The sequence below is a fragment of the Martelella mediterranea genome (assembly GCF_021021415.1).
Lineage (GTDB): Bacteria > Pseudomonadota > Alphaproteobacteria > Rhizobiales > Rhizobiaceae > Martelella > Martelella mediterranea_C.
Map to the genome: position 1 here is coordinate 1 of NZ_JAINWJ010000041.1, position 56,726 is coordinate 56,726.

General features: G+C 58.3%; 54 protein-coding genes and 2 pseudogenes (1 of these 56 running past the window's edge). 27 read left to right on the forward strand and 29 right to left on the reverse strand.

What is annotated here, in order from left to right; all coding sequences use genetic code 11:
- Positions 1-97: 97 nt before the first annotated feature.
- Positions 98-2,853: pseudogene (locus tag K7H91_RS19050) on the reverse strand (Tn3 family transposase); the annotation flags it as partial.
- On the opposite strand from K7H91_RS19050, the pseudogene K7H91_RS19055 reads away from it, so the two are divergent.
- The 7 genes and pseudogenes from K7H91_RS19055 to K7H91_RS19085 form a co-directional block, all read left to right on the forward strand.
- Positions 2,846-3,394, forward strand: a pseudogene (locus K7H91_RS19055) (ImuA family protein); the annotation flags it as partial. The pseudogenes K7H91_RS19050 and K7H91_RS19055 overlap by 8 nt on opposite strands.
- A complete protein-coding gene (locus K7H91_RS19060; protein ID WP_230721809.1) occupies positions 3,309-4,832 on the forward strand; it encodes a Y-family DNA polymerase in 1,524 nt (507 codons plus the stop codon). The pseudogene K7H91_RS19055 and the gene K7H91_RS19060, both read left to right, overlap by 86 nt.
- Entirely contained in the window at positions 4,829-8,089 is a 3,261-nt protein-coding gene (locus K7H91_RS19065; RefSeq protein ID WP_230721810.1) for an error-prone DNA polymerase, read from the forward strand. Before K7H91_RS19060 ends, K7H91_RS19065 begins: the two co-directional genes overlap by 4 nt.
- A gap of 369 nt (positions 8,090-8,458) precedes the next feature.
- Positions 8,459-8,779 carry a DUF736 domain-containing protein gene (locus tag K7H91_RS19070; protein ID WP_230721811.1) on the forward strand — a complete coding sequence of 107 codons (321 nt, stop codon included), beginning with the start codon at positions 8,459-8,461 and terminating at the stop codon, positions 8,777-8,779.
- 205 nt (positions 8,780-8,984) lie between these two features.
- Positions 8,985-9,437 carry a hypothetical protein gene (locus K7H91_RS19075; protein ID WP_230721812.1) on the forward strand — a complete coding sequence of 151 codons (453 nt, stop codon included), beginning with the start codon at positions 8,985-8,987 and terminating at the stop codon, positions 9,435-9,437.
- A gap of 211 nt (positions 9,438-9,648) precedes the next feature.
- A complete protein-coding gene (locus K7H91_RS19080) occupies positions 9,649-9,858 on the forward strand; it encodes an antitoxin VbhA family protein (RefSeq protein WP_230721813.1) in 210 nt (69 codons plus the stop codon).
- Entirely contained in the window at positions 9,855-10,769 is a 915-nt protein-coding gene (locus K7H91_RS19085) for a Fic/DOC family protein (RefSeq protein WP_230721814.1), read from the forward strand. The genes K7H91_RS19080 and K7H91_RS19085 overlap by 4 nt, the downstream gene beginning before the upstream one ends.
- A gap of 83 nt (positions 10,770-10,852) precedes the next feature.
- Here the strand turns inward: K7H91_RS19085 and K7H91_RS19090 are convergent, their stop codons facing one another.
- Complete coding sequence (locus tag K7H91_RS19090) at positions 10,853-11,689, reverse strand: IS5 family transposase (RefSeq protein ID WP_230721815.1); 837 nt, start codon at positions 11,687-11,689, stop codon at positions 10,853-10,855.
- Between the two features lie 290 nt (positions 11,690-11,979).
- Between K7H91_RS19090 and K7H91_RS19095 the strand changes: the two genes are divergently transcribed.
- The 3 genes from K7H91_RS19095 (at position 11,980) to K7H91_RS19105 (ending at position 13,023) form a co-directional block, all read left to right on the forward strand.
- On the forward strand, positions 11,980-12,153 hold the full coding sequence (locus K7H91_RS19095; protein ID WP_230721816.1) for a hypothetical protein: 174 nt from the start codon (positions 11,980-11,982) through the stop codon (positions 12,151-12,153).
- Between the two features lie 227 nt (positions 12,154-12,380).
- On the forward strand, positions 12,381-12,677 hold the full coding sequence (locus K7H91_RS19100; protein ID WP_018065843.1) for a type II toxin-antitoxin system RelE/ParE family toxin: 297 nt from the start codon (positions 12,381-12,383) through the stop codon (positions 12,675-12,677).
- A gap of 4 nt (positions 12,678-12,681) precedes the next feature.
- A complete protein-coding gene (locus K7H91_RS19105; RefSeq protein WP_230721817.1) occupies positions 12,682-13,023 on the forward strand; it encodes an addiction module antidote protein in 342 nt (113 codons plus the stop codon).
- A 78-nt stretch (positions 13,024-13,101) separates the two neighbouring features.
- Here K7H91_RS19105 and K7H91_RS19110 read toward each other — a convergent pair whose 3' ends face one another.
- Genes K7H91_RS19110 through K7H91_RS19125 form a run of 4 tightly spaced genes read right to left on the reverse strand, consistent with a single transcriptional unit; the run spans position 13,102 to position 15,674 of the window.
- Positions 13,102-13,353 (reverse strand): WGR domain-containing protein, encoded by a 252-nt coding sequence (locus tag K7H91_RS19110; protein WP_183489057.1) that lies wholly within the window; start codon positions 13,351-13,353, stop codon positions 13,102-13,104.
- A 2-nt stretch (positions 13,354-13,355) separates the two neighbouring features.
- Positions 13,356-15,221, reverse strand: coding sequence for a type IV secretion system DNA-binding domain-containing protein (locus tag K7H91_RS19115; protein ID WP_230721818.1), 1,866 nt, complete (start codon positions 15,219-15,221; stop codon positions 13,356-13,358).
- Positions 15,218-15,472: a conjugal transfer protein TraD gene (locus K7H91_RS19120; protein WP_330166020.1), complete on the reverse strand. Its 255-nt coding sequence runs from the start codon at positions 15,470-15,472 to the stop codon at positions 15,218-15,220. The genes K7H91_RS19115 and K7H91_RS19120 overlap by 4 nt, the downstream gene beginning before the upstream one ends.
- On the reverse strand, positions 15,435-15,674 hold the full coding sequence (locus tag K7H91_RS19125; protein WP_230721819.1) for a TraC family protein: 240 nt from the start codon (positions 15,672-15,674) through the stop codon (positions 15,435-15,437). The genes K7H91_RS19120 and K7H91_RS19125 overlap by 38 nt, the downstream gene beginning before the upstream one ends.
- Before the next feature lie 209 nt (positions 15,675-15,883).
- Between K7H91_RS19125 and traA the strand changes: the two genes are divergently transcribed.
- The 7 genes from traA to K7H91_RS19160 all read left to right on the forward strand — a co-directional run bounded on the left by traA (position 15,884) and on the right by K7H91_RS19160 (position 24,902).
- Positions 15,884-17,800, forward strand: coding sequence for a Ti-type conjugative transfer relaxase TraA (traA, locus tag K7H91_RS19130; protein WP_230721820.1), 1,917 nt, complete (start codon positions 15,884-15,886; stop codon positions 17,798-17,800).
- Positions 17,801-17,878: 78 nt separating this feature from the next.
- Positions 17,879-19,375 carry an IS21 family transposase gene (gene istA / locus K7H91_RS19135; RefSeq protein ID WP_330166021.1) on the forward strand — a complete coding sequence of 499 codons (1,497 nt, stop codon included), beginning with the start codon at positions 17,879-17,881 and terminating at the stop codon, positions 19,373-19,375.
- A complete protein-coding gene (istB, locus tag K7H91_RS19140; protein ID WP_230721821.1) occupies positions 19,372-20,130 on the forward strand; it encodes an IS21-like element helper ATPase IstB in 759 nt (252 codons plus the stop codon). The genes istA and istB overlap by 4 nt, the downstream gene beginning before the upstream one ends.
- 92 nt (positions 20,131-20,222) lie before the next feature.
- On the forward strand, positions 20,223-22,151 hold the full coding sequence (locus K7H91_RS19145) for an ATP-binding domain-containing protein (protein ID WP_230721822.1): 1,929 nt from the start codon (positions 20,223-20,225) through the stop codon (positions 22,149-22,151).
- 128 nt (positions 22,152-22,279) lie between these two features.
- Positions 22,280-22,783, forward strand: a complete 504-nt coding sequence (locus tag K7H91_RS19150; protein ID WP_230721823.1) for a DotD/TraH family lipoprotein — start codon at positions 22,280-22,282, stop codon at positions 22,781-22,783.
- Positions 22,780-23,694, forward strand: a complete 915-nt coding sequence (locus K7H91_RS19155) for a type IV secretory system conjugative DNA transfer family protein (protein WP_230721824.1) — start codon at positions 22,780-22,782, stop codon at positions 23,692-23,694. The genes K7H91_RS19150 and K7H91_RS19155 overlap by 4 nt, the downstream gene beginning before the upstream one ends.
- A complete protein-coding gene (locus tag K7H91_RS19160) occupies positions 23,655-24,902 on the forward strand; it encodes a type IV pilus twitching motility protein PilT (RefSeq protein ID WP_230721825.1) in 1,248 nt (415 codons plus the stop codon). Before K7H91_RS19155 ends, K7H91_RS19160 begins: the two co-directional genes overlap by 40 nt.
- Positions 24,903-24,988: 86 nt before the next feature.
- Here K7H91_RS19160 and K7H91_RS19165 read toward each other — a convergent pair whose 3' ends face one another.
- The 11 genes from K7H91_RS19165 to K7H91_RS19215 all read right to left on the reverse strand — a co-directional run bounded on the left by K7H91_RS19165 (position 24,989) and on the right by K7H91_RS19215 (position 35,491).
- Positions 24,989-25,645, reverse strand: a complete 657-nt coding sequence (locus tag K7H91_RS19165) for a plasmid pRiA4b ORF-3 family protein (protein WP_230721826.1) — start codon at positions 25,643-25,645, stop codon at positions 24,989-24,991.
- Positions 25,600-27,258, reverse strand: a complete 1,659-nt coding sequence (gene tnpC, locus K7H91_RS19170; protein WP_230721827.1) for an IS66 family transposase — start codon at positions 27,256-27,258, stop codon at positions 25,600-25,602. The genes K7H91_RS19165 and tnpC overlap by 46 nt, the downstream gene beginning before the upstream one ends.
- Before the next feature lie 45 nt (positions 27,259-27,303).
- Positions 27,304-27,651 (reverse strand): IS66 family insertion sequence element accessory protein TnpB, encoded by a 348-nt coding sequence (gene tnpB / locus K7H91_RS19175; RefSeq protein WP_230721828.1) that lies wholly within the window; start codon positions 27,649-27,651, stop codon positions 27,304-27,306.
- Positions 27,648-28,058, reverse strand: a complete 411-nt coding sequence (gene tnpA, locus K7H91_RS19180) for an IS66-like element accessory protein TnpA (protein WP_230721829.1) — start codon at positions 28,056-28,058, stop codon at positions 27,648-27,650. The genes tnpB and tnpA overlap by 4 nt, the downstream gene beginning before the upstream one ends.
- 611 nt (positions 28,059-28,669) lie before the next feature.
- Entirely contained in the window at positions 28,670-30,106 is a 1,437-nt protein-coding gene (locus K7H91_RS19185; RefSeq protein WP_230721830.1) for an alkaline phosphatase D family protein, read from the reverse strand.
- A gap of 106 nt (positions 30,107-30,212) precedes the next feature.
- Positions 30,213-31,178 (reverse strand): calcium/sodium antiporter, encoded by a 966-nt coding sequence (locus K7H91_RS19190; RefSeq protein ID WP_230721831.1) that lies wholly within the window; start codon positions 31,176-31,178, stop codon positions 30,213-30,215.
- Positions 31,179-31,283: 105 nt separating this feature from the next.
- Positions 31,284-31,565, reverse strand: a complete 282-nt coding sequence (locus K7H91_RS19195) for a zf-TFIIB domain-containing protein (RefSeq protein ID WP_230721832.1) — start codon at positions 31,563-31,565, stop codon at positions 31,284-31,286.
- Between the two features lie 174 nt (positions 31,566-31,739).
- The gene (locus K7H91_RS19200) at positions 31,740-32,237 is read right to left on the reverse strand and encodes a hypothetical protein (protein ID WP_230721833.1); all 498 of its coding nucleotides are present in this window, start codon (positions 32,235-32,237) and stop codon (positions 31,740-31,742) included.
- Positions 32,238-32,804: 567 nt separating this feature from the next.
- On the reverse strand, positions 32,805-34,328 hold the full coding sequence (locus tag K7H91_RS19205; RefSeq protein ID WP_230721834.1) for a Do family serine endopeptidase: 1,524 nt from the start codon (positions 34,326-34,328) through the stop codon (positions 32,805-32,807).
- A 155-nt stretch (positions 34,329-34,483) separates the two neighbouring features.
- Positions 34,484-35,008: an SH3 domain-containing protein gene (locus K7H91_RS19210; RefSeq protein WP_200338288.1), complete on the reverse strand. Its 525-nt coding sequence runs from the start codon at positions 35,006-35,008 to the stop codon at positions 34,484-34,486.
- A gap of 120 nt (positions 35,009-35,128) precedes the next feature.
- The gene (locus K7H91_RS19215) at positions 35,129-35,491 is read right to left on the reverse strand and encodes a hypothetical protein (protein WP_230721835.1); all 363 of its coding nucleotides are present in this window, start codon (positions 35,489-35,491) and stop codon (positions 35,129-35,131) included.
- 701 nt (positions 35,492-36,192) lie between these two features.
- Here K7H91_RS19215 and K7H91_RS19220 point away from each other — a divergent pair.
- Positions 36,193-36,912, forward strand: a complete 720-nt coding sequence (locus tag K7H91_RS19220) for a L,D-transpeptidase (RefSeq protein WP_230721836.1) — start codon at positions 36,193-36,195, stop codon at positions 36,910-36,912.
- Positions 36,913-37,292: 380 nt separating this feature from the next.
- Here K7H91_RS19220 and K7H91_RS19225 read toward each other — a convergent pair whose 3' ends face one another.
- The 11 genes from K7H91_RS19225 to K7H91_RS19275 form a co-directional block, all read right to left on the reverse strand.
- Positions 37,293-37,502 carry a CopG family ribbon-helix-helix protein gene (locus K7H91_RS19225; protein WP_230721837.1) on the reverse strand — a complete coding sequence of 70 codons (210 nt, stop codon included), beginning with the start codon at positions 37,500-37,502 and terminating at the stop codon, positions 37,293-37,295.
- Between the two features lie 13 nt (positions 37,503-37,515).
- Positions 37,516-39,735: a DotA/TraY family protein gene (locus tag K7H91_RS19230; RefSeq protein WP_230721838.1), complete on the reverse strand. Its 2,220-nt coding sequence runs from the start codon at positions 39,733-39,735 to the stop codon at positions 37,516-37,518.
- A 3-nt stretch (positions 39,736-39,738) separates the two neighbouring features.
- Positions 39,739-40,188 (reverse strand): hypothetical protein, encoded by a 450-nt coding sequence (locus tag K7H91_RS19235; protein ID WP_230721839.1) that lies wholly within the window; start codon positions 40,186-40,188, stop codon positions 39,739-39,741.
- 65 nt (positions 40,189-40,253) lie between these two features.
- Positions 40,254-41,363 carry a hypothetical protein gene (locus tag K7H91_RS19240; RefSeq protein WP_230721840.1) on the reverse strand — a complete coding sequence of 370 codons (1,110 nt, stop codon included), beginning with the start codon at positions 41,361-41,363 and terminating at the stop codon, positions 40,254-40,256.
- Complete coding sequence (locus tag K7H91_RS19245; protein WP_230721841.1) at positions 41,363-41,956, reverse strand: hypothetical protein; 594 nt, start codon at positions 41,954-41,956, stop codon at positions 41,363-41,365. The genes K7H91_RS19240 and K7H91_RS19245 overlap by 1 nt, the downstream gene beginning before the upstream one ends.
- Positions 41,953-42,672 (reverse strand): hypothetical protein, encoded by a 720-nt coding sequence (locus tag K7H91_RS19250; protein WP_230721842.1) that lies wholly within the window; start codon positions 42,670-42,672, stop codon positions 41,953-41,955. The genes K7H91_RS19245 and K7H91_RS19250 overlap by 4 nt, the downstream gene beginning before the upstream one ends.
- Positions 42,669-43,505: a hypothetical protein gene (locus K7H91_RS19255; protein WP_230721843.1), complete on the reverse strand. Its 837-nt coding sequence runs from the start codon at positions 43,503-43,505 to the stop codon at positions 42,669-42,671. The genes K7H91_RS19250 and K7H91_RS19255 overlap by 4 nt, the downstream gene beginning before the upstream one ends.
- The gene (locus tag K7H91_RS19260) at positions 43,502-46,528 is read right to left on the reverse strand and encodes a hypothetical protein (RefSeq protein ID WP_230721844.1); all 3,027 of its coding nucleotides are present in this window, start codon (positions 46,526-46,528) and stop codon (positions 43,502-43,504) included. The genes K7H91_RS19255 and K7H91_RS19260 overlap by 4 nt, the downstream gene beginning before the upstream one ends.
- A 1-nt stretch (position 46,529) precedes the next feature.
- Positions 46,530-46,904, reverse strand: a complete 375-nt coding sequence (locus K7H91_RS19265; RefSeq protein ID WP_230721845.1) for a hypothetical protein — start codon at positions 46,902-46,904, stop codon at positions 46,530-46,532.
- A gap of 14 nt (positions 46,905-46,918) precedes the next feature.
- Complete coding sequence (locus K7H91_RS19270; protein ID WP_230721846.1) at positions 46,919-47,461, reverse strand: hypothetical protein; 543 nt, start codon at positions 47,459-47,461, stop codon at positions 46,919-46,921.
- 8 nt (positions 47,462-47,469) lie between these two features.
- Positions 47,470-47,952, reverse strand: coding sequence for a hypothetical protein (locus K7H91_RS19275; protein ID WP_230721847.1), 483 nt, complete (start codon positions 47,950-47,952; stop codon positions 47,470-47,472).
- Positions 47,953-48,096: 144 nt separating this feature from the next.
- On the opposite strand from K7H91_RS19275, the gene K7H91_RS19280 reads away from it, so the two are divergent.
- From K7H91_RS19280 to K7H91_RS19320, 9 genes are all read left to right on the forward strand, one after another.
- Complete coding sequence (locus K7H91_RS19280; protein ID WP_230721848.1) at positions 48,097-49,233, forward strand: hypothetical protein; 1,137 nt, start codon at positions 48,097-48,099, stop codon at positions 49,231-49,233.
- Between the two features lie 2 nt (positions 49,234-49,235).
- Positions 49,236-49,877, forward strand: coding sequence for a type IVB secretion system apparatus protein IcmL/DotI (locus tag K7H91_RS19285; RefSeq protein ID WP_230721849.1), 642 nt, complete (start codon positions 49,236-49,238; stop codon positions 49,875-49,877).
- Positions 49,877-50,896: a DotH/IcmK family type IV secretion protein gene (locus tag K7H91_RS19290; RefSeq protein WP_230721850.1), complete on the forward strand. Its 1,020-nt coding sequence runs from the start codon at positions 49,877-49,879 to the stop codon at positions 50,894-50,896. Before K7H91_RS19285 ends, K7H91_RS19290 begins: the two co-directional genes overlap by 1 nt.
- Positions 50,893-52,185, forward strand: coding sequence for a DotG/IcmE/VirB10 family protein (locus K7H91_RS19295; RefSeq protein WP_230721851.1), 1,293 nt, complete (start codon positions 50,893-50,895; stop codon positions 52,183-52,185). The genes K7H91_RS19290 and K7H91_RS19295 overlap by 4 nt, the downstream gene beginning before the upstream one ends.
- Positions 52,185-52,505 carry an IcmT/TraK family protein gene (gene icmT, locus K7H91_RS19300; protein ID WP_230721852.1) on the forward strand — a complete coding sequence of 107 codons (321 nt, stop codon included), beginning with the start codon at positions 52,185-52,187 and terminating at the stop codon, positions 52,503-52,505. The genes K7H91_RS19295 and icmT overlap by 1 nt, the downstream gene beginning before the upstream one ends.
- A 336-nt stretch (positions 52,506-52,841) precedes the next feature.
- Positions 52,842-54,146, forward strand: a complete 1,305-nt coding sequence (repC, locus tag K7H91_RS19305; RefSeq protein WP_230721853.1) for a plasmid replication protein RepC — start codon at positions 52,842-52,844, stop codon at positions 54,144-54,146.
- A 25-nt stretch (positions 54,147-54,171) separates the two neighbouring features.
- Positions 54,172-54,684, forward strand: a complete 513-nt coding sequence (locus K7H91_RS19310; RefSeq protein WP_230721854.1) for a thermonuclease family protein — start codon at positions 54,172-54,174, stop codon at positions 54,682-54,684.
- Positions 54,685-54,818: 134 nt separating this feature from the next.
- Positions 54,819-55,286: a hypothetical protein gene (locus K7H91_RS19315; protein ID WP_230721855.1), complete on the forward strand. Its 468-nt coding sequence runs from the start codon at positions 54,819-54,821 to the stop codon at positions 55,284-55,286.
- Positions 55,283-55,570 (forward strand): type II toxin-antitoxin system RelE/ParE family toxin, encoded by a 288-nt coding sequence (locus K7H91_RS19320; RefSeq protein WP_230721856.1) that lies wholly within the window; start codon positions 55,283-55,285, stop codon positions 55,568-55,570. Before K7H91_RS19315 ends, K7H91_RS19320 begins: the two co-directional genes overlap by 4 nt.
- Before the next feature lie 298 nt (positions 55,571-55,868).
- Here the strand turns inward: K7H91_RS19320 and proX are convergent, their stop codons facing one another.
- Positions 55,869-56,726 carry the 3' portion of a glycine betaine/L-proline ABC transporter substrate-binding protein ProX gene (proX, locus tag K7H91_RS19325; RefSeq protein WP_230721857.1) on the reverse strand. It continues 189 nt past the right edge of the window, so only the last 858 of its 1,047 coding nucleotides appear in the window; the start codon falls outside the window, past its right edge; it ends in the stop codon at positions 55,869-55,871.

The following is a 56,726-nucleotide window of genomic DNA, read 5'->3' on the forward strand; positions in this document are numbered from 1 at the left end:
CGTTTGCAGCCCACCGGCTCAAGGTGAACTGCTCAAACCTGGGGTCAGAACAAGATCTGCATAAAATCCTGCGCTAAGCTCGAACGGAATGTGAACATCAAGCGGCACGGAGGATATTTCTGGGTAGCCGTAAGGATCTGAACCCCTCCGGTATCTGTTTCTCTGTGTCCCAAGAATAAATGCCGGTCAGATTGATATGCTCCCAACTGAGCGGCGAAATGTGCTTGAGCACGTCGTCAGGAATGATCCGGCCCTGCTGGCGCAAATGGGCGACCGCCCGGTCGAGATAGACTGTATTCCAGTGCACGATGGCACTGACGACCAGGTTGAGCCCGGAGGCTCGGAAGGCTTGGCTGTCATAGGAGCGGTCACGGATTTCGCCGCGTTCGTGGAAGAAGACGGCACGCTTGAGCTTATGGGCGGCCTCACCCTTGTTGAGACCAGCCTGGCACCGCCGGCGCAGCGATTGGCTCGAATACCATTCGATCATGAACAGTGTCCGCTCGATGCGACCGATCTCACGGAGCGCCTTGGCCAAGTCATTGGCTTTCGACGAGGTTGCAAACATCTTGAGGATGGTTGACGGCGCGACAGCTCTCGTAGCGACCGACGCGCCCAGTCGCAGGAGATCGTCCCAATTCTCAAGAATGAGCGTGGTGTTGATCGGAGTGCCAATATGATTGGCCAATGCCGGGTAGGTATCGGCTCTTTCGAAGGTATGGAATTTCCGGTCCTTGATGTTCCGCAGCCGGGGAGCGAAGCGTTTTCCGACGAATGGGAACAGTCCGAAGACCTGATCGCTGGCGCCGCCGGTATCTGTGAAGAGTTCCTCGATTTCGAGGATGGTGTCGTGGTCAAACAGGCCGTCCAGGACATAGACGGCCTCGCTCTCGGTGGGGCTGATCGGCAGGATGCTGAAGTAGCCGTACTGATCGGAGAGCCCGCTGTAGAATTTCGTGCCCGGTTCGCTTCCGTAGTGCAGGTTGATGTCGCCGCGCTTTGCGGCCCGGTCGCTAGCTCGGAAGAATTGCCCATCGGAAGACGCAGTCGTGCCGTCACCCCAGAGACGCGAATGCCGATGAAGCGTATGTGCGTCGGTCACGCAGGCTTGCGCCGCGCGATAAGTTTCGGACCGGGCATGGAAGGAGCGCATCCAGCCGATCTGGTGGGCGCTGATCCCTTTTGAAGCTCCGGCCATGCGTTAGGTCCGAGATTCGTCCCGTCCGCGAGAACGCCGGCTAACATCGCCGATAGGTTCTGAGGAACGTCACCCGTGCGAACATGGGTGAACTGGTCGGCAAAGCCGGTCCATTGATGCACTTCCCGGAGCAGGTCAGGAATTTCCACAAGCGGATACATTTCGGAGATTTCTGCGTTCAGATCTTCAGCCGCAGCGGGAACATCTCTGGAATGCGGCGTCACGATCAAGGTTCCCGCCTCGAGCCTGACGCCTTCGAGCTTTCCATTGCGGGCACGATACGCCAGCCGCTTGAGATTGAAGTCCATCATTTGCTGGACTTCGTTCAGCCAGGCTTCGCCGTCGCTTTGTACGCCGAGGCCGAGTTTGTCTTCCTCCTTGAGTACGTCGAAGGCGGGCTTTGGGATAAGATGTTCATCAATCGGCCGGAAAGCCCGGCTTCCTGCGACCCAGACATCGCGGGATCGTAGCCGATCGCGCAACAGCGCAAGCGTCGCGATCTCATAAAACCGCCGATCCCGCTTTCCTTTCTCGAAGATCAGCTTCCTGTCTGACTTTGAAAGATGGGCAACCGGAACGCGCTCCGGAAGAATGCGCCTGCCTTCGGCATAAAGCGATCGCAGTGTACCTATCGCGGCCAGCAGTGGATCGTGACGGCGGCGGGACTGGAAAGAAAAAGTCTGGAGGAAAGCAGCCGCATATTTGCGAAGATTACCGTATTGCTCGGCCGCCAGCGCTAACGAGGAAGCGCTGTTGTTTTCGACGATCGACTCGAGGCCTGGCTTGATTTGCAGCAGCCGGTACCAGCCGACCTGCCGGTTCAATGTGTCGATGGCATCTTCACCGGTATCGTTAGCTGTCTGCAAGGCCACGATCGTGTCGAGAAACAGGCGCAATGCTTTCGACGTTTCGGCGCGTGTGTTCATATGGCGCTGCTTTTTGCGATTGTTGGCCTTGGAGAACAAACGGCCGATCAATTTGATGAACATGGTCATCGCTTCGTCGGTGAGTTTCTGGCCAAGCTTGATGACCTGCACCACGAGTGTCGCGCGCCGGCGACTGGCGGTAAAGTCGTTGGCAAGCCAAGCCGGCGTGGCATCTCCTTCACGAACCATCTGGTCCCAACGTCCAGACGGAATACGGGCTTGCAAACGAGGATTGATCCCGAGCGAGCGCAGATACGCGATGCGCTCTGTCAATCCGACCAGGTTCATTGCACCGGGGGCGTCCGGAGCTGACTTCAACCAGTGAAGGCGGGTCTGGCCGATTGCCGGATCGACGGTCAGCAGACCGTCGAGAGTCTCCAGTGTCTCCGGTGTTAGGTCCGAGATCAGGGCGGCTTCAGCACGACGGCGCGCGATGGTTCGTGCCAGCAAGCCCATTCGTTCAATGGCATTCGCCACAGGCAACAGAACACGGCGTTCGCGAAACGTCGTGATGATGGCACTCGCGATCGGCAAGCCTTTGTCGGTCACAGAAGCCGCCTGTATCGCGGACAGCAATGCCGCGCGACGATCCTGGGCAGTTGCACTTCGCATTTCGAGATAGCGGAGCAGGTGCGCGACGTGATTGCTGCGCGTTTCCTCCCGGCGGGCATATCGTTCGAATGAATCCGGGTCGGATCCAACCTGTTCGGCAATATAGTTGAGCACTGCCGTTGCCGCACGTACCAAAGGCAAGGTGCTCTGGGTGGTCACGCGTCCCGATCTCTTTGCACCGGCAATCGCCCAGGCCGGGCTTCAGCCCGATCGCGTGATCCATGTCGAGGCCGGCGACGAGAAGGCATTGCTTGCCTGTTTCGAGGAAGGGCTTCGCCATGGCGGGCTTGGCGCGGTTGTCGCCGAGACTGCGCGTCTCTCGATGACGGCCTCCCGCCGTCTGCAACTGGCGGCCGAGAACTCCAACACGATTGGGCTGGCGCTGCGCCGTTGGCGACGGCAGACCGAGGCAGGCGACTTCGGGCAACCAACGGCAAGCGTTACCCGCTGGCGGGTCTCCGTTCTGCCCTCGCGACCCCTGCCCGTTCCCGGCCTTGGCCGCGCGCGCTGGCTGGTCGAGCTCATCCGATGTCGTGCCGGAGAAAGTGCCGATTTTGAACTGGAGGCGTGTGATGACACGGGTCGTCTCGCTCTTCCTTCCGAGGTGGCCGACGGACCGCCTCAGAAGGAAGTCGGGCGACGCATCGCCTCCCGCTGATGCGCCGCTCGTCATGGCCGGCCGCACCGGCCGCCGCCGTCTGATCAAGGCAATCGACGCCAATGCCGAACAGCTTGGCGTGCGTATCGGCATGGCCGTCACCAAGGCGCAGGCCCTTGTACCGGGTCTCGTGATTGCCGATGCAGATCCTGCCGCTGAGACCGAGGGGCTGAACAAGTTGGCGCTCTGGGCCCTTCAGCGGATTTCGCCGGTGGTCATGGCCGATCCACCGGATGGTCTCGCCATCGATACGACCGGCGCCGATCACCTGCATGGCGGAGAGGACGCCATGCTTGCTGACATGATCAGACGCTTTGCCGCGGCCGCTGTCGAGGCACGCGCGGCGGTCGCAGACACTTGGGGCGCCGCGCATGCTGCTGCCCGGTTTCTGGCACGACCGGAGATCGTCATTCCACAGGGAGAAACCGAGGCGATGCTGCGAACCATGCCGCTATCAGCGCTCAGGCTCGATCCCAGTAAGGTGTCTGACCTGCACACACTCGGTTTCGAAAACATTGGAGAGCTGCTGGATCAGCCGCGCGCACCGCTGACTCTGCGCTTCGGTCCGGAAGTCGTCCGGCGGCTCGACCAAGCCCTTGGCAGGATCGCCGAGCCGGTCGATCCGATCCGCTCGCCGGAGCTGGTCGAGGTCCGCAAGACCTTTGCCGAACCGATCGGCGCGCCTGAGACCATCGCCCGCTATATCGCCAAACTCGCAGACGCCCTCTGTCTTGAACTCGAAAAGCGCGGCCTTGGCGCCCGGCGGCTCGATCTTCTGTTCCACCGGGTCGACAACACCATGCAGTTCATCCGCATCGGCACGGCCCAGCCGGTGCGCGATCCGAAACGCCTTGTCCGCCTGTTCCGCGACAGGCTGGAAACCGTCGATCCGGGCTTCGGGATCGAGATCATGGTGCTGGTCGCGATCCATGCCGAACCCTTGCGTGAGAGGCAGACGATCTCGTCCCTGGTCGAGGAGCCTGAAGCCGATGTCTCCGACCTCGTCGATGTCCTTGCCAATCGCGTCGGCGAACATAGGCTCTGTCGCTTCGCGCCGGTTCAAAGCGATGTGCCCGAACGCTCGGTCGCCCGTATTGCCCCGCTGGCACCGGAAACCGGGCTCACATGGGACGGCGACTGGCCGCGACCGCCGCGGCTTTTACCCCGCCCGGAGCCGGTCGAGACCATGGCGCTTCTCCCGGATCATCCGCCCGTCTGGTTCACGTGGCGCGGCGTACGTCGACGCATCCGTCGCGCCGATGGGCCGGAGCGCGTTCGCGGCGAATGGTGGAAGCGCGATGCCGAACTCACCGCTGTCCGCGATTACTTCCGGGTCGAGGACGATACCGGCGAGCGCTATTGGCTGTTCCGCTCCGGCGACGGCGAGCATGAGAACAGCGGCTCACACCGCTGGTTTATCCATGGGATCTTCGGATGACCGGACCGCGCTACGCCGAACTGCAGGTCACCACCCATTTCTCGTTTCTGCGCGGGGCGAGCAGTTGCGACGAACTGTTTTCGCGCGCGGCAGACCTCGGCATCGAGGCTATCGGTGTCGTTGACCGGAATTCGCTGGCTGGCGTCGTGAGGGCATTCGAAGCTTCAAAGCAGACCGGCGTCCGGCTGGTGGTCGGCTGTCGCCTCGATCTTGCCGACGGCCTGCCGGTCCTCGTCTACCCGACCGACCGGGCGGCCTATGCCCGGCTATGCCGATTGCTGTCGCTCGGCAAGCAGCGTGCCGGCAAAGGCAGGTGCCATCTCGAATGGACCGACCTCGTGGTCTATGGCGAAGGACTGATTGCCGTCCTGGTTCCCGATTGCGCCGATGATGACTGCGCCATGCATCTGCGACGGCTGCGGGAGGCTTTCGGGGATCGCGCCTATCTGGCGCTGACGCTGCGACGGCGACCGAACGATCAGCTTCGGCTCTGGCAGCTGTCGAACCTGGCTGCCGCAGCCCGGGTTCCGACTGTCGTCACCAATGACGTTCTGTTCCACGCGGTCGGCCGGCAGATGATGCAGGATCTCGTCACCGCCATCCGGCACAATGTCACTATCGATGAACTCGGTCATCGCCGCGAGCGTTTCGCCGATCGCTACCTGAAGCCGCCGGAAGAGATGCACCGGCTGTTCGATCGCTATCCGGAAGCACTCGCCCGCACGATCGAGATCATGAACCGCTGCCGGTTCTCACTTACGGAACTCGCCTATCAATATCCGGAGGAAAAGCTCTTTCCGGATCTCACCCCGCAGCAGGCACTGGAAAAGCTCACCTGGGAGGGTGCCGCCGAGCGCTATCCCGAAGGCCTGCCCGACAAGGTGAGGTCCAACCTCAACCATGAGCTGGCGCTGATCGAGAAGCTGGACTATGCGCCCTATTTCCTGACGGTAAATGCGATCGTGCGCTTTGCCCGCTCAAGGGATATTCTCTGTCAGGGTCGCGGATCGGCCGCCAATTCGTCCGTCTGTTATGTCCTCGGCGTGACCTCGGTCGATCCGGATCGCAATGATCTCCTGTTCGAGCGCTTCGTCTCGGAAGAACGGCGCGAGCCGCCGGACATAGATGTCGATTTCGAGCACGAACGCCGCGAGGACGTCATCCAGTGGGTCTATCAGACCTATGGCCGCGATCGATCCGCGCTCTGTTCCACCGTGATCCGCTACCGCGCCAAAGGCGCGCTCCGTGACGTCGGCAAGGCGCTCGGACTGACCGAGGATCTGACTAAAACGCTATCGTCACAGGTCTGGGGCTGGTCCGAGGATGTCGAGGAGAAGCACGCTCAGGATCTGAACCTCAATCTGGGTGACAGGCGGCTTCGGCTTGCCCTCGAGCTTGCACGGCAACTCGTCGGCACGCCGCGCCATCTCTCGCAGCACCCGGGCGGTTTTGTCCTGACCCGCGACCGGCTCGACGAGCTGGTGCCGATCGAACCGGCGGCCATGGAAGACCGGCAGGTCATTGAATGGGACAAGGACGATATCGATGTTCTCAAGTTCATGAAGGTCGACGTGCTGGCGCTCGGCATGCTCTCCTGCATGCGCCGCGCCTTAGATCTTCTCGCCGAGCACAAGGATATCCGGCTGGAACTCGCCACCATACCCGCCGAGGATCCGCGCACCTATGCGATGATCCGCAAGGCCGACACGCTCGGAACTTTCCAGATCGAAAGCCGCGCGCAGATGGCGATGTTGCCGCGCATCAAGCCCCGCACCTTCTACGATCTTGTCATCGAGGTCGCGATTGTCCGGCCCGGGTCGATCCAGGGCGATATGGTCCATCCCTATCTGCGCCGGCGCGAGGGCAAGGAAGAGGTGACCTATCCGAAGCCCGAGCTCGAAGCGGTTCTCGGCAAGACGCTGGGTGTGCCTCTGTTTCAGGAGCAGGCGATGCGGGTTGCCATCGACTGCGCCGGGTTCACCGCCGGCGAGGCCGATCAGCTCCGCCGCGCCATGGCAACGTTCAAGCACACTGGCGGTGTATCGAAATTCGGAGCCAAGCTGATCGAGGGCATGGTCGCTAATGGCTATGAGCGCGAATTCGCGGAGCGTACCTTCAGGCAATTGGAAGGCTTCGGTTCCTATGGTTTTCCGGAAAGCCATGCGGCGAGTTTTGCGCTGATTGCCTATGCTTCGTCCTGGATGAAGTGCTGGCATCCCGATGCCTTTTGCTGCGCGCTGCTGAATGCCCAGCCGATGGGATTCTATGCACCGGCTCAGATCGTGCGTGATGCCCGCGATCACGCCGTCGAGGTCCGTCCGGTCTGCATCAATGCGAGCCGATGGGATTGCACACTGGAACCCAACGATCGCGACGACGTGCGTTTCGCCGTCCGCCTTGGGCTCAGGCTGGTGAAGGGGCTCGCCAATGCCGAGGCCGCCCGACTGGTCTCCTGTCGTGAAGACATGCCCTTTGCTTCGGTCGACGATCTCTGGCGTCGCGCCGGTATTCCTGCCGCCGCTCTGGTCGAACTCGCCGAGGCCGATGCATTCAGGCCCTCGCTCGGGCTTGCCCGCCGCGAGGCGCTCTGGGCGATCAAGGCCTTGCGCGACGAGCCGCTACCGCTCTTTGCCGCGGCTGCAAGGCGCGAGGCCGGCATTGTGCCAGAACAGGCCGAACCGGAGCCCCTCCTGAAACCCATGGAGGCCGGCCGGGAAGTGGTTGAGGATTACGGCCATCTGGGCCTAACACTCAGGAAGCATCCGGTTTCGTTCCTGCGGTCGGAGCTGACCCGACAGCGGTTCAGGTCCTGCGCCGAAGCCGTCTCGCTGCGCGATGGTCGCTGGGTCAACCTTGCTGGTCTCGTTCTCGTACGTCAGCGCCCCGGCTCCGCCAAGGGCGTGATGTTCATCACGCTTGAAGACGAAACCGCTGTCGCCAATCTCGTGGTTTGGGCGAAGGTGCTCGAGAAATACCGACGCACCGTTCTTGGATCCGGCATGCTTGGCGTCAAAGGCCGGGTCCAGAGAGAGGGCGAGGTCGTCCATATCGTCGCGCGTGAGCTGATCGATCTGTCGGCGGAGCTTGCAAGCGTCGGGAGCCGGGATACGGCCTTTCCGCTTTCTCACGGGCGGGGCGCCGAGTTTCATCATGGGTCGCCGGCGCCTGATCCGCGCGGAATGCCGAAGCCACGTGATATGTTCGACCCCTATGGGCATCTCGATGAGATCAAGGTGAAGCCGCGCGACTTTCGATGATCGCTGCGAAACTCACATTGAGAGAGTGCTTTCGATTGTGCTTTGATAGACACGCCCCGTGCTTCGTCGTCCATCCGGACTGTTTTCTTCCCGGTTTCGGCGATTTTTTGCGCAAAGCTGATGCAAACTGCCATGGCGGAGGAATGTCTTGCCGTTGTTGTTGGGATCAATTGACGATGGGACTGTAAGGCCCGGTGTCTGTCAGCAACGTCTCCACCCAAAAAAGACGGTTTCCGCCTTCGGCAAACCCTCCGTCTTTTTGTGTTCTCCGCCGCCCTTCGCTTCGCTGCGGCCCTGAAGGGTGCAGTCATCCTTTTCCGGTCCTTCCCGGCGTCCCTGTCAATTCGATCAAACAACGGAGACATACCAATGGCAGACCTGATCAACTTCATCCGCTTCAACGACAACGGCACTCTGGAAGGCAACATCGCCGCACTCGACTTTGACTTCGACATCACCGGTGAAGAGCTCAACAGCACGAACCCGAAAGCGCCTGTCTACCGCCTGTATGGCGTGTCCCCGCGAGGTCGAAAGATCGAGGTTGGCGGCATCTGGCGTCAGACCAACCAGAACGGCGAAGAGTATCTGCAGCTGACTGCTGCGACCCCGAGCCGGGCGTTCCGTGCAAACCTTGGCAAGTTTCCCGCTCAGGACGACGATGACCTGATGACCGTGATCCCCTGGAGCTAAGCTCCCTCGGCGCGGCGGATGCCGCCGCGCCGGTTCCGGCAAATCCGCAACGGCCCTAATAGTCCGCACTTGTGTCCCAGCTGTACTCAAATTAAGTATCATGCATTGAGAAATGCCCGCCATCACCAAGTCAACGACCGGAACCCGCAGACGTGTCGTGGTTCATGACGGACGTTGACGCATATAAAAGAAGCACTATGTGGGCTTGAACAGCTATCGCGAGAGAATGACCAGAGACGAGATCATAAAAGGGCTGGGTGCGCAGCCACACGACCCGTTTGTGTGGTTCGAGGGACCACCGGTTCTGGAGCAAATACCTCCAGGAACTGTGGGTGTTAACGCTCTCAAGGTGGCAAGCGCCATCGAGAACCGGCCGAGCCGATACGTCCACTTGCTGCCGATATTGCGCGTGAGCTTGATCGGGCTGATCTATGATCCGCAGCTCGATGGCGGCATACTGCCACTCCAAATGCTTGCCGACCGTCTTGGTGTCAGCCGGTTTACGATTCCGCGCAACTGTGTCGTGCTCGAGGAGATGGGGCTGTTCTATAAGGTCACGAAGAACGGCCGCTACGCTGTCGAGCCTGATACGGCGTTGGTCGTGTTTCATGACCTGTTCGTTCCGTTGCCAGCGAAACGGCTCCGCAAAGACGATTGACGCCCCCCCCCCGATCACCGGGTCAAACATATAAAAAACAAGAGAATTATTCTTCTGGTTCTGGTAAAGTTGGCGTGGTCAATAGACCTACGCTGGATTTGTCGACCAAGAGCGAGAGTGGATAGTAGGACCGTGCCGGTTCAAGGGTTGAGAGATTCCAGGAAGACCGGCCTGGCTGTAAAACCTTACCGATCTGAAGAAGGAAAAGACCATGGCGAGCACCCTTGAAAAGACGCGCATCTCCGATGCCGAAATGGAACAGCGACGCCGGCTGGTCGACAGCGCCGATCATTCCAATGCCATGGAAGGCCTGAAGCGCGATCCTGCCACCGATCACATATTCGAGGCTTTCGTTCGCGGCGAGATCGAGGCCTCCGACATCGTTCCGATGCTCAAAGAGTTCCGCGCCGCCAACGGATGACGAACTACGCTTACGAAAACCGTACCCTCAAGAACATCGATGGCTTGACCGATCCCGACAAGCTCTCTGTCGTTGAGGCGGAACGGGTCGCGGGCCGGCTCATCGAACTGCGTCTTGGGGGCGGGCCGCAGCCGACCTTTGATACCCGGCATCTGAAAGCGCTTCACCATCATCTTTTTCAGGACGTCTATGAATGGGCCGGGCGCACCCGAGACGAGTGGGTACAGCTTTCTGATGGCACTGTCGCGACCATGCCGACCATGCAGAAGATCGACGGCGAGCAATTCGCGATCGGCCCGGCTATTTCCAGCGGACTGCACCGATTTGCCGACGACCTGCGCGGTCAGAACTTCCTGCGCGGTCTGGACCGAGAGAGGTTTGCCGACCAGGCGGCAGTTTACTTCAATCGGCTCAACTCGATCCATCCGTTTCGCGAAGGCAATGGCCGGGCGCAGAGGGAATTCATGACTGCGCTGGCAAAGAACGCCGGTCACGAACTCAATTTTGATGTCGTGTCGGCCGAGCGCATGGCGCAGGCCAGTATTGCCGGTCATGAACGCGGCGATGTCGATGCCTTCAAGCGCCTCTTCCGCGAGATATCTGATCCGAAACGCGTGCAGGCGTTGGAGAAGGCACAAAAATTCCTGACCTCGCAAGGCTTTGATTGGCAAGATCGCTATATGGCAACGACTGAGCCTGGCCGTCGCTATGACGGCGTCCTGGTCGGGATTGGCGGGTCGGATTTCATGATGCATGACAAGCGGAATATTCTCGTCGGCCAAACGAAGGACCTGCCAAGGCCGTTGCCCGAGCAAGGGCAGCATGTCGCGTTCGAAACGCCACGGAAGACCCGCGCGAACGCCCGAGAGGGTAGGGGGCGTGACGACGACTTTGGCCACGGCCTCGGCTAGAATCCCATCCTTGTGATTTCGCGGTGTAGATTGCCGGCTGGACGCCGGATTCGGTCGCGGCCCTTAGAGCCGGATTCAAAAGTTCATGATGGGAAACAATATCGTGCGAGCCGCCTTGTCATCACCCTGATGCTTGCGATGTTGACCCATGCTGTGGCGCTTGCGATGGACTTCTCCCAATCTTTGGCGAGTCGACGGCATCGACCGAACCAGCCGAAGTTGCGCTCAACCACCCATCGGCGGGGCAGAACCTCAAAGCCTTTCGCTGTGTCGGAGCGCTTGATGATCTCAAGGTTCCATTGGCCGCATCCGCGCAGCGCTTTTCGCAACTTTTGCCCGGCATAGCCGCCATCTGCGAAGACATGGCGCAACCAGGGGAAACGGTAGCGGATGGCTTTCAGGACGCTGGGCGCACCGTCACGGTCCTGGATATCGGCTGCATGGACATGCGCGAACAGCATCAGCCCGAGCGTATCGGTGATAATGTGACGCTTGCGGCCCTTGATCTTCTTGCCGGCGTCGTAGCCCGAACCCCCGCCACTTTCAGTGGTCTTGACACTCTGGCTGTCGATGACACCGGCCGTGGGCGAGGCCTCACGCCCCTCCAGTTCGCGCGTAGCGCAGACAAGCAGATGGTTGATGGTCTGCCAAAGGCCGATATCGCGCCATCCATAGAAATAGCCTCGCACCGTGGAGACCGGAGGAAAATCCTTCGGCAGGGCCCGCCATTGGCTGCCGCTGCCCGCAATATAAAGGATCGCGTTCACCACCTCCCTCATGTTCGTTTTCCGTGGCCGCCCACCGGGCTTGGCCGGCGGTATCAGTGGAGCAATTACAGCCCATTCACGATCCGTCAAATCGGTTGGATAGCGAAGGCGATCACGGTTATGCTGCAGGCGGGTGATATCAGTCCAGGGCATGCAATCCTCCACGTTCTTGGCAGAGGTGGTTGAATCACATCCTTCTGATATCACTCAATAACTTTTAAATCCGGCTCTTAGGGCCGCGGTTCTCTTCTTTTTCTGCCGGAATAGCTTACGGCTCCTTGGTCAGCGTCAATGACGAACGGTGCCCCCAATTTTGCGGCTGCCCTGCGTGCAGCAACTAAATCGGCTCCCCCATTCGCCGGCGCTACCGGTCGCTTCGCGATCATTGACACTGCCCTGCGTTCACCCGTGCCCGGTTTCCGTCAACAAAAGGAGACGGAAACATGACGACCATCGATCAGATCAACGAACTTCGCGCCGAGCTGATGAACTGCGACTTCTCAAAGGCCGAGCGGCAGGATGCTGAAGCAGAACTTGAAAAGCTGGAAGCTCTGGGAGCAGCAGAGGAGCTGCAGTTTGAGCAGGACATGGCAGCCTGGAGCGCTGACCTCAAATGAGGTCGGTTTCAGGAAGGCTTGGAGCCTTCCTGTTCTCTGGCCGACACCCGAAAAGCCGAATATTTTGAGCGCTGAAGCTGCTATTCCGTGCGCCAGTTCAAAATAGAAAGCTTGAAGCCAGGAAAACTATCGAACCGACAGATCGTGCAATGCTGCATGAACACGCAACATGAGCAGCCTGTGACTTATAGTTTGCAATTTGGCTCGGTGTGACCTATAGTAGGCATATGGTCGAGTTAATCAAAACGGCAACATTTGATCGCTGGCTTTCGAGCCTGAAAGACCGAACTGTGGCCGCAAAGGTCGCCGCCCGCCTCGTGCGACTTTCAATGGGCAATCCCGGTGATGTGGAGCCCGTGGGGTCGGGGATTTCCGAGCTCCGAATTCACTACGGCAAGGGATATCGAGTTTATTATATGAGGCGCGGCGAGTTGATTATCGTTTTGCTTTGCGGTGGCGACAAGTCGACGCAGAAAAAGGACATCAAGGCCGCAAAAATGCTGGCCGACGAGTGGAAGGATTGAAACTATGGCAAAGGAAGTTTTTAGCCGTTTCGATGCGGCCGATTACCTGAAAACCAACGAAGACATTGCTGCCTTCCTGGAGGCTGCGATGGAAGAAGGCGGAGACGATCCTGAATATATCGCTGTCGTTCTTGGAACCATTGCGCGGGCGCGCAATATGAGCCAATTGGCGCGTGACACCGGGCTTTCTCGGGAAGGTCTTTCACGCGCGCTTTCCGGCAACGGGAACCCGACAATGGCAACTTTGATGAAAGTGGCCAAGGCGCTCGATCTTAAAATTCAAGTTGTTCCAGCCTTGTCTGCAGGAGCAGCTTCGAGCGCTTCAGAACATCGAGCCGCTTCCTAAGTGTAGTTCGGCCGACCTGCTGCGCGGAAGGCCGTCTGATGCCTGTTGATGGCGTGATCACCGTGCGTGACCCACGCGTCAGTCGCGGTAGCCTCGCTTGCGCTTGCTTTGCTCGAGAATGGCGAGTGCGTCATGGGCCTGTCCGGCCGAGGTGAACCAATCGAGCTTCAGCTGACCGCTGGTCCCGATCCGGCCCCAGCGGCGCACAAGGCACCAGTCTCCGAACAGGCCGCCCTCGATACTGAGATGATAGAACCGCCACTTGTTCGTGGCCGGCTCGATGCGGCGCAGGAGCACTTCAGTCGGGAAAAGATCAAACTGTCCCAGCATCTTCAAATCCCCGGCAGTTGTCCATCGAACAAGTCGAGCGTGTCGCCTTCTACCATCGTTGTGTTCCTGGGCGTGCCGACCGGCTCCATTCCCTTGAGAACGTCAATGGCTTGTTTCGGATAGTTTGCGTCACTGTCCATCCTCCCGGTCTCAATATCGTCGTCAGTCGTGAAACCTTCAAGTCGGCTGGCAGTGATAAGGTCGAGGGTCCATTGCGCTGGCTCTTGGGCATCGCGCGCATGCGGGAGGGTGGTATAGGGAACGCGCACCTTGTAGACGTCCTCCCCAATGCCCGTGACGAGGACATCGATGCCGTTTTTGCGAGGCCCGAGTTGCGTCTCGAATTCGGAACGCTCAATCGTGTTCTCGCGCCGCTCGTCGCGCACCCATTCCAGCCCGTTTCCACGTGGCTCACGACGGTTATAGACCACGGTGGCCTGACCGACATCGCTTTCAAGTCGCTGCGCGGTCGGTCCCGAGTTCACTTTGGCGATGATCTTCGTTCCGACGATCGACATCCAGGCGTCGGCGCGTTCGCGTCCATAGGTGTCACGGATCTGTGCAATATCCTGCACGCCGAGACACACGCAAACCCCCTTCGATCGTCCGATATCAAGTAGCGCAGAAAGCCGGCTGATCTTCGGCAGCTGGGCAAACTCATCCACGAAAAACCAGATGCGGCGGAGCTTGGCGTCGCCAAGCTCCGGATCGGACACGATGCCGGAGGCAATGGTCAAGAACGCGCTGATCCAGCCGTCAGATTGGTCGGAAAACCGGCCGGACTTCTGCAGGATGACGGTGCGCCTATCTGTCTTGTAGAGCAGCCAGTTGCGTAGCGAGAAACGTTCCAGACCATCGTAATTCGCCCATGCTGTTGCGAGCAGACGCAGCGTGTTGGTATCAGCGGTGAGTGTAGAAAGCGTCGAGGCGACTTGTCGATAGTCAGCATCCAGAAAGCGAACCGCGTCGGGGTGATAGCGATGCGCGACCTCAAGAAGTTCAAGATGGTCACGGCGTGTTTCGGCCACCAGATCGGCCCATGTCCACCTTCCAGGGTTCTCGTGCATAAGGCGTATGGTGCACGCGGCCAGCACGGCACGGGCCGAGTTGGAGAAGAACCTGTCGCGTGACTCGGGGATCAGTCGCGTCGCCAATTCGACGGCGTCCTCTGCAATACGCAGATCCTTGGCGATATCCCAGACATGGGATCGCCGATCCTGCGGAGCAATGATGATGGGCTGCACCTTGGAACCATCCGACTTGATCGTTGGAGGCAGCTTCTCGGTAAAGTCTCCCTTGATATCGAAGACGAGAACCTTGTCATGTCGAGCGATTGCAGAGACGATCAGCCCGATCATGGTTTGTGTCTTGCCGCCGCCAATGGAGCCAAAGATGATGAAGTGCCGCACCTCTCGTTCAAGCGCCAGCCGCCATCCATTGAACCAATGAAGGCCGTCTCTGCTGTCGATTTTTTCCGCCTTTGCGGCCCGCAGCAGTTCGGGCATTCCGGCGACAGTTCGGCCGGATTTGATCCATTTATCCGGCGGCATGAGGAAGGCAATATAGCCGCCGATCGAAATAGCAATGATGCCCGCCACAAGCGTGGCAGCCACCAACCATTGCAGTTTAGCCAGATCGGCCGGGACGTAGCCAAGAGCCTGAGTAAAGCGACTGCGGCAAAGATCGGAGGACCAGAATTTGAGGCAGTCGATCGCCTGCGAAAACGATAGGCGGTAGGCCGATCCGCTCGTGGCGTTCCATGATCGAAGCGCAAAAAAATAAACCGAGACAAGTCCCGAAATGCCCACAAGAAAGAGACCGGCATAGAGGAGAATTGCAAATTCGGAACGCCTGGGTTTGGTGATCATTGGCGCAACGCCTCGCGACCAAGCTTGATCATTTGTTCGCGAAGTCGAGCGTCACCCTTTCTCCGATTTCCTGTCAGCAGAACGCCAAGAATGTAGGCGCGGTCCTCATCGCCGAGGCTTGCTTTGATGACCAGCCCGCCAAGCTCGATCTTGTGGCGGGTGTCTTCGCTTCGTTCGCGCTTGCGCATTTTTCTATACTCGCCTTGCAGGGTGCTAAGCGCTCTGCGCAACGTCAGAAGGTCGCTGTTCATTTTCCCGCCCGGAACGAAAGGAATGGACCATCTCGGCAAATGCCGCCTCAAGTTCATTCTCCGAAAGATCAAGGGTCTCGACGCCGGCTTTCATGGCGATTTGTCCAATCCTGAGTGCTTCCTTCTCTTCAGCTTCGCGCAACTGTTTTTGCAGAGTTCTGATCTGGTCACGGATCGCGGAAGGGGATTTGGCGCGGGCCATATGCTTTCTCCTTTTCGGCGTTGAACGATGAGAAGATTGCAGCGATGTTCTGTTTTTGTAAACACCGATGATGCATGAAAATGAACCCATGCGATGTAAGGTGGATCGGCGCAGCCGATACCGCACTCCGTCATGCGAACAAAACGATCGTTTTGTTAAATGCGCACTTATACATTGTTTTCAATAATGTAAGATGGTACGCGGGTTTCATGGCGATCTATCATTTGCGCGCTCATCAGATATCCCGTGGCAAAGGGCAGAGTGCCGTTGCTGCCGCAGCATATCGCCACGCGACACATATGAATGTCGCGCGCTCCGGAGAGATTGCCGACTACAGTCGAAAGAAGGGCTGTATCCACAGTGAAGTCGCATTGCCCGAAGGCGCCCCGCGGTGGATACATGCCTGGCATGATCGATATTCGCCACACGAGTTTGCCGAGCATTTCTGGAACCGTGTCGAAACCAGCGAAAAGCGCGATGACGCTCAACTCGCGCACGAGTTCGTCGTCGCGCTGCCCGTTGAGTTGTCCGTAGAGCAGAACAAGGCTCTGGTTCGTGACTATGTGCGCAATCAGTTCGCGGCCCGCGGGCAGGTGGCAGACTGGAACTATCATGATGCTACAGGCAATCCGCATGTTCACATCATGGTGGCGTTGCGGCCGCTGACCGAGACAGGCTTTGGCCCAAAACGGGTTCCGGTTCTTGATGGTGACGGTCAATCGGTCCGAAGGCCGCCAAAGGTCGAGGGTCAAAAAGGGGAGATCGTCTATCGCCACTTCGCGGGTTGGAAGGACCGTCTTCCCGAGATCCGCGCAGCCTGGTCGCAGGAGGTCAATCGTCATTTGGTTGCGCATGGAAATGACGCGACGGTTGATCATCGCAGCTTCGAAGATCGGGACATTCCGCTGGAGCCGACGACGCATCGCGGCCCCGCCGTCGACGACATGGAGGCGCGCGGCATTCAGACCGAGATGGTGCAGCAGCACCAACAGGTCATGCGTGAGAATTTCCGCAGGCTGGCGGAGGATCCTTCGCTTGTTGTGAAAATGATCACGGCTGAGAAATCCGTGTTCGATGAGCGCGATGTTGCGAAGTTGATCCATCGGTATGCGTCAACGTCTGAAGAATTTACCGGGCTTTTCCTCCGTGTGGGTGCGCTCGAAAACCTTGTGACGCTTTCCCAGGAAATCCGCGATCCTTTCACGAACAAGCTTCTTGAGAGAGAGAAGATGACGACGCGAGAAGTCCTGCAGATGGAAGCGGGGATGATCGATGGCGTCCGTCAGCGTGCGACGGATCAGTCTTTCGGTGCCTCGCTGCGTCACGTTGAAAAGGCGATCGCGGACTTCTCGAAGTCGCACGGGTTTTCCCTTTCCGACGAACAGGCGATGGTCGTTCACGCCGTCACTTCCGATCGCGGCGTATCGACGGTGGTCGGCTATGCGGGAGCGGGTAAGTCTACCGTGATGGATGTTGTGCGGCAGGTTTACGAAGGGCAGGGGCGTCGTGTGGTTGGCGGGGCGCTTGCCGGAAAGGCGGCCGAGGGCCTGTTTGAATCGGCTGGTATCGAGAGCAAGACGCTCGCGTCCTGGCGCTTGTCTTGGGAACACGACAAGCGCCGCCTTCAGAAAGGCGACGTGTTCGTTCTGGATGAGGCGGGCATGGTCTCATCGAGCGACATGGCGATGTTGGTTGATGCGGTCAACTCGGCCCAGGCCAAGCTTGTTCTTGTCGGGGATGCGCGGCAGCTTCAGCCTATTCAGGCCGGCGCTGCGTTTCGCGCCATTGCGGATAACACCGGGTTTGTCGAGCTGACGGAGGTGCGCCGTCAGAGCGAAACATGGATGCGGGACGCGTCCCTCGCATTCGGTCGCGGTGATAGTCGCGCGGCGCTTGAAGCCTATGCCGATAACGGACACATCCATATCCGGGGCCATCGTGACGATGCCATGTCTGAGTTGGTTGGTGCGTGGGGAGCTGATTGGCGCGCCGGCGCCGATACGCTGATGCTGGCGCACACCAAGGACGCGGTGTTCAGTCTGAATGAACGGGCACGCCAGACGATCAAGGAGCAGGGTGGGCTGAGAACGGCGGTGCAAAAGTCGGCCACGGAAGCGGCGGAATAATTCGGTCGCGGGCGGAGTAAAATCCGGCCACCTATCTTCCTTCTGCAATGAGCGCAGGAGGGACAGAGGATTTACACCGTGGATCTTTATCTGAAGGTTCGTCTGGCCGTCTCGGAAGGGATGAGCCGACGTCAGGCAGCCAAACACTTCAACATATCCCGCGACAGCGTAGCGAAGATGCTGTCGTATTCGACGCCTCCTGGCTATCAGCGACAATCGCCAGTCCGGCGGCCGAAGCTGGACGCGTTCGTTTCGACGATCGATCACTGGTTGGATGCAGACAGACAAGTGCCGCGCAAACAGCGCCATACGGCCAAGCGTGTTTTTGACCGGCTTCGCGACGAGTGCGGGTTCACCGGCGGCTATACGATCATCAAGGACTATATTCGCGAACGGGAACAGCGTCGCCAGGAAGTGTTCGTGCCGCTTTCTCATCCGCCCGGTCATGCGCAGGCCGATTTCGGTGAGGCGACGGTCGTGATCGGCGGCATCGAGCAGAAGGCCCGGTTCTTTGTGCTCGACTTGCCACATAGTGACGGCTGCTATGTGCGCGCTTATCCGGCGGCGGTGGCCGAGGCCTGGGTTGATGGCCACGTCCATGCGTTCGCCTTCTTCGGGGCCGTGCCGCAGTCGATCGTCTATGACAATGACCGCTGCCTTGTGGCCAGGATCCTGCCCGATGGCACGCGCAAGCGGGCGACGCTGTTCAGCGGGTTCCTGTCCCATTATCTGATCCGGGATCGCTATGGCCGTCCCGGAAAGGGCAATGACAAGGGCAACGTCGAGGGCCTTGTCGGTTATGCCCGGCGTAACTTCATGGTCCCCATCCCGCAGTTTCCGACGTGGGATGCGTTCAATGCCTTTCTGGAAGAACAGTGCCGCAAGCGCCAGCGCGACAGGCTGCGCGGTGAGAGCGAGACGATCGGTGAACGGCTGCAGCGCGATCTGGCTGCCATGCAGTCCTTGCCGGCGTCGCCCTTTGACGCCTGCGATCAGGCCAGCGCCAGGGTCACGGCACAGTCTCTCGTTCGCTACAAGACGAACGATTATTCCGTACCCGTCGCCTACGGTCATCAAGACGTTTGGATCCGAGGCTATGTCGACAAGGTGGTGATCGGTTGCCGCGGTGAGATCATCGCCCGCCATCCCAGGAGCTTTGATCGGGAGGATGTCATCTTCGACCCGGTGCATTACCTGCCGCTGATCGAGCAGAAGATCAATGCGCTGGATCAGGCAGCCCCTTTGCAGGGCTGGGATCTACCGGAGGAATTCGCCACACTGTGCCGCCTGATGGAAGGCCGCATGGCAAAACATGGCCGGCGGGAATACGTACAGGTTCTTCGTCTGCTGGAAAGCTTCGATATGGCTGACCTGCATGCGGCGATCAAGCAAGCCCTGCAACTCGGGGCGATTGGCTTCGACGCCGTCAAACATCTGATTCTTTGCCGGGTGGAGCGCCGGCCGCCTCGACTGGATCTGTCGATCTATCCCTATCTGCCGAGAGCAACCGTCGAGACGACATCGGCGAAGGCGTATATGGGCCTCCTGTCATCGGGGAAGGGAGAAGCGGCATGAGCGCCGAAGCACCCGAGATCCTGCTTGCCCACTATCTCAAGAGCCTGAAGCTGCCGACCTTCCAGCGGGAGTATCAGAAACTGGCCCGGCTTTGCGCCACCGAGGGTGTCGACCACATCGGATACCTCACCCGGCTTGCCGAGCGGGAAATGATCGAACGGGATCGCCGCAAGGTCGAGCGGCGTATCAAGGCAGCCAAATTCCCGGTTGTCAAAAGCCTCGACAGTTTCGATTTTGCCGCCATCCCGAAGCTCAACAAGATGCAGGTGCTGGAGCTGGCCCGCTGCGAATGGATCGAGCGTCGCGAGAACGTCATCGCTCTCGGCCCCAGCGGAACCGGGAAGACGCACATAGCGCTCGCCCTCGGCCTTTCAGCCTGCCAGAAGGGCCTGTCCGTTGGCTTCACCACAGCCGCAGCCATGGTCAGTGAGATGATGGAAGCCCGTGACGAGCGGCGCCTCTTGCGTTTCCAGAAGCAGATGGCAGGGTACAAGTTGCTGATCATCGACGAACTCGGCTTCGTGCCGCTCTCCAAGACCGGCGCGGAACTGCTGTTCGAGCTGATCTCGCAACGCTATGAACGGGGTGCCACCCTGATCACCAGCAATCTGCCCTTTGACGAATGGACCGAAATCCTGGGATCCGAGCGACTGACCGGCGCTCTGCTCGATCGCGTCACGCATCACGTCAACATTCTCGAAATGAACGGTGACAGCTATCGTCTCGCCCAAAGCAGCGCCCGAAAGGCCGGCTGAAACCCTTCAGAAAATTGCAACGCCGGTATGAGGCCCCCGCTCGGGCTACGCCCTCCCGCGGGCCTCATACCGGCGCCCGAGGTGGCCGACTTTTGCTCCGCCCCGTGGCCGGTTTTTACGCCGCCGTTGACAGTGGGCTTCAAAACGAAGTGTCGTTTGACGCGGTGCGTGGCCCGCGCGCTTTCGCCGTTGGCGACCGGCTGTTGTTCCTGGAAAATGATCGCGACCTCGGCGTCAAGAACGGGATGCTGGCAACCGTGGAAAAGGCGAATGACGGCATTCTTGATGTTCGGCTTGACAATGGCAGAGCCGTTACGGTCAACCATGAGCATTACAACAACGTTGATCATGGCTACGCGACCACGATCCATAAATCTCAAGGATCGACTGTCGACCGGGTGCATGTGCTTGCCACACAGATGATGGATGCGCAGCTTTCCTATGTCGCGCTATCGCGTCATCGCGAGACGGTCACGCTTTATGCAGGTCGGAATGACTTTCCTGAAACCAGGGATCTGCTGGACACGCTGTCGCGGGACCGGCTCAAAGATTCTACGTTAGCCTACGAGCATACGCCCGACTATCAGCTAGAACGGGACGCATTCGTGCGTCGGCGCGACCTTCCGGACATCGGCGAACTGCGCGGTCTTTGGCGTCGATCGCTCGATGCCATGCGTTCGCGGTTCTCAGATATTGCGAAACGGTTCAGGGCAATTTCCGAACGGCTTTCGCTTGCGCGTCCGCAAGCGGTTGACGTCTCGCCGAATGTCACGCCTGCCGACGGTGCGCGGCCTGTTGAAGCTGAAAGAGAGATCAGGCTTCCTGAACTGACGCCAGCGGTCAGTCAGGCGCTATCGCGGCTTTCGGAAGTGGACCGCAACACGAACGGCTACAGCGGCAAACGGGGGCGCTGGTTCCGCGCTGCCGAAACCGAGCTGACACAGATGTCGTCAGCGACCGATCTGGTCATGTTCAATGACCAGATCGCAGCGCTCGTTTCCCCGGTGGAAGTTCGCTCTCTTGGTCGCGATCCGGATGAGGATAAGCTTCAGGAGCTTGTCGCGCATCTTCCGCCATCGGCGCAGACCTTCATCAAGGAAAACTGGCAGCTGGTGCATGTCGGTCAGCTGGCCGCCGCCGACAAGAGCCGCGTCGATGTTGCGTCCGTCATGGTCACGGAGCGGCGCGCCGCTGGCCTTGAGGCCGATTATGAAAAGGAGCGGGCACGTTATCGCCTTCCGGATGAACCGCTTATTCCGGCCGTGACGCAATGGCCCGTTTCGGTCGAAGCCGTTGCCCGTGATCCGGCCAATTACGCGGCGGTTACCAAGTCGCTGCACCGGTCTGCGCTTCAGAACATGGGCAAGGTCTGGCGCGATCCGGCCGCGATCCTCGACAAGCTGGCGGCGGCGGTGACGGATGGCTCTGATGTCATTCAGGTCCTCAAAGCGATGGAGGAGAACCCGGCATCACTAGGCGATTTGCACGGCAACACAAACTTCCTGGGGCGCCCTGATGAAGAGCGGAAAGCGGCACTTGCGGCGGTGATGCCGGCAACCAGTAGCGCTGATGCCTTTGCCGGATCATTGAAGGTGAGCATTGAGGGTGCCGAAAAATCGGAAAGGAAGCTGCGGAGCCAGATGGCTGCGCCGATCGACGGACTGTCGCCAGCCGCCAAAGATGTGCTGGCCTGTCTGTCGAAAGCGTCCAGTCTTCCGGAACGCTCAGACGAACGTCGCGCTCTTGAAAGGGCGGCGGTCGAGGACAGTGAAGCCGTCGGCCAGCTGCGGGGTGTCGCTCATGATATCAGGGCAAGGTTTGGTGACGGCAGTGGTGTGCCGGACCGGGATATGATCGCGCGCGCTATGCCGGAGCTTTCTCCAGAAGCAAGATCGAGGGTTCATCATGATGCCCGCCAGATCTGCGCTGCCTATGACAGGTGTGTCGAGATCGATCGGACACAGCGGCGCAAAACTCGTCTCGAGCACGAGAAGTCGCAGTATCATTCTATCGGGAGATAAGCGCTCCAAAATCGGCAAGAATGGTGACTGATCACCCTTTTGTTCTCTTTGATGTTGCATCAAGGCGGCCATTGTGGTGAATTGCAGATGTATTACGCTGCAATTTCCGCACCGCAAGAGGTTTCCCTATGCGCATCGCGATCAGCCTGGCACTGGCTGTGCTCGCTGGCTGTACCAGCACAAGAGACGCTCCGTCGGATTCCCCTACGATCAATTACATCGACAATCAAGTCCATCTCGTTCGAAGCGCGTTGAACGATGCAGCGCTCTATCAAAATGTCCTGGAAGCGCGCGCTACGAATACGGTTGAGGTGCGCAATCCGGGGATTGCCCAAGGCCCGCTTATGAAGATCGTTGATGCCGAATGGCAGGGAACGTTGGATGAGCTGACAACGCGGGTTGCCAGCGAAGTGGACTATAGCGTGTCAGCGTCCGGGGAAAAGGCCGGCGCTCCGATTTTGATCTCGACCAATTTCTACAATCTGACGGCCTTGGGATTGCTTCGGGAAGCCTACGGGCAGGCGAAGGGGCGAGCGCGCCTTGTGATCGATCAGGGTGCCAGACACATGACGATCTATTACGCTCGCCCTGAGCAAAGCCCGATCCCGCATCAGGAGGACCTCAAGCCGTGAGCCAGCCCCTTTTTCATCGTCGCAACCGTGCCATGGCGCTGACAGGCATTCTTATGGCCGCGTTTTTGTCTTCATGCACAACCATGAAGGACGAAACACCGGAACCGCCGCCTGTCCCGCAACTCGGCGGCCCTGATGACGTCACCAGTCCGCGATATGCGCCCTTGTCCTACAAGCAGTTTGCTTCGCGGGCCAAACGCGGAAAGCTTGGTGGGACCGAGGTTGAGGAGCAGCGCTATTCGGTCCTTCGGGACGCTGCCCTTGCCTATGGTGCACAAGCAGGATTTGAGCGGCGCAGTTGGGAGATCATGAACGATCTGGAGCGTGAATCGGTCAAGCTTTCGGAGACCTTCAATTTCAACCGGGTCGCGTTCAAGGCACCGCGGGAAACAGGCTACGTGTTGCCGCCTGTGATCACCCGCGCTACGGCGGCGATCAACGTCACCGACAACGGCCGCAAGAGTGTTGCCGCCGACGAATACTACCGCATCGAGGAGCCAGGCCGCCTGGCCGCCATTCTGCCGACCTGGCGCGACTATCTTGTGCTCCCGCTCGATACGCCGCGTGAGCCTGACGATCGTCTGTTGCCCCAGGATGACGATGAAACGAAAATCTGGTCGCAATATCTCGATGAAGGCTGGGCGCAGGGCGTGCAGCAGGCCGACGCTGCTTTGCAGGAAAACTTGAACCTGTTGCGGAGCGACTACCTTGGCATGGTCGAGTATCGCAAGGCAGTGGAAGCCGGCCTTATTACCAACCTCGTGCTGAAGTCGAGCGAGACACGCGCGGCCGGTGATGTCGACGAGCTCTATATCGGGGAGCGCCGTGTCGAGATCGACGATGCCGCCCGGTTCGTCAAGAACCCTGCCCGATGGAAGCCGATCCAGAGACGTTTTCAGGTGGCCAAGTAATGCCGGCGGTTGATCTCTCGAATTTGACGGAAGACGCCTACGATCCGAAGGAGCCCTATGTTCGCGTCCTGAACCATGAGCCGTTGCGTTTTGACGGCGACATGGACCCGTTTCAGCAGTTGCTGGTCGGGGCCTCCATCAAAGGAGCGTCGGACATCCGGATACAGACCGATAGTCGTGTCCGGATCAAGATGCATGGCACGCAGCATTTTGCGACGACAAAACCTCTGAATGCCTCAGAGGTCTTGAGTATCCTGAGCCATATCTGGCGGTCTGAAGATGCCTTCAGCATCTTGCGTCAAGGGCGGCCGCTGGACTTCTCGTTCGAGGTGCCGATTGATCGCCACCGACGTCAGCGTTTCCGCGTGAACGCCAAGGGCGTGATGAAAGGTGCCGGCGACGGCATTTCCATGACGATGCGACCGTTGCCGACAAAGACGCCGACGATCGATGATGTCGGTCTCGACACTGAAGTGCGCCCGTACATGTCGCCTCAGCATGGCATTGTCGTGGTCGCCGGGGCGACCGGCCAGGGAAAGTCCACGACGCTTGCCGGGATCACGCGCTTTCATCTTGAAAACACGGCCGATCCGAAAGCGATCGTCGATCTGCAGGCGCCTATCGAGTTCACCTATTCCGACGTGCTGACGGATCACAGCGACTGTGCATCCTCCATCGAGCAGTCAGAAATCGGCGAAGGGCGCAACCTGCCATCTTTCGGCGACGGGGTGTGGGCGGCACTGCGCTGCGCGCCTGATATTATTTCGCTGGGTGAGGCTCGTGACAAAGCCTCCCTTGAGGGATGCCTTGAGGCCAGTCTGACCGGCCACTTGGTTTACACCACCACGCATGCCGGATCGGTGGCGGAAGGCCTGCGACGAATGGTCGTGAACTTCCCGGCCGAAGAACGCGACGCCCGCGCCTTCGACCTGATCACGTCGCTCCAGCTCTTCGTCGTTCAGCACCTGGTCCGCACCAGCGACCATCGCGGCCGCGTGCCGCTGCGCGAGTATCTGCTGTTTGATGACTATGTGCGCGATCAGTTTGTTTCTGTCCCTATCGGTGACTGGCCCAAGGTCGTGAGCCGCCTGATGCAGGAACCGGCCGACCGTGTTCTTGCCCGCTCCATGCATGATGCGGCCCAACAGAAAGTTGATGAGGGCAAGGTTTCGTATGACGACGTCAGGCGATTGCTGCCGCGCCACTGACGGACGCTAATCACGAAGGAGGAAAATATGCAGGTCCCTAAATACGTAAGCATCCGGCATGGGCCGCGGATGGGCCCGGTTTCCCTTCAGTGGCGGCTGTTCTGGCTTTTTGCGAAGCCAGCTTTTCCGAGGGTTCGGCGGCGGGCGAGTTTCGCTATCCTCTGATTGATTGTATCGACGCCAATATCGTCCGGCTCAAAGCGGCTGCCATACCATTCCACGACTTCGCGATGTTGCGGATGTCGCGGCTTTGCCATCGCGTTGAGGAAGTCCTGGAAGCCGGGCAAGCCTCCGACATCTTCGGGCGGCGCACGCCGGTCGCCGTCGATGAAGCGCGGATATTCGACTGCCGGATCGGCGTCCATGACGGCCTCGACAGTGATTGAATGGCGCCAGTCGTCGCCGAAGTCATAGGTATAGTTGAAGGTGGTGATGCCGCGATCCACCAGAGCGCCAATCCTGACGTTGCGGGCGGCATAGGTCTCGCGACCCATGTCCCATTCGGGATCAGGAACGGCATAACGCTTGCCGCCGGCATGGAACTCGAAGAGGTGATAATCCTCAAACACCATGACGGCCTGGATGACGTCGTGCAGCCCCTTCAGGCTGATGGTGATCGGGACCTCGACCCTGCGCCATATGGTTGGCTCGATATGATCGAGTTTGATGTGGAGCCGGGCGATGCGTTCGTTGGATGTCATGATGCCAATGCCAAGGGTGACCGTGCCGAGATCCAGTTCCACGGAAGCAATTGCTCCAGTCTTGTGATCGGCGTATCGGCGATACGGGCGAGAACGTCTGCAAGCCAGGCCTGCGGATCAACGTCGTTGAGCTTGGCGGTCATGATGAGCGTGGCCATAAACGCGGCGCGATCAGCACCACGATCCGATCCGGCGAAGAGCCATGACTTCCTGCCGAGTGCGAAGCCTCTAAGCGCGCGCTCGGCGGCGTTGTTCGTGAGACAGATCCGGCCGTCGTCGAGGAAGGATGTGAAGCCAACCCAGCGCTTGAGCATGTAGTCGATTGCCTCGGCGACCGGAGAACTGCGCGACAGCTTTGCCCGCTCGGTTTGGAGCCAATCGTGCAGCTCTTCGACGATTGGTTGGCTGTCTTGGTGGCGGCGCTCCAGGCGTTGGTCGGCGGCAAGACCGTTGATCTCCCGTTCGATGTCGAACAGGCGATCGATCCGTTTGACGGCGTCCAGCGCAATAGGCGAGATCGGCGCGGCTTTGCCACCACGTTTGGCGTTCGTGGCGATGTCGGCCAGCACGAAGAACTTGCGACGCGAATGTGCCCAGCAGAGTGCCTGGCGCAGAGGCGCGGGATCGCGATCTGCTTTGAACAGCGGATTGTAGCCGCCATAGGCATCTGCCTGCAGAATGCCGGTGTAGGTCTTCAGGTGGTGCTCGGGATGCTCCTGTCGCCGGTCTCGTGAGGCATAGTAAAGGGCAGCAGGTGGTGAGTGCCCACCAAATGGTCGGTCATCCCGGACATAGGTCCAGATGCGACCGGTATCGGTCTTTCCCTTCGCCAGGATCGGCACGGTCGTGTCATCACCATGCAGTCGTTCGGCCGCCAGAACATGGGCCTCGATCAGCGAATGGATGGGCCTGAGGGCCGCGGCACACGCGCCAACCTGGTCAGCCAGTGTCGAAAGGCTGAGATCGATCCCCTCACGGCAATAGCGTTCGCTTTGACGGTTGAGCGGTTGATGCTGGGCGAACTTCTCAAACAGGATCATTGCCAGAAGGTTGGGCCCGGCAAAGCCTCGTGGCGTCACATGGAAGGGCGCTGGGGCTTGCGTGATCTTCTCGCATTCACGACAGGAGAACTTCTCCCGCACGGTCTGAATGACCTTCCACTGACGCGGAATGACCTCCAAAGTCTCGGTGACATCCTCGCCGAGCTTCGACAACCTGGCCGATCCACAGCAGGGACAACTGACTGGGGCGGCGATAACGACACGTTCGCGCGGCAGATGTTCAGGAAACGGCTTGCGTGAAGGGCGCTTACGCTCGAAGGCCCTGACGGTTGAGGCACTGGCTGCGATCTCTGCTGCCAGTTCATCTTCGCCGGCATCAGCCTCGAGTTCTTCGAGCTGCAGTTCCATCTGTTCGAGAAGCCGTGCCTTGCGCTCAGAGCGGCTGCCGTAAAGCGCGCGGCGAACCTTCTCGATCTCCAGCTTCAGCCGGGCGATCAGCGCCTCGGAATGTGACACGAGCGCCTTTGCACTGGCAGCTTCCGCCTTCGCTATCGTCGCTTCTGCCTCGGCAGCAACACGGCGCACTCGCTCTTCCGCCAGAGCAGCAAGTGCACTGGCAAGATCCTTAGGAAGCTGTTGGGCCGCGTCGTTCATGGAGTGATGGAATCATATTCGCTCCCGTCATTCCAGCATTTTTACTTACCCGACCGAGGTCGGCCGCCAGGTTTTTTGCGGCATCCGCCAGTCGATCCCTTCCAGCAGATATCCGAGCTGCGCAGGTGTGATCACCACCGTTCCATCGGCCGCCGACGGCCATATGAAGCGTCCCCGCTCCAGCTTTTTCGTGAACAGGCACGCTCCTTGGCCATCATGCCAGATGACCTTGATCAGGCCGCCGCCACGACCGCGGAAGACGAACAGGTGTCCACACATAGGATCGCGCTTCAGCGTCTCCTGCACCATCAACGACAAACCGGGAAAGCCCTTGCGCATGTCCGTGTGGCCTGTCGCCAGCCAGACCTTCACACCAGCAGGAACCGGGATCATCGCCGACCCAGCACACAATCGAGAATACGGCCAAGTGCCTCCGTGTCGATGTCGCTATCCACGCGGACACGACGACCGCGGCCCAGATCAATCGTGACATCGCTGCGTTTCCGGCGGGGATGCGATGAGGCCGGCGCTTCTGAGGCGGCAGGCTGGGCTGCCGGCGCGGCCTCCGAAACGATCACGGGCACCAAGGTGCTCGATCCCGGCGTCGAGGGCTCCTCGATCCGGCAGAGTTCCTTGCGCCACCGAAAGAGCTGGCTCACGTGGATGCCGGCCGATCGCGCAATCTCGGAAAGAACCGCACCAGGCTCAAGGCAGGCGGCAACCAGCCGCTCCTTGTCCTCGCGAGACCAGCGCCGACGGCGCTCGACAGACGTGATCACTTCAATCGAATGCTTGGTCATAGGACTACTCCTAGTGTTTGCACTAGGACTTCCAATGTTCACGCCAATCTCGCAAGACGGCCTTCACCGGAGGCTTACCTAAATACCTTCGACCCGTCAGGGACAAAAAAAGCTATGAGGCAAGCTTCGGGGAGCGGATCGTCCGGATAGCGGTCTACTGGCCGATCGTCTTTCTTCTTTGCGTGCCGGCCATCGCTGTGATCGCGAGCATGTTTCTGTCCTTCGGCATCATGTTCCTAAAACTTATGAATGTTGTCGAGAATGCTATCGTTGACCACAACTGGCTAATGTTGGCTTTAATCGCTCTCGCCGCCGCGGCGATCCTGTCGCTTTGGAAGCTGGCCTACGTCGTACATCGATACTTCATCATATAGGGTAAGCATCCGCCTTCGCCGGCGGTTGGACGTATTCTCGCCCAACCGTCGCCATGCGCTGGTCGGCTCGCGTAACCGCCCGCGAAGCTGCGTGTCCGACACTCGCTGCAACTTTGACTGAATTATGTTGCGATCCGCATCAATGATTCGACAGGCCTTACGCGGCACCAGAGCATAACCGATTCGCAGATACTAGCGCGACATCGAAATGAAGGCCGAATACACCATGATCTACAATCAGCAAAGTGCAAGCGATTTGGTCATGCCGCTCGTTTCCAGGTCCCAGCGCGCTGACCAGGTCCCGGATGATCGATCGAGAAGCAAATAGTTGCGTTCGGCTGTGTAGCGCTCGCTTTGACCAGGCACCGTCTTAATTCGGATGGGATGCCCAGGAAGCGGTTGCTCGCCAAGCGATGCGAGAGCGCCAAGGAAGTGAGCCCAAGCCTTGGGCGGCGCACGATGGGCAATGCCGGACGCGACAAGCTGATTGAGATGAAGGCCGTGTCCTAGGTCCATCACGGCACGGGCGGCAAGGTGAATTTCTCCTGAGATCGCGGTCAGGTGATGGCCGTCACGTTGACCGATCTGGATCACGAGCTTTAGCATCCGCTGCCATTCCTCGCGATGCGCACGGCTTTGCCACTGGTCTCGCAAGTCGTCCTCGTATTTCTGCATCCGCGGAATGACGGCCATCAGAGCCTCAAGCAGTGACAGCCTCGGCCCGAGCAATGGGACGCTCGACATCAGCAACGTGTGCCCTTCCGCCTTGCGCAAAGCTTCTGCCGTCATCATTGCCCAACCACCAGTCCCCATGATCTGGTCTCGCGTTCGCTCCGAACGCAGATCCGGAGCGAGAATGCGCAGTCCGGGCGCGGAAATACCCCAACCGAGATGTCGCCCCGAGCGGTCCGCGAACCGGAACGGCAAGTCACCCTCCCTGGCCGCTTGCTGGAAGATCAGAAAGCTCTCCCGCGCGACTGAGAAAACCGTCTGGCCCACCTGAGATTCTGTCAGGGAGCGATGCAACGATCCCCACCCGTCGCAGATGTCGTGATCGTCCCACTGCATGAGCGAGGGTGTTCGCGCGGCCAGCCAGGCAAGCTCAGGTGTTGAATAAATCGCGGCATATCGCGCGAAGAAACCCTCGCGCAGATGGTGTCGCAGATCGGCCAGCGCCGGGGGTGACGGATCGTCCGGTTTGCGATCGGGCCAATCATGGCTCAATTTGTGATCGAGCGTGATCTCGTCGGCATAGACCTGATCACCGCCGTGAAGCATGAGCGCGAAGGGCTTGGCCTGATAGCTTTCGCGCAGGCGCGCCCACATGGCGTTGCGCTCTGAGCCCTCACGTTCCATGTCGGCTATTTCTTCGCCATTGCACGAGACATAAGCCAGACGAATATCACCCGTGAGATCGCCGGCGACCTCATAGCTCACGCCATCCCAGGCGTAGGCGGAGGTCCGATCGGCCGGTAGTGAGAACCGCGCCCTCCAAGCGATCGCATGATCATACTCCGCCAAAGCCATTGCATGGACCTCGGCATCTCCGAGAATGATCGGTGGCGGCACATAACCCCGTGCGGCAATGAAAAGGGCCGAAAGGCTTAGTCGCCCCTCCCGCACACCATCAAGGAAAAGGATAGGCCCGATGGGTGATGTGACAAGAATAGACATGCTCAAGAGCTTCTGCGGGTTGCCTCGGACATAACACGGGCAATCGGAACCTTTACCGTCCCAAGTCTGATCATTTCAGTCCCAAAAACAATTCCAATCTTCATGCTTAAGCCGATAGGCCGTTGGAGAACAGGAATATCATGTAGGACGCATAGAGAGCCAGCATGAGCACACCCCATATCCGCCCGATGGATTTGGCCGCAAACAGCAGCGTCAGCAGCAACAACGCGGCTCCAAGCATCACCGGCGTGTCGATCTGGCGAAACCGCGTTGCAACCTCGATTGGATGTATCAGTACTGTTACGCCAAGGATTGCGAGGATGTTGAAAATGTTCGAACCTATCACGTTGCCCAGAACCACATCGGAATGACGTCGGACAGCGGCGACGACGGCCGTGGCGAGTTCCGGCAGGGAGGTTCCGATGGCGACGAGTGACAGCCCGATGACCGCATCCGGCACACCGAAATCACGAGCAATGTTGACAGCTCCTTCGACCAACAAGTCAGCTCCGAATACCAGCGCAGCTATTCCGCCGATTGCCAAGACCGGTGCCAGCCAAGGTCGTGTCAGGGAGATATCTTTCAACTCGTCGGTCTCATGCTGGAAGGCCTTTGCCTTGCGATCTCGCCGTTCCAACCAGTAGCTTGCGCCGAGGTAGCCCGCGAGCACAGCCAGCATTGCGCCGCCTTCCAGACGGGTGATGACCGCGCCCTGGACCAGCGCAAATGCGGCAAGCGTTACGAGGGACGCAATCACCGCCTCGCGAACGGCTGTTCGCTCCCAGTTCGCTATGGGAGCGATCACGGCCGCTATGCCTACGATCAGCAGCACGTTGGCGATGTTCGAACCCACCACATTTCCGAGCGCTATTTCCGGCGCGCCGTCAAGGGCAGCGTTTACCGATACAAGCAGTTCCGGCGTGGATGTCCCGAACCCGACAATGACCAGCCCGATCAAAAGTTTTGATATACCCAGTCGTTCGGCGATGGCTACCGAGCCTCGCACCAAGCCTTCACCACCGATGAAAAGAAGAAAGAGACCTGCCACAACGAGCACAAGATCAGGGAGCATTCGAGTCCTCGTCTTTCAAAACTTATTCTGGTTCTGCAAGCATCTTAGACGTCAACAGGCACCTGCGAAACGGCCAAACAAGCCCAAGCGATGGTCTTCACAACGTCAAAAATCGAACAAGTCACTGAGAAAGGATTCCTTCTTCTTCTTTTTGTAGGGCTTCGATCCATGACCGGGTCGATCATCATCATGGTCACGCCCGAATGAAGGCGCCTCGCGGCTTTCGCGTCCCCGTACCGGCTCTATCGCAGCTTGGCCCGATCGTTCGACAATCTTGTCCAGTTCGCCACGGTCCAGCCAAACCCCGCGGCATTTGGGGCAATAATCAATCTCTATACCGCTACGTTCGGCAATGACGAGGGTTTGACCGTCCAGCGGACACTGCATGCTTTTCTCCAGCTCTCAAGTTCAGGTCAAGCACTCAATTGGGCATTGGAGGCGAGATTACAACCCTTGCAGAATGGATTCGGCCTTTGCACCTCCTATTCCATAGCTTGGCACAAAGTCGTGAAGTGAAATGGTCCTGTCGATCAAGTGTCAGGTTTTCCAGTTCGACGCTCCTCACGTAGGCAGGATATCGATGTAATGAGATACCTCTCCGACCACCACCCTGAGAGATTCAGGCGCCGTGAGCAGAAAGCTGCCAGCCGCCACGACCAAGAAAGCCGCCATGGCGGCGGCTCGACCATGACCATGTGCATCACGGGGTGAACTTGACAATGAAATACAAATAAAGACCGAAGCCTGTAGCACGATCAGTGCGACTAGCCCTGGCGCCAGCGAGGACCAGTCCGTTTCAACCCCCCAAAACGTCCAGCCGAGGGTAAACAGATAAGAAAGAAGATAGGCCCACATGCCGACGCTGGAAGTATTGGCCATCCCCGTGCCGGAGATCACAAGACCAAGCCCGCCAAGCAGATCGAACCAGGTTTCACCCAGCGCGATGAGCCAGAGGCCACCGATGGCCAACACGATCCCGAGCAAAGTCATCAAGATCTTAAGACTGACGCAATACCAGTGCGCCGGGTCTTTGAGGCGGTGGTGGGTGCTCTCGTTCACTATCATCTTTTCCTCGCATTTCGTCGTTTGCTGCCGACCTGCGAGAGAGGCCGGCAAGCGACTTCTACGTTTCGAACTGGCGAATGCGGTGATTGTTCCAGGGGATGAACGGTTTCCGCTTTGACACGCGGCAGTCGTGCGAAAGCCTCCCCCTACTCGCACCGCCGCCTCGAGTGGCCTTCTGATGTCGCACTGCTTTGATGACGAGGCTGTTCAGTTCCAAGAGGCAACGCCCGACGCGATTCAATCCGTGCTGCCGCCGTTCACAGCAGCGTTGCCCTATACTGACGATGAGTATTCGCCGTTTGCCATCATCGGATCAAGCCATTGTCCTCCGCCCTCTATGACCTCTGTGTGGAAACAAATGGCCGATCTCTTCTATTGCTGCGAGAGGCTGCGCCCATGACCAGACGCTGACGCACAAGCTCCCGATGGAGCGTTTTCCTCCAGTCCTCACATTCAGCTTCTGATCTTCGTCCATGAAATGTCCTCCTATCTGGGGTGGATATCTCATGGATCTCTACCGTCAACGGCAAAAGGTGCACCAAAAGTCTCGCTTGGAGATGATTAGCTCTGCTGAATCGGCAAGGCCACAAAACGGCTGCCTCGCTCCCCTTCAATCTGGAAGAGGGCGTGCTCTCTGCTAGACTTTTGAACATTGTTCAAGATGGCCTTGGCATCATCAATGTCGCTTACCTTCCGGTTATTGATTGAGGCGATGCGTTCGCCTTCGAAGATACCCTGCGACGCGGCATCGGATTCTGGATCGACTTTGGCGATCACCAAGCCATTGCCTTCTTGGGAAGGGGCGACCGTCAGTCCAACACTTGGCAGCGCCTGAAACGTGCTCGGCGCTATCGTGTCCTGGCTTTCAGCTGTATTGACATCAGCTTTCGCCAGATTCCCGAGCGTCAGGTCGATCGATTTCGTTTCACCGTCTCTCCATACCGAGAGCTGGACCTCGCTTGAAGGGCCGGCAGACGCGATCTTGACGGAGAGATCGCTGGCGTCCTCGATCGGCTCATCATTCAAGGCTATAATGACATCTCCGGTCTCGATACCAGCTCTGGCCGCTGGAGAGCCCTGCATGGGTTCGACAACAAGCGCGCCTCGGTCCTCCCGAAGGCCAAGCGATTCCGCAATCTCGGCGTCCACCGGCTGGATCTGTACGCCAAGCCAGCCGCGCTCGACCTTGCCGTCATCGATGAGGTCCTGCACAACGTCCTGCGCCACGTACGCTGGAATTGCGAAAGCGATTCCGACATTGCCACCAGAGGGAGAAAAGATCGCAGTGTTGATGCCCACGACTTCACCATTCAAATTGAATGCCGGACCGCCGGAGTTGCCACGGTTCACTGCGGCGTCGATCTGGATGTAATCGTCATAAGGGCCGGTTCCGATATCGCGACCAAGTGCTGATACGATACCGGCAGTCACGGAACCGCCAAGCCCAAAGGGATTGCCAACCGCGACCACCCAGTCGCCCACGCGCACGTCCTCGTCTTCGGCAAAATCGACATACGTAAAGTTCCGCTTGTCGTCGACCTTGAGGACCGCCAAATCCGTTCGGCTGTCTTTGCCGACAAGGCTCGCATCGAGTTCGGTCCCGTCATCAAGAAGAATACTAAACTCAGAGCCGTTATCTACGACATGGTTGTTTGTGACGACATAGCCGTCGTCAGAGATGAAGAAGCCCGAGCCTTGTGACATTGGGCGAACTTCTCGTGGAGCTTCGCCTTTCCCTTGAGAGGGCGCGGCAAAGCCTGGTCCGCCAAATTGGTCGAAGAAACGTCGTAGAGGATGATTCTCGGGCAGTCTGCCAAGACCGTTCCCAAAACCGTAGCCAGGTACATTGTCTGAAACCTGTTTGACTTCGCCTCTGACCCGAACCGACACCACTGCTGGCGACACCGCGCTGACGACATCGGCGAAGCCAGGGTTCTCTGCCGGGGCTTCAATTTGAACCGGATCAGCAAAAGCGTTGATCGCGGAGCCAGTGATACCTCCATAGACGACCGCAGCTACAAGTCCTGCTGCCGCTGAGCCTTTGAGAATGGTTTTGAGTCGTGTCGAGTTATTGGCTTCGTTCATCAATCAAGTTCTCCTATCCGCTTATGGCCGGTGGCTCTTTTGCCACAGGATAAAACCTGCCGCATTACGAGGAGATTGAAAGTTGATGAAAGATTGTTAAGGCGGACAGAAGGTTGCCGATGACTTGAGCCAATGCAAATTTCGTGCAGCTTGATTCAATTGATAGCCTCGCCAGGGTAGACGCCCCACAAAGCAAGCTGATTGACATAACCTTCCACGGAAGGATCGCCTGCCGAAACGTTGCACCAGGCCGTGTTACATGAGTTGACGTTGACCAAAACTTTGCTCTCCAGCTTCGCCCTTACGTCTCCGTCAAAGGACGGACGCTCGCGCAGAGCCGTATACCCCTTCTTCCACGGCGCAACCACTGCTGTCCGCTTCCCGGATAACAGTACCTCATGCATCCAGCCGACGTCGGCAGAATAATCTCTGACCTGTCTCCAGTTCCCGTATTCAGCCAGCACCTCCAATGGAAAGCCGGGCTCAGTGTAGACCAACTTAATCCGATATTGCAGGCCGGGCCCGACCCGCATGTTTGCTTTCTCTGACTTGAGAGAAACAAAGCGAGGAAGCGGGAAACCCGTTTCCTGGCCCTTTTCCTCAAGAGCTTGAGCGCCATTAGGCAGTACTGATGCAGCAATATAGAGGGAAGCGAAGAGCGATAGGAAATTCAACTTCATTATAGTTGTTTCTCAAAAAATGGCGGCTTTTGATCACGGACCCTAGCCACCATCTAATTAAGAACCAATTGTGAATGTCGGATTTTGATAATATTGTCCGACATCCCACTGGTTAGCTTGTTAACTTTCTGCTGCGGCAAGTAATTGCTCGGCGCATGCTTCAGCGACTTCGTCGTTGGGTTCTTCGCTACCGGGAAGCGTTGCCCAGCCCTTTTCTTCTATCCAATCACCTTGGCTCCAGGTGCTCTCTTGCTCAAGGGCGGCAATATATTTCTCTTGCTGCGTCTCAGCGACCTTATTGAACCGCGCAACGCAAATCGGCGTTAAAGCGGCAATGACCGCGCGGTCAGCCTCATTCGCGGCTTGTTCTTCTGCGGCGCCGCTGGTCACCAGCCAACCGGCACTCATCGTGAAAATCGTTATGGCAGCGGCACCACATACCGCGCCCCAAGCTGCGGGCTTTATCCAGGATGGTATAGTCATGTTTCATGATCTCCTTCCTCAGGAAGCCTAACATGCGGTGGCTGAGAGTCAAAAACTCGGTGATTGAGTTCCTAGGGAGGCAAGATATTCGGTAGCAGCTAAGCCACCGTCGTTAAGGCAGTCGAATTGGAACTGCTCAAGGTACACAATGGATACCCATCGAGCTTCGGTCGCCGTCTGAGACCTGCCGATTGTACAGACTATTCGCTTTACTTTGGGGACCACTCCAGATTGAGCCTCGCCTTGCATGAGTTCAACATGGACGCGGGTGCGCTGAGCAAGCGCCACTGCCGCTTCGCCAATACGGAGTCGAGGAACCAATGCCGACAATGAAAAGAGGGAGGCCGCTGTGGGGGGATCGTTTTTGCAATCGAAGCGAACCAGCAAGTAGAGTTGTCCTTCATGATGGCAAGCGGCGTTCTGTTTTTGGTAGGTTGCTTATCGCTGCCCCAGGATGTTACCGAGGGCGCGATGGCAGTGCTTCGTTTGAATTAGCGGATTTCCTCGCCGAGACCATCCACAGAAACTGTCTCGGGTGGCGCGGGAAGATCGCCGAAAGAGATCGAAATGAAGCACAGGATTTTCCTTCTTGCAGCAAACTATCCAAATAATTCGATTTTGACGACCAAGCTCGACGGCGACGGATACCGAAAGGCAGTGCCGGAAGACCGATACCGTCGCGCCAAGGGAGATAACAACGCATGAAACTTCTTGCATTTCGGCTTTTTCTGATGGTCGTGGCCGCAGGGCTGTCAGCCTGCGCATCAACTGGGGATGTGCCTCGACCCGAGACGCCGAATCCAGTAATGTATGATGCCCGCTATGACGCCGTCACCGATGAACCGTTCATTGTGCCAGCTGTCAATATGAGGCAATTCGACCCTGAATTCCGGCGCAGGATCGTTGATGATCCGACCGGCGAACAGCCGGGCACGCTGGTCGTCGATCCGGAAAAACGGTTCCTCTATCTCGTGATGGATGACGGTAAGGCCATGCGTTACGGCGTGGGCGTTGGTCGTGCAGGCATGGAATGGTCCGGTACGGCCACCGTTGCATACAAACGTGAATGGCCGACATGGACGCCTACACAGGACATGATCAGACGAGATCCCGAAACCTACCAGAAATGGGCAGACGGGATGGATGGAGGGCCGATGAATCCGCTCGGTGCCCGGGCGCTCTATCTGTTCGAGGATGGCAAGGATACGTTGTACCGAATCCACGGCACCAACGAACCATGGTCAATCGGCAAGGCCATGTCTTCGGGCTGCATCCGAATGATGAACCAAGACGTCATGGATCTTTATCGCCGTGTGCCTGACGGATCAAAGGTCGTCGTGCTGCCTACCGGAGAGGAAAAATCCGTCGCGCGGAATACTACAACCCAGACCCGCTGGAGAGGGCTCGATAGCGGAGCCTAAGGGCACCGAAGCGGAAGTCATCTTGGCGCCGCAGTCAAGCGCACACAATCAGGAGATGACGACGGCGGTATGCGTATTTCGAAGGAACGGGAGAGTCGTTTCGTTAATTCCGGAACAGTCTAGCTTGGTCGATTATCGCTTGTCTGGCAGGACTCGTCGGCGATTGATTTCGTCTTCTTCCGCGCCGGCCAAATTGGATGGTGTTTTCTGCCGCCGCATGCTGTCTCCTTGGAGCGTAAGCGGCGCGCATTTTGGACCCGGTCGAGGCGTTGTTCTGGGATCATGTCGTGCCACTGGACGACGGGCAGATGCCAGAACTTTCAAGAATTTGTGGTGAGGCTACGGCGAAATCCTCAGCCGGATATGATGCCGCAACTTCATCAAGGGTTCTGGATATGCGTATCATCTGTTATCCGCTGCTCTAATCTGGTATCGGAGCTGAAAACGCCGTGATTGTCTTCGATAAACTCTGCAACTGCCTGGCGCATCAGCGCATATGGTGTGCTGTTCAGACGATTGGCCAGTGCGTTTAGTTTGCCGCGCGTATCGACATCCAACCGAACAGAAACGGGAGAGTTGGTGTCAATCATTTCGGCTCCTTCCTTAATCATTCTTTCTCGGCGCATTGCCAGCGATGCGTCTATTTAGGGAGTTGCCTCCCGAAGTCGTCAGGCTGCCCATTGAGCCAGCTGTTCCGCCAGCAGCGACGTTCGCGCGTATGGCTGCATGCGTGTCGAGATCGCTGACGGCATCCGGCTCGATCAGTCGGAACACCTTCGCAGGAAATTCGGCGATCAAGGCAAAAGAGCGTTCCAGCATGACGACATATGCGAAGAGCATAAACACCATGATGGCCAAGATGCCGATGAACCACGTGATTTGGGTGTAGCTGTCACCAGACAGAGCCTGGGCTGCGGTTATGGCGTAGTAAAAGCCCCCGTTGAGAAGCGTCCCGCCAATCCGGAAGATGATCATGCCCACGAGAAGCCCGAAGAGCATGAGCACCGGTGTTGCCGTCAGCGCCAGCAACATGACGTATCCGCGCCGGGCCTGCCGACCGCCCAAACCTTCGCCTTCCATCGACAAGTGAGCGATTGCCCACAACGGTGCGGCGAAGATCATCTCAACGACCAACAGGAAGAAGGCCGTCACGCCGATGACCCAAATCACTGTCGGGATCATTGGCAGCACAAATGCCATGAAGTAGCCGGCAACCGAGATCCCGCTCAAGACCCAGCCGAGAAAGCCGGCGAACGCGATCACGGATTGTCCAAGAAAAGGCACCGCTGCCAGCACCGCGAGCGAAATCATGATGACGCCGCTATAGAACGCCAGCTGATTGCCGACGGCGATCAGGCCCACCATAGGGTCGCCGTCATTGGCAGCCGGGTTCAGAAAGTCGAAGGCTTCGTACAGATTGCCGGCAGACACCATATAGGATGTCATGTCGGCCGTTGAATCCGCAAAGGCTGCGCGCTCGTTGGTAAAGGCGCGAACATTGCTTCGGGCGACGCTCTCGTTCCACCATTCGACCACACCATTGTAGGTGCCGGCGAAACTCTCAAGGAATTTCGTGGCGTCTCCCTGGGCTGAACCGAACAGATACCAGTTGGCGTCGTCATATTGCGAGGCAACAGACTCTCCGACCCGACCTTTCGGATTGGCTGTCGCTCCGATCGCGCCGCCGGGTGTTGTCTGCGGAATTCCTCCCGCGACGGCCGAAGCGTCGGCGGTAAAGCGGCTGATCAGCTGATAGTAGTAGCCCGCTTGCAGCCATCCGCCATCCTTCAGACTGGCAGACAGGTCGATGTTCTGCTCCATGTCGCCGATGCCGTTGATGTTGATCGTTTCTGTTTCGGATGCCGCGGATTGGACGTCCTTTTGCAGCTTGTCGGTTGCGATATAGTCCTTGAGGATGTTGGCATGAAGTTCGCGCCATTCCGCAAGATCATCTGCAAGGCCCCTATATTCGGGCAAAGGTTGCCTTTGAGAGACGGCCAGGGCGACTGAATCCGCCGTCGGCGCATAGTTGTTGGTGATCTGAGTAACTGCGTCGCGCATGGCTTTTGCATAGTCAGCGTATGTTTTGTCCGATGAGGCAGCGATCCTTTGGAAACCTTTGGTTTCGGAAGGAAGCGTGATCGTACCGCACGCACCCCGATAATTGGGCATGTCATAGGAGAGCGCCGAGCTGCCGCTGGCGGTTGTCCGCCAGTTTTTGGTAATGCCTGCAATGTCGCCCCCGCCCTTTGCAGCCTCAGCGTTGTAAACAGCCCGGCACATTTCCATGCGCCAAACAGCCTGAATGAACTGGCCGTCCTTTTGGGACATGTCCGTGCCAACGATCGGCATGTGGTCGTTGAACACCAGATCCACGCTCTTTTGCCAAAAGTAGGATGCCGTACCCGTTCCAAACTGGACCAGATAGGCGGCTGCATGCTGAACGCCGTTGTAACCTGTCGCAGGGATAGGAATAAGCAGCGCCGCTGCGACCAGTGTGCGGATCGGTGCCCACAGCGATGAGTGGCGCCGGCCGAGGACTTCGCCGTGGTGCGCCGATTCCATCGTCCCGATGATAATGTTGTAGGCCAGCAAGATCGCACCGAGGGCGAAGAACAGGATATTGAAGTCCGAGATTAGCACCGAGATCAGGGTTCTGTCGTTCGGGCCGGGAAAAAGCGGACCAAAAATCGTGTTCAGATAGGTGTTCGTTCGTTCGTCGCCGCCGCCGGACAGAATGTCCACGACATCGATTTCCTGTGCGAACGCGCCGGAACTGGTAAAGATGAAGGCCAGGGGCAGACCTTTGAAAAATCGCCGCAAGGTTCAATCCTTCCTGATTATCTGCATGTCGTAGGGAAGACGGTGCTGGAGGTAGTCCGCAAAGGGGCCGAAACGGCCCTGTCGGATTTGCCAGTAGGCAAAGTCAGCTTTCATGGCCTTGGCCGCTAACAAAAGTGCCAAAACGATGAGTGCGATGAGCGTGAAAATGCTGAAGATGCCGAAGGCAAACATGGCCGGGATCGCAGCGAGACAAAGAAACGCGATGATCGTGTAAACCGTTCGCTCCCGTAGCCAGGCGCGGGCATCGTCGTCGATTTCCTTTTGGCTCATTCCAGATGTCTGGGCCTTGAAGCGGGAGATGCCGCCGTCTTCGTCCGTCTTGAAGAACCTGTCACGCGAATAGCGCTTCGGTCGCATCGTGCTGGAGATAATATCCCATGCCGCCATGCCGACCGAAAACCCGGACGTGACGATGAAGGAAAGCTGGTGCATGCCGCCGCGTCGGGCAAGCCAGCCAGTCTTGTGCGGATCATCCTGTCGGTTCCGCCGTCTTTTCATCAGTCATTCACCGGGATTACGGTTGTCCTGCTGTCGCGATCGTCAAGCTGAAGAGCGAGCAGTGCAGACAGAGCGGCCGCCTGTCGCCGTTCGAGACCGAAACGCTCCCATGAGACGTAGAGCTGCAGGGCATTGGTCAGAAGGTTTTCGCGTTCAACGGCTTCTGGTGACATCTTGGCAACGGCCTGATGCCATTCCGGATTCGGGAAGCGACTTTCAACGAAAATATCCAAAGCCTGAAGTTTCGAAACCTTGTCTCCAATCTCATAGGGGTAGTTGGTCGGCGCGGCCTTTTTGGCCCATCCGGCGAGCTCGCTGCTGCCGGTCGGCGCACTCAGATCGCCAAGGTAGGAAAGAATGGCGTGAGAGGCTGAGCGACGTGTCGCGTCGACCTGGCGCGCCGCCATCTGCGCCTTGCCGGCCGGCGTTTTCGCTTCGCCTTCCGTAATTGGCTTTGCCGGGATCGGGTCAACCATATTGTTGACCATGCGTGCATATGCCTGAGCAACCTTACCTTCGGACGTGTCCAACGTCTGCGCATCGGTCAGAAAACGAATGTCAGACGTCGGATCTTTGAAGCCGCCAACATCTTCCAGCTCGTCCCGGTCTTTGATAATCGCATTGGCGACCGCAAGCCCACCCTGGGAAACGGCCTGTCCCTCAGCACCGTTGCCACGCGAGCGATTGCGCGAAAGATTGGAGACGTCAGTCCCGCCGCCGCCATAGGAAGCAGTTCCGCCGCCAAATTGCATCAGCCCGGAAAGGTCGAAGCAGGCCGAGGCTGCCGGATCGTAGCGACCGCCCTCAGCCTGGCCGCGGGCCTCCTGACGCGCCCGCAGCGTGTCATTCAACTGTGCTGCGTCCTCGATGCGCTTTTGCGCCTCGACGGATCGATTGGAATAGGCACTCAGCTGTGCGACCCCTTTCAGGATAGTATCCGCAATTTGCTGACCGACATCCGTCGTATGGTCGTTGACGTCCTGAATTGTCTTGTTGCTGTATTGGGCAACAATATTGCGCACGCCACCGCAGGAGCATGCCGCTTCAGCCGTCTGCGCCAGTCCGACACTCGCAACCGAAACCAACAAGCCATAAATCAGGTGTTTCATCACTGTCCTCCGGTGCCATAGAGCTTCTGATAAGTGTCGCGGAGCAGCGAATTCTCGCCAGCGTCTCTGACGCCCGCGTCGCCGCCATAGTCGCCGCCCTGTGACAGACCCATGTTGACGGACCCGAAGTCGAGAACGTCACTGGAACCGCCGGTAAAGCTGTCTACCGAGATGCCGTCGAAGGACGGCAGCTGAAGCGCCGATGTCAGGGGCTCCGTGGCCTTGTCCCAGGCTTCTTGTGCAAAGGAGCAGATCTGTTGTTCTGCGTTGGACAAGGCAGAATCGAACAGGCCCTGCACATCAGGAACCTGAATGGCGATATCCAGGTCCAGATTCATGAGATTGTCCAGGCAGCCAAGGCCATCAATGGGCTTCGGTTGTTGAAGCGCCGCTTCTTTTCGAGCCACCTCAGTGTCGATTCCTGCGCGGATTGCGTCGGTCAAACTGATTTTAACGGTGTCAGTACATGCGCCGCTTTGGCCGCCGAGCATGGAATCGAATAGTTGTTCGATCTGGTCGGTTCCCTCTGCGGCATGGGTCAATCCCGCGTGCAGCATCAGGGCAGGTGCAAAAACCAATAGAAGCTTCTTCATAGCGTTTTCTTTTCTCCCTGATATGGCGGCACTTCCTGAATGAGAACGGGCCGCTTTGATCCAAAGCCGGGAAAGTCGCTGGTCGCGCCATACATTCCCCCGACGGAATAGCTGTTCGTGTATCCGAAGCCGTCGTATGAATTGCCGTTGATGGATGCCATGCGCTTCAGGATGAGATCCTGCAGCTGCGCATAGGATGACAGACCATTGGCCGCGAGATAGCTCTCGGGTAGCGCGTTGGGATCAAAACCGCTTGCGACCCAATCATTCAGGGCGCCGGAGCCAAGAAAATGCGCCGCGTCCAGCAGGCTTTCCTGTGTGATCTGCACGCCATTGACTGTCTGACCCACCAGCCCGCGTGTTTGGGAACTCATTGAATTCCAGTTGCTGATGGTCAGCTCGTTCACGGCGCGCTCTTGCAACGCCTTACCGGCTTCGGAATACCGGAGATCGTCAAGCGAAGAGACGCCGGCGGCGCGGGCCTTTTCGGTGAAGGTGTAGTTTGACCAGTCACCACCAGATCCCTGGGTATATCCGAGCGTGGCCCATGTACCGGCCGTGATCTGGTACTTGCCGAGCGCGGTGCCCTTCTCGTTGATGATCGAGTAGCTGTCGCCGCCTTCATGCCCCTTGAGCGCATCCAGATATCCGGCATGTGCCGCTACAGATGCCAGGCCGAGCGAAAAAGCGGATAAGCACAAGATAACCTGTTTCATAGCGGCTTCTCCCGACCGGCCTCCAGGACAGGCATAAGACCGATTGTCTTGACCCGTTCACCACTGCCGACGCTGTAAACGCCAATGCCGTCATCGATCGACAATTCGATCAAGCGGTAACCTTCCTCGTCGCGATCTGGCTCCAGAGCGAAATCTTCGGCATAGGTCCGAAAGTTGGCGATCGCCTTGTTATCCCCGTCGAGGACAATCAGTGGGCAGGGACCGTTGCCGCAATAGTAAAGGGAACGCGCTGTAATGACGGTTTCGTCGCCGCTCTTCAGGTCCACGTCAAATGCGAGAAACTCAGGCGGCTCGACGCCCTCGGGAGGTGCCGATCGAGCATTCAGGACGCCATAGGCGGCGCGCTTCTCATCTTCCGTGGCAACGCGGGACTCGTAAACATCACCTAGTACCTGGGGCGAGTAGGACGTGCTGAACCATTTCCAAACACGACCGTCGTCGGCATGGATGGAGCGAATGCCATCCATGCCGACGTCTCCAATACCCACCGCATCGCCAAGGCCCCGCCAGACTTCAAGCCACATTGCGTCCGGCTCGCTGTAATAAAGAGCAACAACGCCGCAGTTTGGATCGCATTTGCGGTTGTCGCCGAGGCGCACCACCATCTGGTCATAGCTATCGGTCGGCTCTTCCAGCCAGACGCGCTCGGCCTCGACCATGCGATAGAAGCGCCCATACATCTTGCGAGCGACCTGTGTCGCATCCGCATCCACATCGTTGAAGGTGATGTATTTGGTCGCTACGTCCGTGTCTTGCGCGACAGCTGCCGATGACGACAACAGAAGCGCCAGCGCCACGTTTCGAAAACTCATGCTACTGCCTCCTTCACAATTTGATCTGCGAGATCGCGGATGACATCGCCTCTTTTGCCCTCGTCAACGGCAACGCCCCGATCTTCCAGCTCACCGAGCCGGCGTTCGATCGTTGCCTTTGCAGATCCGTCGGGAAAGCGGGCGGCCAGAATGGCGCGCGCGCGCTTCGAGCCGAGACGGTCATAGAGCATGGACCGCAAGGCCGTGTCCTCGGATGTGGTGGACAGCGCCCATAGCTCGATCGGGCCGAGCTCATTGATCAGATATTGGGTGTAAACACCGCTCTTCAGCGTCAGATAAGCCATGACCGGAGCGCCCTCGCCAGGGACGGGGCCATGGAGCGTTCGGAGGATCGATCGAGCAGAGGCTGAAAGATTGTAGGTTTCGGAGACCTCTGAAATCGCGCTTTCGGTCGGCACGTTGCAGAACCAAATATTGGTGACGAGCTTCTGGATGGCCTCATCGAAGTCATCCATCAGCTGCGATGCCAAGGCGATCTGGACACCCGCTTTCCGGCACACTCGAACGTCATTGATGACCTGCTGGCGAATACCGAGCCCACCAGTCATGTGGTACTCGTCAAAGCACAGTCGTTTGTGCATCTGACGGTTATTTTTCCAACGGCGCAGATGGTAGTCGATGTAGACTTGCGGTGCCTTCAGGCCCCGCAACTCGTCTTCGTCCAACCAGAAGTCAGAGGTGACGGCATGGTGGGCCAGCATATACATGATAGCGGTATGTCGTTTCGCTTGCGGCCCGACCGTCGCGGTCACGTCCGACAGATCAAAGGCTATGATGCGCGCGCCGGAGACATCGAAACGCGTCGGGCGAGCGAGGATGGGGAAATCCTTGGTCGCGGAGCTGACCATGCGCTGAAATGCTTTAAGTACCGGCTCCTGGGTGCGCGTCACCATTTCTCGGAAGGGTTCTCGCACAGTCTCGGAATTCGATACCAAGATGAGATCGGACAGCGTCGGAACAGCAAAGCGCTGCGCCAGTGCAGCCTCATGCCGTCGACCGTTTTCCATCAGAATGTCGGTCACCTCCCACCAGGTCGAGGACTGGTCGGCGACATAGCCGACCTCACCGAGAGCGGCGTCGACTTCATAACTCTCCGATGGGACGTATTTCTTCGGCTCCCGGTCATCCGAAAACCGCTCATAGGCTTCGTTAATGCAGCTTGCTGCCAGCGTGGAAATACCGTCATAGGCCGATTCAGCCCCGTCCGGCGTGCATAGCAAGGTCACAAGATTGACGAGGTATCCGCGCTCGTGAACAAGGGGAAACCGCAATGCGAGCTGGGTGTCGAACGGATTGACAGAATACTGTTCTTCCATCCGAAGCCGGTGATAGACGACCTCGTGACGCCGGTTCGCCGGCAGGCTGTCACGCAGCAGCGAAATCAATCCGGCCGAGGACGGGCCGACATCGATGATCGAAATGCGGGGCAACAATCCGCTACCATCATCTGACTGGCCACTTTGCGGGGACATCGCCACGCCAAGGTTCATCGAGTTCAGCAGGACCGATTTGCCGGAGCCCGGCGTTCCGACGATAACGTCGACCCATGACGTCTGCTTGGATGATCCCGGCTGATAGGGCCACAGCTTTCCGTCCGAAGTTCTGAACAGCACAGCGCCATGATCCCAGCATTTCGCCGGACGCGAAATCGGACTCATCGCCAGTGCATGCGACAGGCTCGCTGCCATGGGCGGCGCCGTCGATGCGCAGTTCATCGCAAGCGCTGACGACATGACGTTTTCAACCGGATCGCCAATCAGTGCATCGGTTTGCGCTGATCCCCAGCGCTCGACAGCTCGCCGTAGATTGGCAACCTGTCTCATGAGCACGTCCTTGTGCGTTTTCGGAGCCCAGGCCGCAAAGGAGACACGGAAGCGAACGGCCGTATCGTCGATGCCGTCGGCTTCGCGCAAGGCATCGAACGCCTGTACGATACGCCGGTTGCGCGACGGCGCGGTCCAGGTGAACAGCCGAGCATATTGTTCTTTGAAGATCTGCCCCTGATAGCCGCCTGCTTCGATCAGCATCGAGGTGCGCCAGGAAATCCTGTCTTTGCTGTCGAGAACCCGCCGCACAAGATCATTGAATGAAACAACGATCTCAGGCGGCAAGGACAAATCAAATCCCGAGAAGACGCTGTTGCCGATTTCAACCGTCGACTGATCGACGATCGTTGCGCTTTCGGTCAGCAACTGGCGAGAAAGCGCCGGCCACGTAAGATTGGAAATATCGCCCTTCTTCAGTTCGGCATTCGTGGACGGCATCTTCTTCCGCATCATGTCCCCTGGCAGAACAGGAGACCAACTTGGTGATGCGTGCAGAAACTCGGGGTAGAGAACGCCTCTTGCGGCTGTGATGGCCGTACGCGCATCCAAGCGCTCCATTTCGATGCCGACCAGCGCAAATTCGCGCAAAAGCGCATCCGAGACCGACCTGTGACGTGTTCTGAGTGCTTCCAGAGCAGCATCGGGCCATTGCGATTGTCGCATCGAGGGCGCGCCTGAGAGGTTTTTCCTCCTCGCCGCCTGCCCCGCCTTGATCTCGTTCTTTGTCAGGTTGGAGGGGCGTGACCACACCGCCAGATAAGAACGTTCTCCGGTCAGCTTTCGCGGCAAAATCCTACGGCGCTCGTCAATCAAGTCGCCAACGTCAAGACCGCTGTCATGGGCGACGCGCCCTATCGAGCTTAATGCCATGTCGATTTCAGATGCGCCGAGATCCGGCGAATGGCCGAACCAGAATTGCAGGGCGCATCCGGGAGAGGCAAAATAGGGTGTGATCGTGCGTCGCAGCTGTTCGACAGTCTGCGACACTTCCGTTTCACCGGCCAGCGAGCGGAACCCTTCGAGCGCAAAGACACTCACCAGCGACCCGTCGTCGGCGACAAGGGTATCGTTGTCCTCCGCGGTCACCAGACGGCAATAGCCATCCAGCGACTTGCGGAAGACCGAGCGGCTCAAGGCCGCTGCGATGTAGTCGAGGGTTTCGCCGAAACGTGCCATATCAGTTGATGCTTCTCAGCGTTCCATCGATGGTCGAGGTATCCGCACCCGAGCCGAGGAAGCTCGTGACACCAACGCCAGCCCAGGCCGGCAAGCCGATCAACAGTGCGCCGGCGAGAAACCAGATGAGCATCGACATCGGGGAATGCTGCTGATGCGGATTCCTGGAGTTCGACACGAGTTTCACAATGCCGATGATGATGCACAAAAGGCCGCCGAAGAAGGCGATGGAGCCGAGAAGGTCGGCCCAAGGGCCAAGTGTGGTCGTCGAAAAATTGCTGGCAAGATCGCCCAGCGATTGTTGCGCCATCACGGGCCCTAGCGTGGCCAGATAAAAGCCGGAAAATGTCAGCAGGCCGGTGCACTTTCTCTGCATTTGGTCTCTCCTTTTTATTTGACCAGAAGTTTTTCAAGCATCTGCAGGACTACGACGATGTTGATCGCCAACGTCCCTGCGACGAGATGGACAATCCCGCGTCCCGTATCGCCGATTTGTCCGCCATTGCCGGCACGGGCGAGCAGGAACAGGCCCCTTACAAATCCGAGAAGGCCGATAAATTGCGCGAAACGAACCAGGGCAATAACCGCTCTCTGGCTCATTTCAGCGGAAAGCGGCTTGGTGATTTCGGGCGCGTAGGTGAATACCTGTTCCGCCGACACGCTCTCGGATTGCAGGAAAAAGCTCATCAGGAATGCCCCGATGACCGTCGACAGCGAAATCAGAAGTGAGCCGACGAAGAACAGAACCAGCGGACCGGTGTATGAGCCAGACGCCGCGCCCCCAATACTACGGAGCTCGTGGGCTGAAGCCATGCCGATGATCGAGCGAGCCACGAAGATAAGACCCACCAAAAAGCAGGTGCCTGCGACCAACGCCTGCAAGGGGGCAATGATCGCGACACCGCGCTCCAGAAGCTGGACAAAACTATCCATAGCCCGCCCTATTCCGCACTATCCCCGTCCGGGGCCGGCATGGCGACGACCGGATGGGTTACAATCTCGTGCTGCACGCCAACGCCGCCATTTGCGGCCTCAAAGCCAAGAGGCCCGCCGGTGCCCTGGAGCGTGACCAGTTCGTTCAGGATAAACTCGTCCTGCTTCTTCAGCTCATTCACATGACCGATAATGCGCTCAAGGACGCCGTTCCTGGCGGTCAGTGTGTTCAGTTGCTGTACCAGGTCAGCCTGCGCGGTTTTAAGTCGTTGTACCTCTGAATGTAGCTCTGAGACCTGCACCGATGTTGCATCGGAGACCCGATCTGATTTGACCGCCTCTGGTTCACGCAAAAACAGGTAGAGGTTGACCGCCGACACGGCCACAGCGACCACGATCGCCATGAAAACAAGCGATTTAGGGCCAATTTTCAACAAATTAGGGTTGCGTCGATACGATTCGTGTTCGTATAACTCAATTTGATTTGTCACGAGAGCCCCCGATGAAGTCTGATTTTTCCCCGAAATCACCGGTCCAGAAAGGGGACTTCACAGCTCCAATGTCTTGATGTATTACAAGCACACGCTGCTTAATGCAACATTGACAGGAACAAATTAGCGCCGGGGGCCTCCTTAATGTTCAAACGCAAGTCGGCGGTTTCTACGTCCGTCATTTTCCCCGCCGCCTTACTCGGCCTGTGGCCACTCGGGGCGATCGCCGAAAATGTCACTCAGGCAGACATCGACCTGCCCTGGCAGACCACCTTTGTCGGTTGCAGCACATCAGCAGCACCTTTTATCGAGAACCAGCTCAACCTCTATGGCGCGCGCCCGCTGATGAAAGTTGGCGGCATGCAGGCATGGGCTGTGCCGCAGGGTGACGGCACAGAGAAATTTGCGCTGACAACGGAAGATGGACTGACGATTTTCGGCTCGGTTGTTGGGCCACAGGGCGAGGACATTTCCGGCGCGTTGCTATCGACAAGACCGAATACTGTTTCCCTCGAAACCGCCAGCGCCCCTTCTCCTTCAGGGTCCCCTTCACCGAAGGTTGCCAACGAGGAGCCCGCTGCATCGAACCCCAGCGCTCTCGAACCCCCCGGTCGGTTGACCGAGGCAGTTCCTGCGGAAGCGGAACCTGTCAAAGCACCGTCTTCGGATGTAGTTGAACCGAGCGACGATGCCGCGCGGGCCGCATCGGCCGATCAGGCGGACGCTGGCAAACCGCCCAAACTGGCGTCGGTGGGCTCTCAAAATACACCAGACATTCCGACCGCCCAGTCTTTGGATGAGCTGGTGCAGCAGGCCCATGATTTCAGCGCGTGGTTCCCGGTCGGCAATCCAAAGCCCGATGCACCGACCTTTTTCCTGCTTGCCGATCCCACGTGCCCGCATTGTGCATGGTCGATCGATTCAATGAAGCCGCTCATCCAAAACGGCGATATCGACCTGCGCATCATTCTCGTCCCGATCCTCAGCGAGGCGGCTTTCAATATCTCTGCGGCCATCCTTCAGTCGGACAATGTCGGCACGGTTTTCCTGAAAAATGAGTATGCCGCGACCTCAAGCGTTGGTGGTCAAAAGGTTGCTGCAATTGCTCCCGACAAGATCGACGATCAGACGGCGGATATTCTTCGCCGAAACGTGTTGTGGATGCGCCAGAACGGGATCAAGGGCGTTCCCTTCTTCATCTACAAGACTCCCGAGGGCGGACAGTTCGCATTTGGCAATCTCACCCAGCAGGCGCTCGATACGGCGCTCACGATGGAGTAGTCATGAGCGAGCAATCCTACGGCGCACTCGAAACCGTCATGAAGCGCACACAGACGTACCGGACAGCGTTCCGGGTGATGTCGGTGATCAGCGGTGCGCTTCTGGTCACAACCGTCGTTTCGGTGGGCGCTGCGGCCTACCTTGCCACCCATAAGCCCGAGCCGCGCTATTTTGCGACAACGACCAACGGCCAAATCTTGCCATTGGTGGCGTTGGATAAACCGCACCTCAATGCAAACGAAGTCGCCAACTTCGCCACCCAGGCCGTGACCGCCGCGCTGACTTACTCGTTCACCAACTATCGCGCCGACCTCACCGCCGTGCAGAAGTATTTCACCCAGCCCGCCGGATGGAATTCGTTCATCGACGCTCTGGACAAGAGCGGCCAGCTCGAAATGGTGAAAGAACGCAGGCTGAATACTACGGCAGTCGCACAAGATGCGGTGATCCTGTCGCAGGGGCCAAACGCCCGTGGCGTTTATCAGTGGGTCGTGCAGATTCCGCTCCGCATCACCTATGAATCCGCGAGCGAAGTGTCCGGGCAGGATCTTCTTGTGACAGTTACCATCAATCGGATGGAAACCTATCAGACCCCTGAAGCCGTCGCGATCAACCGCTTTATCGCAGCGCGTGGAGGCGCCTAATGAAAATGCGTACTTCAGGCGCCCTGCTATGCGTTCTCCTAGCGACCACTGCCCCTGCATTCGCGCAGGACGCGCCGAGCGGGCTTGCCCAAGCGGCTGCCCAAGGCACGCAGCGCGCCGAACAGATTAATCAGCAGCAAGCCGACCAGCAACAATACGAGCAGCCCGACAGCGAGTTTCCTGTCATTGGGTCTGACCACCTACTGAAGTCGCTGGATGAGTTGGACCGTCCGCTGTCGCCCGAAGAAATCACGGCTTACGGTGCGGCGGTTCAATCTCAAATGCCGATGACCCCCGAGTTGATCCGCGACTACAAGCGTCGGGTGAATGAAAGTCAGAAGGCCGCGGCTCAACCCGCTGCCGGCTTTCGGCCGAAGGCGATCTCTGATCAGGTTCAGGTTTCGCTTGAGGCGTCCGCCCAAACCACGGCCATCAAAACCTCGCCCGGAACGATCTCCAACCTCGCCTTCTTTGACCGCACCGGAAAGGCTTGGCCCATTGCCAGCTACGGCGTCGGTCGCCCCAATGCGTTTCAGGTCTATGCGATGCAGGAGGGCAGCAATCAGCTCATGATTACCCCGCTTCTTCCGCATGCCTTTACAAACCTGACCATTTCTCTGGTCGGTGAGGACCGGCCATTAATCATCGACGTCGAGACAAACGAGAAGGTCACGCAATATCGGCGCGACTATCAGGTCGACGGTCTTGGCCCGAACGCGCATGTTTCCACGGCCGTAAGCGCACCGCCGAGCCGCGCCTCCAACAAGGTGATGATGGCGTTCGTCCAAGGTGCTGGCATTCCACAAAGCGCCACGAGGCTTTCCACGGACGAGCCGTCCGTATCGGCGTGGCGATACGGAAAGGATCTCTACATCCGCACGACCAGCACGCTGCTTTCACCATCCTGGACTGAAAGCTTGACCGGTCCCGGCTCGGTTCACGCCTACAAGCTCAAACCTACGCCCGTTGCACTGATCTCGTCCGATGGCTCTGTCAAGAAAGTGAGAATTTTCCAATGACCGATTCAGAAAACCGATCTGACGAGAACCACAACAACCCCGATACCAGCGAAACGCACCAGGGCGCGCCGGAAGTCGAGACTGAATCGCCCATGAACGATGAACGGCGTTCCACGATCGATCGGAGCGCGCAGCGCAACAATCGCATTGTCTACGGCGGTATTCTGGTGATCGCAGTCGGTCTTGGTTTCGTGTTGTGGCAGAGCTATTCGTCTTCGCCCGTTCCATCGTCGAGCGTTGCGCGCCCGCCGAACGTCGACAGTACGCCCGGTGGCGAACAGCAAGGACGTTCAGAGCGCTACCAGAATACGCTCGATCACTCGAACGAGGTCGGTGCTGAGACAGCTTTTGAAAATGACGAGAGCTTCATCGCGACACCTGACGAAGCCATGCGGTCGATTGATACGATCGGGCAAAAGAAAGAGCCGTCGCCGGTCAAACGGCCAGTCGCGCCCGCCAATGTAATCGAGCGTCGCGCCCAACCTGTTGAATACCGAACCGCCGATCGCCGGCCGCCACCCAAACCGCAAACTGACTATCGACGCATTGATCAGCTTGCGAGCGCCATGAGCGCGCAACAGCAAGGATTGCTTCAGTCCTGGCAGCCTGTGGCCTCGCAGGCAACAGTTGTCGTTGAACAGGATCTGTATACGCCGCCCGAACAGCTCACAGCCAGCAACGGACAGGGCGGTGGCAATGGTTCCGTCCAGTCGTCCGGATCTTCACCGGTTCAAACCTATGCGGTCGCCGGCGACACGGTCATGGCGCGTATCCAGAACGCTTCCGATTCCGATACGCCCGGACCTGTGATCGCCGAGATCATCAATGGCCCCCTCGATGGCGCCCGCGCCATTGGCGCCTTAGAGGTGAACAAGACGCAGAGCGCGCTCGTCATTCAGTTCGATCGGATCGTGATGCCCGATGGCGCAAACTACGACACCAGCGCCTATGCGATCGATGCGCAGCAGTCGACCATCGCCGTGAAAACAGACATCGACCGTCGTTATTTTCAGCGGTATGGCGGCAAGATGGCAGCCGCGTTCATTTCCGGGCTGAGTGGTTCTCTATCTGAACCACAGCAGCAATATGTTGGCATTTCCGACAATATTGGCTCCATCATCACCAACAAGCCGACGGTGAACGAAAGCATCTATGCCGGCTTCGCCGCGGCTGGCGACGCCATTTCCAGCGACCTCAACAACAACGCGCCGAGTGGCCCCTTGGTCAAGGTTCGTGCCGGTCAGATGATCGGCATCCTTTTCCTCGAAAATGTCGCGGTGGCGAACTGATGGCAGACGGCGGTTTCAATATCTACGGGACGCCGGTCTACTGGCGGGAAACAGTACGAACACCGCGCCTGCTTATCTTCGATGCACGCCTGATATTCTTCTTCCTGCTTCTGACGTTGCACTTGCGGCTGTGGACCTTCATCGCTCTGGTCCTCGCGTGCTGCGGGTTCTGGCTCATCGAGCGCTATGGGTACGCTTTCCCGAATGCACTGAGGGCCATTCGCAGCCTTGTTGCTGGCCGCCAACGTCCTGCCCTGCCCGGCTACAGATACCGGTCAATGATCGACTATGGCTTCGAAACCGGAAGGACGTTCCATTGACCGAACATCTGCCAAATAACCCTGGAGGCGCTGGACGCAATGGCGGAATCTCGGTCAATCAAACGGATACGGAATCAGTCGGCTCACGTCGCTGATTCTATTTTGACTTCATTGAAGTCAAATTCATCACGACAAAAAGGAGAGATGAGTTGAGGTAGGCTCAAAACAACAAAGCCCCGCTCGGCTGCAACCGGCGGGGGCTTAGTGCTAAAAAAGGCCAATAAACTTGATAGGCCCTTTTTAGCATTCACCCGACATCGTAGGCAAGAGAAAAAACGCATTCTATGCGCACGATACCGCTTTGCCTGCTTCCTGCTTGAACGCAAGGAAAACGGAATGTTGAACTCAGCGATTGCGCGGCCCTCCGGCTGGCGCAAACAAACGCCCGACCGCGCCTATTTCTCAGACCTTGCGGCCAAGGCTCCCATTGGTGATCACGGCCGCGCGGAAATCAGACAGCTTCTCAATCGCATTCGGCCCGTGCTGCGGACGAACACAACGCAAATGCTCCTGTTGAATATCCTTTTCGATGCCACCTATGAGCAAGATTGGCAACAAGGATCGCAGCCGATCGTCTGGCTGTCCAACGACGCCCTTGCCCGCCAGCTCAATATCAGCGTCAGCGCCACGCGCGCCGCGCTGCGGGCGCTCACTGACATGGGCGTCATTACGCATCATGACAGCGCCAATTGCCGCCGCTTCGGGCATCGCGACCGATCCGGCCGGATTGTTCATGCCCACGGCATCAGCCTCGCCTTGCTCGAAGCGCGGTTTGGCGAGTTGACGGCGAAGGCCGACAAGCTCGATCTCGAAAACCATCGCCGGCGCGTCCTGCGCAACGACATCACGTCGCTTAGGCGCAACATCATGGCAACGCTCGAAATCGCCAAGGAGACGGTCAAGCCGTCGCGCTGGCATTCGATTGCCCAGCGCTTCGACCAGCTCAGGGCCTTTCTCGGAAAGATCGGCCGCGCCAGCGTCGAGCATCTGGAGCGGATGCACCGCGATTTCGAACGCCTCTGGAAGGCGCTCAATGCCCTCGTCATGCGTGACTTGGACAAGAAAACTGACACCAAGGCGTCATCTGACGGGCACCTATTAGAACATACAACCCAACCTGAAACTGTATCTTGTAATGAAGAACGGAGTCGCGCTAACGCGCAACACTCTGGTTTTCAAGCTGACAGCGCCTTCAGCGCTGAAAAGATGGCTCTTGAAAATGAGCCTCGGCAGGTTGAGGGGCATGAGCAACCCGAAGAATCGGTGAAATCCGGACGGCGGATAGATCTTCGAACCGTGTTGGCCGCATGCCCGATCATTTCCGAGCTTTCCGCCGAACCGCCGCGAAGCTGGCGCGAGCTGGACGCATACGCCGCGGAACTTCGCCCCATGTTCGGCGTCTCGGCTCACGCCTGGGCAGAAATGCGACAAGTCGCAGGGCAAGGGCTCGCTGCGCTCGCCCTTGCCATTACCGCCCAAAAATATGCCGACGGCGAGGTCAGTTCGCCGGGCGGATATCTGCGGGGAATGGCCCGGAAAGCCGCCGAGGGGGAATTGCATCTCGAAAAGTCCTTGCACGGGCTGCTCGCCCGAAAATTGGCCGCGCGGCCGGATCAAAGCCGCCAAGAGCTGTTCCAATAGTGGGTTAGGAGGCTGAAATTCCAACATGAAACGCATGAGATCCAAATTTTTGCTCGGTATTGCCGGGGCCATCGCGATGATTGCCGCCATTCCGGAGGCCGGCAGCATTGCTCAATCGATCGGCGTCCCGAAATCGGTCCTTCGGGAGATCGGACGGCAGGCTGAAAAATATGGCAGGCAAACGACGATCGTCACCAGCGCCGGGGAAATCAGCGTTTACGACGGGGACACTATCAAAATTGATGGTCAGCGCATGCGGTTGCTCGACATCGACACGCCCGAGATTTCAAAGCCGCGGTGCAGCTACGAGGAAGAAGTTGGCTATGAGGCCCGAGACAGATTGCGTGAGTTGATCAGCCAGGCCGGTAGCGTGGAAATCATCGACAGCGGGACAACCGACAAGTACGGTCGGAATCTGATTTATGTCGAGGTCGATGGTCGGGACGCTGGGAAAATACTTGTGAACGAGGGGCTTGCGCTTCGATATCGAGGCGGATCGACCGCGTGGAACGAGCGGAAACGGCATTGGTGCGGGTGACGATGAGGCCGTCCCTCACGGGACGGGATTTATGGAACGGATTCGCATTGTTCGACAATTGACGGCCTTGCAAATTATTATTCATTGCATACTATAGCAACAATAGACTGCAAGGCAATTGGAGACATGATGCCGTGACCGCCGAAACCATCGATCATTCAACGCTATCCCGGCTCGTGGAAGCCGGTGCTGTGAGCGGTGCTCATGTGGTCGGCCAGCCGGGCGGTTGGTCGGTGCTCGTCAAATATGGCATGGCCGAACGGGCGTTGGCCGCGCAACGCAGCCGCCAGGTGCGGGTGTTCCGCCGCATGGAAACGCTGGTCTCCTATCTCAAGGACATCGGCATCCAGCGCTTCGACGTGGACGCGGCCGAGTACGAGACCGCGGGCGGCAAGACCCATTCGCGGCCGGATCGCGCCGAAGCCCTGCGCCGCGCCCACGAAGCCGCTGCCCATGACAAATGGTTCCGCGAGCAGGTCGAGATTGCCTTGAGGGAAGCCGACGATCCGGATACCGAATGGGTTCCTCATGAGGTGGTCAAGCAGGATATGGCGCGCCAGCGCGCGGAGCTTCTGGTGCGCATCAAGGGCGATGCTGAGTGAAGGTCGTCTGGCTTCCCCAGGCTCGCACCGATCGGACGGACGCTATTGCCTATATCGCTCGGGAGAATCCTCGTGCTGCCCTTACCCAGCTTGGGGAGATCGAGCAGCAGACGGACGGGCTGGCCGACTACCCGGAAGTGGGACGGATCGGCCGCATGCGCGGCACCCGTGAGCTCGTCGTCAACCGGACCCCGTTTATCATCATATACCGGGTTCGGCCGCGCCTGGAGCGAGTCGAGATTCTGCGTGTCCTGCACGGCGCGCAACATTGGCCGCCTGTCTGATGCCAAGGCGCGAAGATGCTGACGCATCCCCGGCTTGGAGGAATTGCGTATTTTCCAATTGTCCTGGTGACTTGGGAATTCGCAAACGGAATACCAACGGTCATTTTCAATGACCGTTGGTATGAAACGCCGTGTTCGCTACCTGCTCCGCAAGTTGGCCGTTTTCGCAGCTTCGCGCCGGTTAAGGCCATCGTGGCTATGACACTGATGCCATCCGCGCCACGGCTGTTCAGGCAAAGGCATTCGCCAACACGTTCCGTGCGCCTCGACTTGAACAGACTCCGGTATTTTCTGTTTATTAGTTGGCGACCTGACGCGCCGCTTCAAGCCAGCCGTCAACCATGACCTGATTTCCGGAGATCCAGTCTGTGGCCTGCTCTTTCAAGTCTTCTGGGGAGTCCGCACCATTCTTCATCGCAGCATTCTGCTTGTAAATGAAGTCGATCGGAAGCGAGGCCTCTTCAAGCAGCTTTGCTGCTACAGGATTGTCATCAAGGAAGTCATTATTGCCGACGATACGGATATCGTTGACCGGCCATCCAAGGGTGCACGGATTAGAAACGCAGCCGTCGATATCGTCGACAGTTGCCGTGTCAGCCAAATGCTGCTGGTCTTCCGGCAGCCGCACGTCAGGCACCTCAATCCAGACGACGTCCTTGCCCGGCTTCAGTTCATTGACGGTCCAGTTTGGGGTCCAGGTGTAGAACAAGATCGGTTCGCCATTCGAATAGGCCGCGATCGCATCTGCCATGGCCGCTGAATATCCAGCATTGATGACATTGATGTCGTCGCCCATCTCGAAGGCGTCCATCTGATAGGAGATAGTTAGTTCGCAGCCCCAACCGGGTGGGCAACCGACCATGTCTGCCTTGCCGTCACCATTGCGGTCGAAAGCCTGCTTGACCTCATCACGACGGAAATCGTCCAGTGTCTTGATGTTGTATTTATCCGCAGAAGCCTTATCGACGAGATAGCCCTGTAGCGCACCCTGCTTTACCACATAACCGATCGGCCTGGCGTTGAAGCCCGGCTGATCCAGATAGACGTTGTGAAGCGGCAGCCAACCATCATAGTAGAGATCGGCACTGCCCTGCGAAACGGCCTGGTAGCTGAGCGGTACATTGCTGTCGAGCGGATCTTCGACGTCGTAGCCGAG

Excerpts from the sequence above, each read along its gene's own strand:
- K7H91_RS19245 (WP_230721841.1), bottom strand. The coding sequence starts at position 41,956 with ATGAAGAAGCTTCTATTGGTTTTTGCACCTGCCCTGATGCTGCACGCG.
- K7H91_RS19235 (WP_230721839.1), bottom strand. The coding sequence starts at position 40,188 with ATGCACCAGCTTTCCTTCATCGTCACGTCCGGGTTTTCGGTCGGCATG.
- K7H91_RS19060 (WP_230721809.1), top strand. The coding sequence starts at position 3,309 with ATGACACGGGTCGTCTCGCTCTTCCTTCCGAGGTGGCCGACGGACCGC.
- K7H91_RS19290 (WP_230721850.1), top strand. The coding sequence starts at position 49,877 with ATGAAAATGCGTACTTCAGGCGCCCTGCTATGCGTTCTCCTAGCGACC.
- K7H91_RS19185 (WP_230721830.1), bottom strand. The coding sequence starts at position 30,106 with ATGTCTATTCTTGTCACATCACCCATCGGGCCTATCCTTTTCCTTGAT.
- tnpA (WP_230721829.1), bottom strand. The coding sequence starts at position 28,058 with ATGACCAAGCATTCGATTGAAGTGATCACGTCTGTCGAGCGCCGTCGG.
- K7H91_RS19115 (WP_230721818.1), bottom strand. The coding sequence starts at position 15,221 with ATGATCACCAAACCCAGGCGTTCCGAATTTGCAATTCTCCTCTATGCC.
- K7H91_RS19070 (WP_230721811.1), top strand. The coding sequence starts at position 8,459 with ATGGCAGACCTGATCAACTTCATCCGCTTCAACGACAACGGCACTCTG.
- K7H91_RS19250 (WP_230721842.1), bottom strand. The coding sequence starts at position 42,672 with ATGAAACAGGTTATCTTGTGCTTATCCGCTTTTTCGCTCGGCCTGGCA.
- repC (WP_230721853.1), top strand. The coding sequence starts at position 52,842 with ATGTTGAACTCAGCGATTGCGCGGCCCTCCGGCTGGCGCAAACAAACG.
- icmT (WP_230721852.1), top strand. The coding sequence starts at position 52,185 with ATGGCAGACGGCGGTTTCAATATCTACGGGACGCCGGTCTACTGGCGG.
- K7H91_RS19310 (WP_230721854.1), top strand. The coding sequence starts at position 54,172 with ATGAAACGCATGAGATCCAAATTTTTGCTCGGTATTGCCGGGGCCATC.
- K7H91_RS19190 (WP_230721831.1), bottom strand. The coding sequence starts at position 31,178 with ATGCTCCCTGATCTTGTGCTCGTTGTGGCAGGTCTCTTTCTTCTTTTC.
- K7H91_RS19255 (WP_230721843.1), bottom strand. The coding sequence starts at position 43,505 with ATGAGTTTTCGAAACGTGGCGCTGGCGCTTCTGTTGTCGTCATCGGCA.
- K7H91_RS19285 (WP_230721849.1), top strand. The coding sequence starts at position 49,236 with ATGAGCGAGCAATCCTACGGCGCACTCGAAACCGTCATGAAGCGCACA.
- K7H91_RS19065 (WP_230721810.1), top strand. The coding sequence starts at position 4,829 with ATGACCGGACCGCGCTACGCCGAACTGCAGGTCACCACCCATTTCTCG.
- K7H91_RS19150 (WP_230721823.1), top strand. The coding sequence starts at position 22,280 with ATGCGCATCGCGATCAGCCTGGCACTGGCTGTGCTCGCTGGCTGTACC.
- K7H91_RS19210 (WP_200338288.1), bottom strand. The coding sequence starts at position 35,008 with ATGAAGTTGAATTTCCTATCGCTCTTCGCTTCCCTCTATATTGCTGCA.
- tnpB (WP_230721828.1), bottom strand. The coding sequence starts at position 27,651 with ATGATCCCGGTTCCTGCTGGTGTGAAGGTCTGGCTGGCGACAGGCCAC.
- K7H91_RS19120 (WP_330166020.1), bottom strand. The coding sequence starts at position 15,472 with ATGAACAGCGACCTTCTGACGTTGCGCAGAGCGCTTAGCACCCTGCAA.
- K7H91_RS19205 (WP_230721834.1), bottom strand. The coding sequence starts at position 34,328 with ATGAACGAAGCCAATAACTCGACACGACTCAAAACCATTCTCAAAGGC.
- K7H91_RS19260 (WP_230721844.1), bottom strand. The coding sequence starts at position 46,528 with ATGGCACGTTTCGGCGAAACCCTCGACTACATCGCAGCGGCCTTGAGC.
- K7H91_RS19240 (WP_230721840.1), bottom strand. The coding sequence starts at position 41,363 with ATGAAACACCTGATTTATGGCTTGTTGGTTTCGGTTGCGAGTGTCGGA.
- K7H91_RS19095 (WP_230721816.1), top strand. The coding sequence starts at position 11,980 with ATGACGACCATCGATCAGATCAACGAACTTCGCGCCGAGCTGATGAAC.
- K7H91_RS19110 (WP_183489057.1), bottom strand. The coding sequence starts at position 13,353 with ATGCTGGGACAGTTTGATCTTTTCCCGACTGAAGTGCTCCTGCGCCGC.
- K7H91_RS19280 (WP_230721848.1), top strand. The coding sequence starts at position 48,097 with ATGTTCAAACGCAAGTCGGCGGTTTCTACGTCCGTCATTTTCCCCGCC.
- K7H91_RS19265 (WP_230721845.1), bottom strand. The coding sequence starts at position 46,904 with ATGCAGAGAAAGTGCACCGGCCTGCTGACATTTTCCGGCTTTTATCTG.
- istB (WP_230721821.1), top strand. The coding sequence starts at position 19,372 with ATGAGCGCCGAAGCACCCGAGATCCTGCTTGCCCACTATCTCAAGAGC.
- K7H91_RS19080 (WP_230721813.1), top strand. The coding sequence starts at position 9,649 with ATGGCGAGCACCCTTGAAAAGACGCGCATCTCCGATGCCGAAATGGAA.
- K7H91_RS19100 (WP_018065843.1), top strand. The coding sequence starts at position 12,381 with ATGGTCGAGTTAATCAAAACGGCAACATTTGATCGCTGGCTTTCGAGC.
- traA (WP_230721820.1), top strand. The coding sequence starts at position 15,884 with ATGGCGATCTATCATTTGCGCGCTCATCAGATATCCCGTGGCAAAGGG.
- K7H91_RS19225 (WP_230721837.1), bottom strand. The coding sequence starts at position 37,502 with ATGATTGACACCAACTCTCCCGTTTCTGTTCGGTTGGATGTCGATACG.
- K7H91_RS19215 (WP_230721835.1), bottom strand. The coding sequence starts at position 35,491 with ATGACTATACCATCCTGGATAAAGCCCGCAGCTTGGGGCGCGGTATGT.
- K7H91_RS19195 (WP_230721832.1), bottom strand. The coding sequence starts at position 31,565 with ATGCAGTGTCCGCTGGACGGTCAAACCCTCGTCATTGCCGAACGTAGC.
- tnpC (WP_230721827.1), bottom strand. The coding sequence starts at position 27,258 with ATGAACGACGCGGCCCAACAGCTTCCTAAGGATCTTGCCAGTGCACTT.
- K7H91_RS19160 (WP_230721825.1), top strand. The coding sequence starts at position 23,655 with ATGGAAGCCGATCCAGAGACGTTTTCAGGTGGCCAAGTAATGCCGGCG.
- K7H91_RS19295 (WP_230721851.1), top strand. The coding sequence starts at position 50,893 with ATGACCGATTCAGAAAACCGATCTGACGAGAACCACAACAACCCCGAT.
- K7H91_RS19125 (WP_230721819.1), bottom strand. The coding sequence starts at position 15,674 with ATGGCCCGCGCCAAATCCCCTTCCGCGATCCGTGACCAGATCAGAACT.
- K7H91_RS19270 (WP_230721846.1), bottom strand. The coding sequence starts at position 47,461 with ATGGATAGTTTTGTCCAGCTTCTGGAGCGCGGTGTCGCGATCATTGCC.
- K7H91_RS19085 (WP_230721814.1), top strand. The coding sequence starts at position 9,855 with ATGACGAACTACGCTTACGAAAACCGTACCCTCAAGAACATCGATGGC.
- K7H91_RS19105 (WP_230721817.1), top strand. The coding sequence starts at position 12,682 with ATGGCAAAGGAAGTTTTTAGCCGTTTCGATGCGGCCGATTACCTGAAA.
- K7H91_RS19220 (WP_230721836.1), top strand. The coding sequence starts at position 36,193 with ATGAAACTTCTTGCATTTCGGCTTTTTCTGATGGTCGTGGCCGCAGGG.
- K7H91_RS19090 (WP_230721815.1), bottom strand. The coding sequence starts at position 11,689 with ATGCCCTGGACTGATATCACCCGCCTGCAGCATAACCGTGATCGCCTT.